We start from the raw sequence: 56,016 nt of genomic DNA on the forward strand, positions 1-56,016 counted from the left end.
TGCGGCACCTTCTCGCGCAGCGTGAGGCCCGAGGGGAACACCGTGCCGGCCGCGAGCCCGCCGTCGTTGGCCACGATCGCGACGTTGTCGTTCGCGTGCATGCGGATGGTCAGCGGCGCCTTGGCGGCTTCGGACATGGCGGGACTCCTTTACTTGACGACCATGAACATGCTGGGGAGCCAGGTCGAGAAGGCCGGCACGAAGGTGACGACGCCGAGCGCGAAGATCAGCGCGCCGTAGAACGGCCAGATGGTCTTCATCACCGTGCCGACCGAAACGCCTCCGATCGCGCAGCCGACGAACTGCGTCGTACCCACCGGCGGCGTGTTGAGGCCCAATGCGCAGTTGATCAGCATCACGATGCCGAACTGCACCGAGGTCATGCCGTACTGCTGGGCGATCGGCAGGAAGATCGGCGTGCAGAGAAGGATGGTCGCCGCCATGTCGAGGAAGGTGCCCAGCACGAACAGGATGATGTTGATCAGCAGGAAGATGACCCAGGGCGTGCTCGTGACCTGCGACAGCATCTGCCCGGTGAGCTCGGCCACGCCGTAAAGGCTGATCAGGTAGCCGAAGGTGCTCGAGATGCCGATCAGCAGCAGGATCACGCCGGTGGTGCGCACCGCCTTCGAGGCCGCCTTGACGAAGTGCTCCCACGTGAGCGTGCGGTAGACGAAGACCGTCAGCGCCAGCGCATACAGCACCGCCACCGCGGCCGATTCGGTCGCCGTGAACACGCCCGACAGGATGCCGCCGAGGATCAGCACCACGATGAACAGGCCGGGCAGGGCGGCCGCGAACGAGCGGCCGACGATCTGCCAGCCCGGGAAGCTGCCGGCCGGATAGCCGCGCTTCACCGCCACCAGGTAGGCCGCCGCGAGGTTGCTGAGGGTCAGCACCGCCGCCGGCAGCAGCGCCGCCAGGATCAGCGCCGCGATCGAGACCTTGCCGCCGGCCGCGAGCGAATAGATGATCAGGTTGTGGCTGGTCGGCATCAGGGCGCCGACCAGGGCCGCGTGGGTCGTCACGTTGACTGCATAGTCGGCGTGATAGCCCTCCTTCTTCATCATCGGGATCATCACGGCGCCCATCGCCGAGACGTCGGCCACGGGCGAGCCCGAGACGCCGCCGAACAGCGTGCAGGCCACCACGTTCGACATGCCGAGGCCGCCGCGCACGTGGCCCACGAGGTCGCGCGCCAGGTTGACGATGCGGTCGGCGATGCCGCCGTACAGCATCAGCTCGCCGGCGAAGATGAAGAACGGGATCGCCAGGAACGAGAAGATGCCCATGCCCGAGGTCATCTGCTGGAAGCCGACTTCCAGCGGCAGGCCTTCATAGAGCAGGGTCGACAGGGCCGACAGGCCGATCGAGAACGCCACCGGAACGCCCAGCAGCAGGAACAGCGTGAAGCTCACGCACAGGATAAGAAGAGGGATGGTCATGCTCAGCCCCAGGCGGGTTCGACTTCGCGGCCTTGGGCCAATGCGATGACGTGTTCGATCGAGAACATCACGATAAGGACGCCGGACAAGGCGGCCGGCACGTACTTCCATCCCTCGGAGATCCACAGCGTGGGCAGCCGGTAGTCCCAGACCGATTCGGCCAGCGAGGCGCAGTTCCAGGCCATGGCGGCGCCGAAGATCAGGATCAGGAAATGGATCAGGAATTCCATCTTGAGGCGCAGCCGGTCGGGCGCCAGCACCAGGAAGGATTCGAGCCCGATGTGGCCCGCATCGCGCACGCCGACGGCGACGCCGAGCATGGTGACGTAGAGCACCAGCAGCAGCGCCAGGCTCTCGGCCCAGGTGGGGGTGTTGTTGAGGACGTAGCGGCCGAACACCTGCCAGCTCACGGCGCAGATGACCGCGACGAGGCCGAAGATGCCCAGCCACATGCAGGCGCGAGCCAGCGTGCGGCAGATTTTCGTGTACATGATGATGTGGGTTGGCGACGCCCTCCCGCGTGCGGGGGAGGGCGGCCGGATGCAGTCGATTACTTCGTGTCCTGCACGCGCTTGACCAGGTCCTTGAGCTTGGCGTCGACGATGAACTTCTCGTACACCGGCTTCATCGCGGCCTGGAACGGGGCCTTGTCGATCTCGATGATCTCGGCGCCGCCGGCCTTCACGGTCGCCAGCGACTTCACTTCGCGCTCTTCCCACTGCTTGCGCATGTAGGGCACGGATTCCTTGGCGGCCTGGCGGATCCAGCCCTGCTCCTGGGGCGTCAGCTTGTCCCAGGCGCGCTTGGAGAACAGCAGCACTTCGGGGGCCATCGAGTGCTCGGTCTTGGTGTAGTACTTGGCGACCTCGAAGGCGCGCGAGCTCTCGTAGGTCGGGTAGTTGTTCTCGGCGGCGTCGATCAGGCCGGTCTTGAGGCCGGTGTAGACCTCGCCCATCGGCATCGGCGTGGCGTTGGCGCCCATGGCCTCGAGCATCGAGACCCACAGGTCGGACTGCTGCACGCGGACCTTCTGGCCCTTCATGTCGGCGAAGCTGCGGACCGGCTTCTTGGCGGTGAACATCGAGCGGGCGCCGCTGTCGTAGTAGGCCAGGCCGATGAAGCCCTGCTTCTCGCAGGACTTGAGGATCTCTTCGCCGACCGGGCCGTCCAGCACCTTGTGCAGGTGGTCGACCGAGCGGAACAGGAAGGGCATGGTCGGCACCTGCGTCTCGGGGCAGATGTTGTTCATCGGCGCGATGTTCACGCGCACCATCTGCAGCGCGCCGATCTTGGTCTGCTCGATCGTGTCCTTCTCGCTGCCGAGGGCGCTGTTGTTGAAGACCTTGATGGTGTCCTTGCCGCCCGAGAGTTCCTTGAGCCGCTCGCCCATGAACTTGACCGCGGTCACGGTCGGGTAGTCGTCGGGATGGATGTCGGCCGACCGGAACTCGGTGGCCTGCGCGGCCATCGCGGTCATGCAGGCCGCGATGGCGACGATGAGTGCGTGCTTGTTGAACTTCATTTGTCTTCCTCTTGCTGGTGGTTGTCGTGAAATCTTGGAATCAGGTGCCGAAGGCCGGCTCCGGGATGCCCTGGGTGCCGGGCCGCAGCGCGAACACGCCGCCGGCCAGCGGCTGGTCCGACAGATCGCCGCCCGGGCGGATCGAGGTGACGAACAGGGTGTCCAGCTTCGGTCCGCCGAAGGCGCACATCGCCGGCTTCTTGACCGGCACCTCGAGCGAGCGGTCGAGCCGGCCCTCGGGCGTGAAGCGGTGCACCAGGCCGGCGTCGTTGCCGCAGATCCAGTAGCAGCCGTCGGCGTCGATCGCGGCGCCGTCGGGGCGGCCGGGCAGGGGGTTCATGTCGACGAAGAGGCGGCGCCGCGAGGGCGTGCCGGTGGCGGTGTCGTAGTCGAAGGCCCAGATGGCCTGGACGCTCGGATGGGAGTCCGACAGGTACATCGTGCGGCCGTCGGGGCTGAAGCCCAGGCCGTTGGGAACGATCAGGTCTTCGAGCTGCAGCGATGGCGCCTCGCTGCCCTTGTCATGCCGATAGACCCGGCCGACGCGGGCGCCGGCGGCCATGTCCATCAACATCGTCCCGGCCCAGAAGCGGCCCTGGCGGTCGCAGCGGCCATCGTTGAAGCGCATGCCGGTCATGGCGTGGCCCACCTCGGCGAGCCGGGTGGCTGCCAGCTTGCCGCCATCCTGCGGCGCGATCGAGAACAGGCCGCTTTCCATGCCGGCGATCCAGGCGCCCGGCAGGTCGGCGCGCGGCGCGATGCAGGCCGGCATTTCGTCGCTGGCCCACTGCGTGTGGCCGGCGGCCGACCAGCGGTGCAGCGCACGGCCCGGAATGTCGACCCAGTACAAGGCGGATTCCGCCACGGACCACACCGGGCTCTCGCCCGTGCCGCAGCGCGCGTCGACCACGAGTTCGGCCCGGCTCGACACGGCGCTCAGTCTCCGAACGGGCCCTGGGCGGTGAAGGCGCCGCCCTGGTAGATCGCGTTCGGATCGCTGGGCGCCACCGGCGGCTGCGCCTCGACCTTGGCCCGGAAGACTTCCGAGCTGTCCTGCGGCACGAAGCCCAGGTGCGCGGCCGCGTCGTTGTCCCACCAGAGATCGCGGTTGGCCGACATGCCATAGACCACCGTGTGCTTGACGTCCGGCGTGAAGAGCGACTTCTCGATCAGCGTGCTCAGGTCGCGGTAGCTGAGCCAGGTGCTCATCATGCGGCGGTTGAGCGGCTCGGGGAACGACGAGCCGATGCGGATGCTCACGGTCTCGATGCCCCAGCGGTCGAAGTAGAACTGGGCCACGTCCTCGCCGAAGGATTTCGACAGGCCGTAATAGCCGTCGGGCCGGCGTGCGACGTGGGCGTCCAGGTGCTCGGTCTGCTTGTAGAAGCCGATCACGTGGTTGGAACTGGCGAACACCACGCGCTTGACGCCGTGCCGGCGGGCGGCCTCATAGATATGGAACACGCCCTTGATGTTGGCTTCGAGGATTTCCTCGAAGGGTCGCTCGACCGAGACACCGCCCAGGTGCACGATGGCGTCGCAGCCGGCCACCAGCGCGTCGACCGCCTGCTTGTCGGACAGGTCGCAAGCCACGACCTCTTCGTGCGGGCCCTCGGCCGGCGTGATCGCCGCGATGTCGGAAACCCGCAGCACCGCCGCGCAGGGTCGCAGGCGTTCGCGGAGGACCTTGCCCAGGCCGCCGGCGGCCCCGGTCAGGAGGAGGCGGGCGACTTGCCGCGCGGGGGAGGATGTGACGGAAGCGGCGCTCATTCTTGTCTCTGTCGGATGTCGTAAGTTATCGGTTGTCGTACAACGTGCGGGGGATTATCATCACGCCATGTCGAACCTGTCAACGGGGTCAACCGCAAGCACCGAGCCCGTGCCTGGCGCTCCGCCGCGCCGCAAGGTGCGGGGCCTGGCGCATGGCCTGGTCGACGACCTGGGCGAGAAGATCCGCAGCCAGCAGTTGCGTCCGGGCGACAAGCTGCCGACCGAGTCGGCCATCATGCAGACCTACGGCGTCAGCCGTACCGTGGTGCGGGAGGCGCTCTCCAAGCTGCAGGCCGGTGGGCTGGTCGAAACCCACCACGGCATCGGCACCTTCGTGCTGCAGCCGCGGGCCGCCGGCATGTTCCGGCTCGAGGCCTCGGACATCGCCACCTCGGTCGACGTGCTGGCGGTGCTCGAGCTGCGCATCAGCCTGGAGACCGAGTCCGCGGGGCTGGCCGCGACCCGCCGTACCGAGGAGCAGCTCGCCGCCATGCGGCAGGCGCTCGACGATTTCGAGCACAACGTGACCGTCGCCGGCGATACCGTGGCGCCCGATTTCCGCTTCCACCTGCAGATCGCGCAAGCCACCGGCAATCCCTACTTCGCGGACATCATGAGCCACCTCGGCACGACGATCATTCCGCGTACGCGCATCACGGCGATCCGCAACCACGACCGGCGCGGCGAATACCTCAGCCGGGTGAACCGCGAGCATGAGGAAATCTACGCGGCGATCGCGCGGCGCGACCCCGAGTCGGCGCGCGCGGCCATGCGCATCCACCTGACCAACAGCCGCGAACGGCTGCGCATCGCCCAGGAGGCGGCCCGGCTCGACGCCGACAAGGCTGCGGCCGCAGGCCAGACGCCGGCTGCCTGACGGGCAGGTCGGTCTTTGCTGGACATCTTTTCGAACTAGTTGTACGATGACTGATGACATCGCTACCATGCGATGCTCGCTTTCAACGATCAGGAGACAACCCATGAGTTTGAATCGACGCCATCTCGTACTCGGCGCGCTCGGCGGTGGCCTGCTGGCTGCCGGTGCCGCCCAGGCCGCCGACGCCTGGCCCTCGAAGCCGATCCGCATCGTCGTTCCGTACCCGCCGGGCGGGTCGTCCGACATCATCGCGCGCTCGATCAGCCAGCCCTTGTCGGAAGCGCTGAAGCAATCGGTGATCGTCGAGAACCGCGCCGGCGCCAATGGCAACCTGGGCGCCGACCTGGTGGCCAAGGCCCAGCCCGACGGCTACACGCTGCTGCTGTGCGATGTCGGCGCGCTGGCGATCAGCCCCTCGGTCTACACCAAGCTGTCCTTCGACCCGGCCAAGGACCTGCGTGGCGTCACGATGCTGGCCTATTCGCCGCACCTGCTGGTGGTGCATCCGTCGGTGCCGGCCAACAACCTGAAGGAACTGGTCGCGCTGTCGAAGAAGTCCGACCTCAATTTCGCGGTCACCGCCACCGGCAGCGCGCCGCACCTGGCCGGTGTCGCGGTCGAGCGGGCGAGCGGCGCCCGCTGGGTGTACGTGCCCTACAAGGGCGGCGTGCAGGCGGTGCAGGACACGGTGGCCGGCCAGACCCAGGTGCTGATGAACGGCATGCTGGCGACGCTGCCGCACGTGCAGAGCGGCAAGCTCAAGGTGCTGGGCGTGTCCAAGGGCACGCGCATGCCGCTGATCGGCGACGTGCCGACCCTCGCGGAGCAGGGCGTGCCCGGTTTCGAATCCGGCACCTGGCAAGGCGTCCTGGTCCCGCGCGGCACGCCCGAAGCACTGGTGCAGCGCCTCAACAAGGAACTGATCGCGATTATCCGCACGCCCGACATCCGCTCGCGGCTGGCCGGACAGGGTGCCGAGGTCGTGACCATGACGCCGACCGAGCAGGACCAGTTCTTCGAGAAGGAACGCGCCCGCTGGGCCAAGGTCGTGACGGCCGCCCAGATCAAGCTGGACTAGGGCGGCACTTCAATTTCCCATTTCCACCCACCCCTCCGTTCTTCACATGACTCCCCAAGAACTCAAATCCATCATGGGCTCCGGCCTGCTGTCCTTCCCGCTGACCGACTTCGACCGCAACGGCGACTTCGACCGGCAGCGCTACGAAAAGCGCCTCGAATGGCTGGCGCCCTATGGGGCCAGCGCGTTGTTTGCGGCCGGCGGCACCGGTGAATTCTTCTCGCTGACCGGCGACGAGTACCCCGGCATCATCCAGGCCGCGGTCGATACCTGCCGCGGCAAGGTGCCGATCATCGCCGGCGCGGGTGGCCCGACGCGCTTCGCGATCCAGTGCGCGCAGGCGGCCGAGAAGGCCGGCGCGCACGGCGTGCTGCTGCTGCCGCACTACCTCACCGAAGCCGGCCAGGAAGGCCTGGCGGCGCATGTCGAGGCGGTCTGCAAGAGCGTCAAGTTCGGCGTCATCGTCTACAACCGCGGCCAGAGCAAGCTCTATCCCGCGACGCTCGAGAAGCTGGCCGAACGCTGCCCGAACCTGGTCGGTTTCAAGGACGGCATCGGCGACATCGAACTGATGAGCGCGATCCACCTGCGCATGGGCGAGCGCTTCGCCTACCTCGGCGGCCTGCCGACGGCGGAGGTCTATGCGGCCGCCTACAAGGCGCTCGGCACGCCGGTGTATTCGTCGGCGGTGTTCAACTTCATCCCGAAGACCGCGATGGATTTCTACCAAGCCGTGGCCAAGGACGACATCGCGACGCAGCACCGCCTGCTGAAGGACTTCTTCATGCCCTACCTCGAGATCCGCAACAAGGGCCAGGGCTACGCGGTGAGCATCGTCAAGGCCGGCGCGAAGATCGTCGGCCACGATGCCGGCCCGGTGCGCACGCCGCTGACCGAGCTCAGGGCCGACGAGTACGAGGCGCTGGCGGCGCTGATCGCCAAGCTCGGCCCGCAGTAGGGCGCCAGGCGGTGCGTCCGCCGCAGTAAGCTGTTGCCCCTCCACCCCGATTCCCAAGGATTCCCTGCCATGCAGAACTTCGACAACCTCATCAACGGCGAATGGCGCGCYGCTGCCAGCTACAGCGCCAAYCTCAACCCGAGCAACCTCGGCGACGTGCTGGGCCAGTACGCGCAGGGCGACGCSGCCCAGGTCGACGCCGCGGTCGCGGCCGCCACGGCCGCCTTTCCCGCCTGGTCCACCGGCGGCATCCAGGCGCGCTCCGAGGCGCTGGACAAGATCGGCGCCGAGATCCTGGCGCGCAAGGAAGAGCTCGGCACGCTGCTGGCGCGCGAGGAGGGCAAGACCCGCGTCGAAGGCATCGGCGARGCGACGCGTGCCGGCCAGATCTTCAAGTTCTTCGCCGGCGAATGCCTGCGGCTGGCGGGCGAGGTGCTGCCGTCGGTGCGCCCGGGCATCGGCATCGAGATCACGCGCGAGCCCGTGGGCGTGGTCGGCCTGATCACGCCGTGGAACTTCCCGATTGCGATCCCGGCCTGGAAGATCGCACCGGCGCTGGCCTTCGGTAACTGCGTGGTCATGAAGCCGGCCGACCTGGTGCCGGGCTGCGCCTGGGCGCTGGCCGAGATCATCAGCCGCTCGGGCATCCCGCCCGGCGTCTTCAACCTCGTGATGGGCCGCGGCAGCGTGATCGGCGACGCGCTGGTGAACCACCCGGGCATCCATGCGATCAGCTTCACCGGCTCGGTCGGCGTCGGCCGCAACATCGCCATCCAGTGCGCCACGAAGCACAAGAAGGTGCAGCTCGAGATGGGCGGCAAGAACCCGCAGGTGGTGCTCGACGATGCCGACCTGAACCAGGCGGTCGAGCTCAGCGTGCAGAGCGCCTTCTATTCGACCGGCCAGCGCTGCACGGCGTCGAGCCGGCTGATCGTGACCGARGGGATCTATSCGAAGTTCATCGAGGCGATGAAGGCGCGGATGGCGAAGATCAAGGTSGGYGAYGCGCTGGCGCAGGGCACCGACATCGGGCCGGTGTCGAGCGAGAGCCAGCTGCGGCAGGACCTGGACTACGTCGAGATCGGCAAGGCCGAGGGCGCCACGCTGGCCGCGGGCGGCGAGCGGCTSRMGCTCGACACCGACGGCTTCTACATGTCGCCGGCGCTGTTCAGCGAGTCGGCACCCGCGATGCGCATCAACAAGGAAGAGATCTTYGGYCCGGTGGCGAGCGTGATCCGGGTGAAGAACTACGAGGAAGCGCTGGCCACGGCCAACGACACCGAGTTCGGCCTGTCGGCCGGCATCGCCACCACCTCGCTGAAGTACGCGACGCACTTCAAGCGCCACAGCCAGGCCGGCATGGTGATGGTCAACCTGCCGACGGCGGGGGTGGACTACCACGTGCCCTTCGGCGGGCGCAAGGGCTCGAGCTACGGCCCGCGCGAGCAGGGCAGGTACGCGCAGGAGTTCTTCACCGTGGTGAAGACGGCCTATACCCAGACGTGAGGGCTGCAAGAACTTTGCTGACCCGAGACCCACGCACACGGAGAAAAATTCTTCATGCCTATCGCTCGAAGCGGCTCGAAGTCGTTCCTCGGTATGAGGATGGCGCAGCGCTGGCCAAGCTCCTTCAGCGGGACCAGGACCACTGGACCCAACTGGTCGCGCGCACGGGCATCCAGCTTGACTGACACCACTCATCTTTTACGACCAAGGACCCTTATGACCACCACCCAAACCGCCCCTGACACCGAATCGCAGTTGCTGGACCTTGAAGCGCAGCGCTGCAGTGCCATGAAGCGCGCCGACTTCGCGCGCCTGCGCGAGATCCTCCACCCCGGTCTCACGCACGTGCATGCAAAGGGTCAGACCGACGACTACGAAAGTTACTTTCGAACCGGCGGCACGCACGTCGACTACCGCCAGATCGACCGTTCGGACCTGAAGGTCGAGGTGCTGGGCGATGCGGCACTGATGACAGGCCGACAACTGCTTGTCGCCGTGCGGAAGGACGGCAGCGGCACTGTGCGGATCGACTCTCGGGTCATGCAGGTCTGGGCGCGGCACGATGGCAATTGGCGGCAGCTGGCGTTCCAGACCACGCCGCTGGAAATGAGCATCACGTGAGCGCCGGCTCCCACGCGCGGTACGGAAGCCCGTTGCCGCCATCGATCCGCCGAGAGGTCCATCGTGCCAACTGATCGCAAGCGCCTGTTCGACAGCGTGCAGTTTGGCAGGCAGGTACTGCCCAGCCGAATCGTGATGTCCTCGATGTCCAGGGATCGCTGCCCTCGGGGCGTTCCTACGGAACTCAATGCGGCGTATTACGCACAGCGCGCGAGCGCCGGCTTGATCATCACGGAGTCGACCGCGGTTTCAGCACGCGGCGTAGGCTGGCCCAACACCCCAGGCATCTTCACCGAAGAGCAGGTGGCGGGTTGGCGCAAGGTGACCGACGCGGTGCATCAGCGCGGTGGGCGGGTCTTTTCCCAGCTTTGGCATTGCGGCCGAAACTCGCACCCGTTGAATCAGCCAGACGGCGCTCTGCCCATCGGGCCATCCGCGATCATCTCCGAAGCGACCGTGCGCACTTCTCAGGGGCGAATGCCGCTTCTGGTTCCACACGAACTCACGACTGGCGAGATCCCCGGTGTGGTGGACGAATATCGGTCCGCGGCGCAGGCGGCCCTGGAGGCGGGATTCGACGGCGTGCAGGTGCACGCGGGCAATGGATTCCTGCTTGATCAATTCTTGCGGGATTCGTCGAACCAACGTCGCGACGGCTACGGTGGGACTGTTCAGAATCGTTGCCGATTGCTGCTGGAGGTCGTGGAGGCGGTGTGCGAGATTTGGGGCGAGGACCGCGTCGGGGTCCGCATGTCGCCGACAAATCCGACGAACTATCGGCTCTCGGACGCCAACCCTGAGCTGCTGCTGCGGACCGCGCTGGCATCCCTGAGCGAGCTGAAGATCTGCTACGTCGACATCGTCGAAGGCTCGACCACGAGCGGGCCCGCGACGCACGCAGTGGACTATGCATCGAGCCGCCRCTGCTTTTCCGGCCTGTACGTCGCGAACAATGGATTGCGCACCCGGGAGCAGGCGGAGGCCGCCTTGGATTCGCACGCCGATCTGGTGTCCTTCGGCCGGCCTTTCATCGCCAACCCCGATCTGCCGCGGAGATTGCAGACCGGTGCCGCCCAGACCCCCTTGAACGAGGCGTCCATCTATTCKCCCGATCATCGTGGATACACCGACTACCCATTCCTCGACGACGACGCGTGACGCCGCGGTTCCGCCACATGAAGAACGCCACATGAAGAACGCCACATTCCTGAGTTCAGAGAACAAGCCTTCCGGACATACCGTCTCTCGTCGGTCTGCCTTGCGGGGACTGGCTGCTGCGGGGCTGACCACCTTCGGCAGTTCATGCCTTTGGTCGCAGACGCCGTATCCTTCGAGGCCGATTCGCCTGGTGGTGACGCTGCCCGCAGGCACGTCTGCCGACGCGATGGCACGGTTCATCGCAGAACGTGCCGGGCGTGAGCTTGGACAGCCGGTCATCGTGGACAATCGGCCCGGGGCAAGCTCCATCATTGGCGCTCAGGCCGTGGCCGCCGCTCCGGCCGACGGGTATACCTTGCTTTATGGCCTGGCCCCGTCGATCTCGTTGAACCCGCACCTTTTCAAGAAGCTGCCGTACAAGGCCTCGGATTTCATCCCGATCATCCACCTGCTGGATGTGCCGTTCGTGTTGATCGTTCGAGCCGACTCGCCGTATCGCAATTTGCGCGATCTGCTGCAGGCTGCCAAGGCACAGCCTGGAACGCTGAGCTACTCCTCCTATGGCGAGGGCTCCCCCAACCACGTCGCGGTGTTGCAGATTCTCCAATCCAACGGCGCGACGATGACGCACGTGCCCTACAAGGATGGTGGACTGATGGACATCGTTGCCGGTCGGGTGGACAGCTCTCTTGAAGTGACCGCGATGGCGATGCCGCACATCCAAACAGGCAAGCTTCGGCCACTGGCGGTGTCGGCGCGCGAGCGGCTGCCCCAACTGCCCGATGTGCCCACGCTCGCGGAGCTGAATTTCGGGCCGCCGCTTTACTCGTGGAACGGGATCTTCGCACCGACCGGGACACCGCCAGAAGTCGTTCAGCGTCTGGCCGGCGTGATGCAGGGGATCGCATCGAGTCCGGAGTATCGCCAGAAGGTGATGGACTTCACGCAGGTCCCGGTGGGAGGCACGCCGAAAGAGTTCGCTGCCTTCCTGGCCAAAGACTCGGAGGCGTGGGGCAAGGTGATCCTGCAAAGCAACATTCGCATTGAATGACTGATCCTTCCCACTGAATCGAGCTTTTCGATTCGATGCGGGCTGGGTGAGCTGGGGCGGGCTCACACCATCGGCGCGACCCAGCACCTCAACGCAGGCGCCACCGGCGCCGCAGGCAGCGCCGCCTCGATTCCCAGCGCGACGCCGAGCAGCGCGGTGTCCGATGCAGCCGGTCCGGTGAGCTCCAGGCCGGCAGGCAGGCCGTCCTGGGTCTGGCCCATCGGCAGGCTCAGGGCGGGCAGCCCCGCCATGCCCGCGGGGCCCGTATTGCGGATGTAGGCCGAGAAGGCCGAGGCCGGGCGTCCGCACAGGGTGACCTCCACGTCCTCGCCCAGTCGCGCGGCCGTGAGCGGGCTGGTCGGAAACAGCAGCGCGGCAATGCCATGCCGCGCGAAGCAATGGCGATAGGCCGCCTGCATGCGCGGCCGCAATTCGTGGAGCGCGTGTGCGTAGGCCTCGGCGGTGATGGCGCCCGCGCCGAACAGGCGCTCGAAGAGCGGCCGCACGTCGGGACTCACGATCGCGCGGGTGAGCTCGCGGGCGTCGAACGGCCGCCCGTGGCGCGCGAAATAGGCGCCGAGCGCGGGCAGGATCTCGTGCAGTGAGATCGACATCGAGCCCTCCTGAAAGAGTGCGCCGGCTTCGGCCAGATCGCAGGGCACGAGCACCGCGCCGGCGTCGCGCAGACGGGCCAGGGATTGCTGCGCGAGCGTCGCCACGGGAGGGTCGATCTGTTCCCAGAAATAGCCGCCGGGCACCCCGAGGCGCAGGCCCGCCAGCGGGGTCGATGCCATCCGAAGCGGCCCGTCGGCGACTGCATGGTCGATCAGCACGCAGTCGTCCACGCTGCGCGCCATGACGCCTGCGGCATCGAAAGTCGGAGAGATCGGTACCAGGCCGTCGCCGGGCCAGCGACCGGTGGTCGGCCGGAAGCCGACCAGTCCGCACAGTGCAGCCGGCACGCGCACCGAGCCGCCGGTGTCGGTGCCGATCGCCACCGGCGCGGCACGCATGCCGAGCAGCGTGGCATTGCCGCCGCTGGAGCCGCCGCTGATGCGCGAGCTGTCGAAGGGATTGCGCGAGGGTCCGAAGGCGTGGTTGTAGCCGGTGACGCCCTGCGACCACTCGTGCAGGTTCGTCTTGCCCAGCACCAGCGCACCCGCGTCCAGCAGGCGTTGCGTCACGCCGGCGGGGCGGCGTGGCCGGTGGTCGGCCATCCACGGACTGCCGGCGGTGGTGGGGAAGCCGACCACGTCGATGTTGTCCTTGAAGGCGAGCGGGAGGCCATGAAGCGGGCGATGGCCGGGCGCCGGCGGCGGCCCGGCGTCGAGCGCGGCAGCCTCGCGGCGCAGGCGTGCCGGATCGCTGTGGAGCAGGGCGCCCAGCTCGGCGATGGCCTCGGCGCGCTCGAGCAGCGCCTCGGCATAGGCGCTGGCGGCGAGCTCGCCTCGGTGCATCCGTTCGGCGGCTTCGCGGGCGGAAAGATCGGTCAGCGCATGCATTCGGTTCATCACGGTTCAATTTGGGGCGGCGTGGGCGACGAAGTGCATGTTTCGGGCCAATTCGACGAATTCTTGGCCGGAAGAGGCCGAAAAACATATGGCATGGATACTGCTTAAGCTAGTTTTTGTATCCATGAGGCCTCCCCATGTCATTCAAGTCCTTGCGTATCCTGACCGCCGTCGCTGTGTCGGCGGCTCTCTTGGCGGCCCTGCCCGCGTCCGCTGCGGAGAAGGTGTCGGTGCGCCTCAAGTGGCTGGCGCAGGCGCAGTTCGCCGGGTTCTTCGTGGCGAAGGCCAAGGGCTTCTATGAAGAGGGTGGGCTCGATCTGACCATCAACCCGGGCGGCCCGAACCTCAACGTCGAGACCCTCGTCGCTTCCGGCAACGACACCTTCGGTCTGGCCGGCGGCACGGAGACGGTGCTCTTCGCCCGCGAGAAGGGCCTGCCTCTCGTGTGCATCGGCGTGACGGTGCAGACCACGCCCTTCACCTACGTCACCTACAAGGATTCGGGCATCACCAAGGTGAAGGACTTCGCGGGCAAGAAGGTCGCGACCTGGTTTACCGGCACCCAGTACACGCTCTATTCGATGCTGGCCTCCGCCGGCGTGAAGCAGTCCGAGCTGACCATCGTGCCGCAGTCCGGCTCGCTGGCGCCTTTCGTCGAGAAGCAGTTCGACGTCGCCGCCGCCACCTACTACAACGAGCTCAACACGCTCAAGGAACAGGGCCTCGGCGACAAGCTCACGCTGATCAAGCCCGACGACTACGGCGTCATCGTGCAGCAGGACACGGTGCTCGTGTCGGAGAAGTACCGCAACGAGAATCCGAAGCAGGTGCAGGCTTTCATGAATGCCACCATCAAGGGCTGGAAGTACGCGCTGCAGAACAAGAAGGAAGCCATCGACATCGTCATGGCCGCCTCGCCCAGCCTGAACCGCGCCCACCAGGAGGCGATGCTCGACGAGTTCGAGAAGCTGGTGAAGGCCGGCCGCGGCGGAAGCGACGGCATTCTCGCCATCGACCTGCCGACCGTGGAGAAGATGCAGGCGCAGATGGTCGAGTACAAGGCGCTGAAGGCCCCGACCGATCTCGCCAAGGCCTACGACGCCAGCTTCTGGGCCAAGGTGCCGGCCGGCGACAAGAAGTTCTGAGCCGCCAGGCCATGAAGTTCGTGCCCCACGAGGTGATGTTGCCGGCCGCGGCGGATGCCGCGCCGCCGATGCTCGAGCTGGTCAACGTGTGGAAGCGCTTCGGCGAAGGCCAGGCGCAGACCGTGGCGGTGTCCGGCGTCAACCTGCGGATCGCGAAGAGCGAGTTCGTGACGCTCGTGGGGCCTTCAGGCTGCGGCAAGTCGACGCTCTTCAACATGATCTCCGGCCTGCTGCCACCCGACGACGACGGCTCGCTGCTGTTCGGCGGTGCGCCGCAGCGCGACGGCCAGCTGCTCGGCAAGGTGTCCTTCATGCCGCAGCGCGACCTGCTGTTCCCGTGGCGTACGGTGCTCGACAACGCGATCCTGGCGCTCGAGGTGGAGGGCGTCCCGCGCAAGAAGGCGCGCGACCGTGCGCGCGCCATGCTGCCCGAGTTCGGCCTGAGCGGCTTCGCCGACCACTACCCGCACCAGCTCTCGGGCGGCATGCGCCAGCGCGTGGCGCTGATGCGCACCTTCCTGTTCGAGCGCGACCTGCTGCTGCTCGACGAGCCTTTCGGTGCGCTGGACGCGCTCACGCGCAGCCGCATGCAGCACTGGCTGCTCGACATCTGGGCGCGGCATCGGCGCACGGTGCTGTTCATCACGCACGACATCGACGAGGCCATCGTGCTCGGCGACAAGGTGCTGGTCATGACGGCGCGCCCCGGCACGGTGAAGAGCGAGACGGCCATCGACCTGCCGCGTCCGCGTGATCCGTCGATCGTGCTGTCGCCCGAGTTCATCGGGCTCAAGCAACGGCTGCTGGCCGAGATCGAGGAGGAGAGCCGCAAGACTTTCGCCCAGGAGGAGCGCGCCTCGTGACGTCCATGATGCAACGCGCGCTGCGTTCCCCCGTGCTGGCCTTCGTCGGGCTGGCGATCGTCTGGGAGATCGCGGTGCATGCCTTCGCGCCGTCGCCGCGCTACCTGCCGGCGCTGAGCGCCATCGCGCAGGACGCCTGGTCGGTGGGGCCGCAGCTGATGCGCGGCTTCGGCCGCACGCTGCTCGAAACCGTGCTCGGCTTCGCGATGGGAGCGCTGTTCGGCTGCGCCTGCGGCACGGCCTTCTCGTATTCGCGCTGGATGGAGCGCTCGGTGTTCCCGCTGTTCGTGGTGTCGCAGACGGTGCCGGTGGTGGCCTTCGGCGCGCTCATCGTCATCTGGTTCGGCAACTCGCTGCTGGCCAAGGTCATGACCGCGTTCTTCCTGACCTTCTTCCCCGTCACCGTGAACACGCTGCGCGGCCTCAAGTCCTGCGATCCGCAGCGCATCGCGCTGATGAAGAGCTTCGGCGCCGGCGGGCTCCTCATGTTCTTCAAGCTCGCCGTGCCCTCGGCCCTGCCGCAGATCATGGTGGGCCTGCGCGTGGCCATCGGCCTGAGCCTGATCGGTTCGGTGGTCGGCGAATGGTTCGGCGAGACGACGGGCCTCGGCGTGATGCTGATGGAGGCGATGAACGCCGATCTCGTCGTGCGGCTGTGGGTCGTGATGTTCGCCTGCGGGCTGATGGGTGCGCTGCTCTACGGGCTGCTCACCTTCGTGGAAAGGAGGCTCGTATGGTGGCGCAGCGAAAGCTGACGGCATCGCCCGTGCTGCCGGTGATCCTGAGCGTCATCGTGCTGCTGGCGGTGTGGGAGGGCGCGATCGCGCTCTTCGAGATCCCGCCCTTCGTGCTGCCGAGCCTGGGCTCGATCGTGCGTCATGCCTTCACCGACACCGGCCGCCTCGCCGCGGCGCTGGCGGCGACACTCGGCGAGGCGCTGGGCGGCTATGCGCTGGGCAGCGTGCTCGGCCTCGCGGTGGCGGTGCTGCTGCTGCTCGCGCCGCCGCTGGAGCGCATCGTGATGCCGCTGGCCGTGGCGGTGAACGCCGTGCCGACGGTGGCCTATGCACCGCTGTTCCTGATCTGGTTCGGGCTCGGCGCGGCCTCGAAGATCGCGCTGGTCGCGCTGGCGGTCGGCTTCACGATGCTGGTGAATGCGCTGCATGGCCTGAAGCAGGCCGACCTGGCGGCCGTGAACCTGATGCGCAGCTTCGGTGCCGGGCCCCTGAAGATCGTCTGGCGCCTCCGGTTGCCGGTCGCCATGCCCTCGGTGGTGACCGCGCTGCGCATCGGCGTGCCGCGCAGCATGATCGTCGCGATCGTGGGCGAGATGCTCGGCGCCTATGCCGGACTCGGCCGGATGATCTATGAATCGACGCAGCAGGTCGACCTGCTGAGCGTGTGGTCGGCGGTGCTGGCCGCCTCGGTGGCCAGCATGGTCTTCTATGGCCTGCTGGTCTGGATCGACCAGAAACTGGTGTGGTGGAAATGAGGCTCGCCCCCAGGTTGCCCGCACTTCGTGTCGGGCGCCTCGAGTCGCTGCCAGAGGCAGCGGCCCTTCGAAGCCGTCCAAGCCTGCGCAGGCAGGCTTGGAGCCGCGGCTCCTCAGCCCCCAGCCGGGGGCAACACCAGCGGCCCGGCAAAGCCGGTTCCGCGGTGTTCCACGAAAGGGCCTCGCTGCGCTGGCCGAATTGTCTCGTGCGTTGCGTGTCGCGCAGCGCGGTGAAAAGCTGACATGACCATGAACGAATTTCATTCTCCCGTGTATCCGGCCACCGAAGCCGAGCTGCGCGTGCAGCTCGCCGCCTGCTACCGGCTGGTGGCGCACTTCGGCATGGACGACCTGATCTACAACCACATCTCGGCGCGCGTGCCGGGGCCCGAGCACCACTTCCTCATCAACCCCTACGGGCTGCTGTTCTCGGAAGTGACCGCATCGTCGCTGGTGAAGATCGACCTCGACGGCAACAAGGTGGACGAGACCGACAGCGAGGTCAACCAGGCCGGCTTCGTGATCCACAGCGCGATCCATGCGGGACGGCCCGACGCGCTGTGCGTGCTGCACACGCACTCCGACGCCGGCACCGCGATCGCGGCCATGCCGAACGGCCTGTCGCCGCTGAGCCAGTTCGCGATGCGCTACCAGGGCCACACCGCCTTCCACGACTACGAGGGCGTGGCGCTGGAGACCGGCGAGCGCGAGCGCCTGGTGCGCGACCTGGGCCCCCACCACACGCTGGTGCTGCGCAACCACGGCATCCTGACCGTGGGCCGCACGATTCCCGAGGCCTTCATTCTCATGTACTACTTCGAGAAGGCGGCCAAGGTGCAGCTGCTGGCGCAGGGCGGTCTTGCGCCCGGCGAATCGCTGGTGTACCCGCAGCCCGAAGCGAGCGCGCTGGCGGCGCGCCAGTTCACCGAATTCGCCGGCGACATCCTGCCGCCCGGAACCCGGGAGTGGCCGGCGTTCCTGCGCATGCTGGAGCGCACCCAACCCGACTACGGGCGCTGACGCCTGCTTCTTTCCTCAGACCTCAGACAGACACGAATCCCGACCATGCAACTCGAGAACCTCACCTCCTTCATCGGTACCGAAGTCAAGGGCATCGACCTGCGAGAGCCCGTGAGCGATGCCGACTTCGCGGTGCTGCGCGACACGCTCAACCAACGCTCGGTGCTGCTGTTCCGCGGCCAGAAGCTCGACGAATCCCAGCATGTCGCGTTCTCGCGCCGCTTCGGTCCGCTGCTGGGCCATGTGCTGACCCAGTTCCTGAAGAAGGAGCACCCCGAGGTCTATGTGCTGTCGAACGTGTCGGAGAACGGCAAGCCGATCGGCAACCACAAGGAGGGCTGGAACTGGCACTCCGATCTCTCGTACAAGGCCGAGCCCTCGATGGGCGCGCTGCTCTATGCGCTCGAGGTGCCGCCGGTGGAGGGCGACACCTTCTTCGCCTCGATGCATGCGGCCTACGAGGCGCTCGACGAGGACATGAAGGCGCGCATCCGGCCCATGACCGCCACCCACAGCTACGCGAACTACTACGGGCGGGCCTTTGCCGACCGCAACCCGCTGACGCCCGAGCAGCTGGCCGCCACGCCCGACGTGGTGCACCCGCTGGTGCGCACGCACCCCGAGACGGGCCGGCTCTCGCTCTATGTCGGCGAGGACGTGGTCAAGCAGATCGACGGCCTGCCAGCCGAGGAAAGCGCCACGCTCCTCGCCGAGCTCAACGCGCACGCGATCGCGCCCGAATTCAGCTACCGCCACCAGTGGCTGGCAGGCGACCTGCTGGTCTGGGACAACCGCTGCACCATGCACCGCGCCACGCCCTACGACGACAGGGTCTATCGGCGCGTGATGCACCGCACCACCGTGGCCGGAGACCGTCCGTTCTGAATCCTCGAGACCGCAACCGGCCGGCGTTTGCCCACAACCAGAAAGAAGACATGAGCATCGAACCCAAGGAACCCGATACCGCGCAAACCTCGGAGCCGCGTGGGCGCGACCGGCAGCGTGTGAGGGGCGGCGCCACGCTGTCCGACGAGCTGAAGGACACGCTCGAGGACCTGATCGTGAGCGGCGTGCTCAAGCCCGGCGCCCGGCTCGACGAGGCCGAGCTGTCCGAGCGCTTCAAGGTGTCGCGCACGCCGGTGCGCGAGGCGCTCAAGGCGCTGGCCGCCACCGGCCTGGTGGACCTGCGCAGCCGCCAGGGCGTGTGCGTGGCGCGCATTTCGCTGCCGATGCTCATCGAGATGTTCCAGATGATGGCCGTGATGGAAGGCCTGTGCGCCAAGTTCGCCGCGCGCCGGTCCACCGAGGCGCAGAAGCTGCGCATGGGCCAGCTGCACGACGAACTCACGCGCATCCTCGCTTCGGGCGACCACTCGCGCTTCTACGACGTGAACCAGGACTTTCACGACGCGCTCTACGAGGCTTCCAACACGCACTACCTGGCCGAGCAGACCCGTGCGCTGCGCAAGCGCGTGCGCGTCTACCGCCGCTACGTCACCTTCCAGCCCGGCCGCATGGCCGCCACCATCGGCGAGCACGGCGCGATCCTCGACGCGATACGGCGCAACGACCCGGCCGCTGCATTCGCCGCCGCCGTCGACCACGTGAGCCTGCTCGAGGACGACATCGTCGACCTGATCGCGGCGCTCTCCGAGCAGGACACGGGCGTGGCCTGAGCTTCATCCCGCATTGACATCCCATTTTTCGATCCGCATCCCAGGACAACACGCCATGAAACTCCAACTCGAAGGCAAGACCGTACTCATCACCGGAGCCTCCAAAGGCATCGGCCTCGCAGCCGCCCACGCGTTCGCGGCCGAAGGCTGCCACCTGCACCTGGCCGCCCGCGACGGCGTGGCCCTGACGGCGGCGCGCGAGGAAATCTCGAAGGCCCACCCGGTCACGGTGGCGATCCATCCGATGGACCTCGCCGCACCCGGCGCGATGGGCCAGCTTGCCGACGCCGCCGGCCCGGTCGACATCCTCGTGAACAACGCAGGCGACATTCCCTCGGGCCCGATCGAGTCGCTCGACTTCGCCGCGGTGCGCCGCGGCTTCCAGCTCAAGGTGCTTGGCTACATGGAACTCAGCCAGATCTACTACGCCCGGATGAAGGCCGCGGGCGGCGGCGTGATCGTCAACGACATCGGCAACTCCGGCGAGAACTGGGACGCCAACTACATCGCCGGCTCCACCGGCAATGCGGCCGTCATGGCCTTCACGCGCGCGCTCGGCGGCGTCAGCCTGGACGACGGCATCCGCGTGGTCGGCGTCAACCCCGGCCCGGTGGCCACCGACCGCATGGTCAAGCTGATGAAGCGCCGCGCGCTCGACACGCACGGCGACGAGGGCCGCTGGGAGGAGCTGTTCGACAACTATCCCGGCGGCCGCCCGGCGACGCCCGAAGAAGTGGCCGAACTGATGGTCTTCCTGGCCTCGCCGCGTGCGGGCTACATCACCGGCACCGTGGTGACCATCGACGGCGGCATTGCCGCGCGCGGTTCGATCATCAAGACCAGCAAGAGGGTCATCGCGGCCGAGCAGGCGCGGAGGCTCGCGGCATGAGCGCGGTATTGAAGTCCTTCCCCGCGGCACCCGCCGCCCCGGCGACGAACGATGCGGAGACCCGCAACCAGTACTTCGACCGGCTCTTCACCAACCCCGACCTGATGTGGCTGGGCCAGAACACCAACCACTTCCCGCTGCATCCGGCCGTGCGAAAGGCGCTGCACGACGCGATCGACGACGAGAGCTTCCATGCCTATGCGCCGCCGCTGGGCATGGAGGCCTTGCGCACGGCCATCGTGGCCGACCTGGGCGTGCCGGAGCAGTCGGCGGTGGTCACCGACGGCGCGGTCTCCGCGCTGGCGCTGGCCTGCCGCGCCTTCTGTGCCGAAGGCAAGGGTTTCGTCACCACCGACCCGGGCTGGAAGTGGCCGCTCCAGTTCGCGGCCAAGGCCGGCTCGGTGATCACCGAGATCCCGATCTACGGCCCCGAGTACGGCTTCAAGCTTTCGGCCGAAGCGCTCGCCGCGGCGACCGACAAGGACACCGCCGTCATCTACCTGGTCGATCCGAACAACCCGCTCGGCACCGCCTACACCGAGGACGAGATCCGGGCCTTCGCGGACCGCGCGCGCGAGATCGGCGCGATCCTGATCCACGACTGCACCTACCGCGACTTCGCCGACAGCCACACGCTGGCCGCGCGCTTCTATCCGGAAGGCACGGTCACCATCGTGAGCTTCTCGAAGTGGCTCGGCCTGGCCGGGCTGCGGCTGGGCGCGCTGGTCGCGTCGCCCGTGCTGCTGGCGCGCATCCTTCCGCATTCGCAGGCGCCGCTCGGGGCCAGCGTGCTGGCCCAGCGCGCGGCCATCGCGGGCCTGGCCGTGAAGGACGAATGGATGCGCAGCGTGATCGCGCAGCAGCGCGAGAACCAGCGCCTGATCGTCGATGCCTTTGCCCGGCTGCCAGGGTTCGAGGTGCCGGTGTTTCCTTCGCAGGCGAACTTCATCGTGGTCGAGTGCACCGGCGCCGGCGTGACGCCCGAGGCGCTGGTCACCGCGCTCGGCGAGCACGACATCATGGTGCGCCAGGGCACCTACCACACGCCGCGCTTCGGCCACCGCTTCGTGAAGATCTCCACCACCGTGCCGAAGGCCTGGGCCCAGGCCCTGTGCGACGTGCTGCCGCGGGCTGTCGAGCGCGCCCGCAGCCTGCCCGCGACCGCGGCACTTTTCTGAGGAGCGGCGCATGAGTTTCGCCACCACCGCGGACGGCGTCCGCCTGTACTACGAGACCGCCGGCAGCGGCGCGCCCATCGTGTTCGTGCACGAGTTCGGCGGCGACCACCGCAGCTGGGAACCGCAGATGCGCTACTTCGCGCGGCGCCACCAGTGCGTCACTTTCGGCGCGCGCGGCTATCCGCCGTCGGACGTGCCGGCCGGCATGGAGCGCTATTCGCAGGCCATCGCCGCCGACGACATCGCCGCGGTGATGGATGCGCTGGGGCTGGCGCGGGCGCACATCGTGGGCCTCTCGATGGGCGGCTTCGCGACCTTGCATTTCGGCCTGCGCCATGCGGCGCGCGCGGCCTCGCTGGTGATTGCCGGCGCGGGCTATGGCGCCGAGAAGGCGCACGAGGACTACTTCCGCGGCGTGTCGCTCGAAGTGGCGCGCCAGTTCGAGGCACAGGGCTCGGAGCGCTTCGCGCGCACCTACTCGCTGGGGGCGAGCCGGGTGCAGTTCCAGAACAAGGACCCGCGCGGCTGGCAGGAGTTCGCCACCTGGCTCGGCGAGCACGATGCCGTGGGGGCGGCCAACACCATGCGCGGCGTGCAGGCGCGCCGGCCTTCCATCTATGACCTGGAGCGCGAGCTGCGCGCCATGGCGGTGCCCTCGCTGGTGGTGGTCGGCGACGAGGACGACCACTGCCTGCAGCCCGGCATCTTCCTCAAGAAGACCGTTCCGGCCTGCGGCCTCGCCGTCATGCCCAAGACCGGCCACACGCTCAACCTCGAGGAGCCCGCCGCCTTCAACGCCTTGCTGGCCGAGTTCTTCGCCCAGGTCGAGGCCGGCCAGTGGAAGCCGCGCGACCCGCGCGCGCTGCCCAGCCAGATCATGAAGACCGACTGATGAGCGAGGCAGCCCCGGCCCGGGCGCCGGCCCTCCTGCGCGTCGATGCCGACCGGTTGTGGGGCCGGCTGATGGCGCTGGCGCGCTGCGGCGCCACGCCCGGCGGCGGCGTCAACCGCCAGGCGCTCAGTGCGGAAGAAATCGCGTCCTGGCAGGTGATGATCGATTGGGCCCGGTCGGCCGGGCTGGAGCCTTCGACCGATGCGGCCGGCAACCTGTTCGTCGCGCTGCCGGGCATGGACCGCGCCGCACCGCCCGTGCTCGCCGGCAGCCACCTCGACAGCCAGCCCGGCGGCGGACGCTTCGACGGCGTGTACGGGGTGGCCGCTGCGCTCGAGGTGCTGGTCACGCTGGCGGAGCAGGGCGTGCGGCCGGCCGTGGACATCGTCTGCGTGGCCTGGATGAACGAGGAGGGATCGCGCTTCGCGCCCGGCATGATGGGCTCGGAAGCCTTCGCCGGCGTGCGCAGCCTCGAGGCCGTGCGCGCGACGCGCGACGCCGAGGGCGTGTCGGTCGCCGAGGCGCTCGATGCCTTGCATGCGGCCTTTCCCGCTCTGCGGCGCCGGCCGCTCGGCTTTGCGCTGAAGGCGTACATCGAGGCGCACATCGAGCAGGGTCCGGTGCTGGAGGCGCAGGGGCGGGTGATCGGCGTCGTCACGGGCATCCAGGGAAAGAAGACCTTCGACATCGTGATCGAAGGCGAGCGAGGACATGCCGGCACGCTCGCGATGGCGGACCGGCGCGACGCGCTGGCGGCCTTCGCGCGCACGGCCGCGGCGCTCTACAGCGAAGTCGGCGGGCACGACCCGGCCGTCAAGTTCACCATCGGCCGGCTGCAGGTCGAACCGAACGCGCCGTCGGTCGTGCCCGAGCGTGTCACGCTGCGGGTCGACCTGCGCCATCCCGACAACGCGGTGCTGGACCGGCTGGGCGCCCGGCTCGTCGCGCTCTGCGAGACCCACGCCGCGCCGTGCCGGGCCACGGTGACGCGCCTGGTCGACGCCCCTTCCAACCGCTTCGACCCGCAGTTGCAGCGGGCCATTGCCGACGCCGCCGCGCTCGACGCACAGCCATTCATGCCCATTCTTTCCGCCGCCGGCCACGACGCGCGCCACATGGCGCCGCTGTGCCCGAGCGCGATGATCTTCATCCCCTGCCGCGGCGGCGTGAGCCATGCCGAGCACGAGTGGGCCGAGCCCGCGCACGTGGCGGCAGGCGCGAACGTGCTGCTGCGCGTGCTGCTGCCCTGCGCGGGCGTCGAGGAGGGCCTGGCCCGATGAGCGTCGCGACCGATGCGCCGATGGCCGACATGGCCGACCTGCCGGTGCAGCAGCCGAACGCACCGGCCAGCGCTGCGCAGGCGCGGGCGCGCTTCTTCAATTCGGGCAACGCCTTCAATGTGAAGCTGCCCGAGGTGCCGGCGCGCCTGTTCGCGGCGCCGACGGGCGCCGAGTCCGGCGTGTTCGACTGCGACCAGCGCGACGCGCTCGGCTGCGCCTTTCCTGCCACCACGCCGCTCATGCTCGCGCGCTATGTGCGCATCGCTGCCGGCGATGTGCGAGCCGTCGGCGTCGGTGCGACCGCTTCGGTCTGGTACGTGATCTTGGGCGCCGGCCGGGTCGGTGGGATGGCGGAGCCCCTGGCCTTCGGCGCCGGCGATGTCTTCCTGCTGCCCGGCGCCCCGGGCTGCCGCCTCGAAGCGGGGGCGGGCGGCGCCCTGCTGTGGACGGTGGGCAACGAGCCGCAACTGGCCTTCGACGCCTCGCAGCCGCCGGGCCCGGCCGATGCGCCGGTCGAAGCGGTGCACTACCCCGCCGCGGAGATCGAATGCCAGTTGGCGCTGCTGTCTTCGATGGGCAGCCGCGACAGCACCTCGGGCCGGGCGCTGATCTTCTCCTCCGATCGGCAGGAGGCCGCGCGCAATCTCACGCCCACCCTGACGCTGAGCTTCAACACCCTCGCTGCGCAGACCCATCAGCGCACGCATCGCCACAATTCGGCGGCGGTGACGCTGGTGGTTCAGGGGGAGGCCTGCCACTCCATGGTCGGCGGGTCGCATTGCCCTTGGGCTCCCTGGGCCACGCTCGTGACCCCGCCGGGTGCGCCGCATTCGCACCACAACGCCGGCGACGCCGGCGCGCGCTTCCTGATCGTGCAGGACGGTGGGCTGCACTACCATATGCGGACGATGGGCTTCGAGTTCCTCGAGGCCTAGTCTGCGCTGGCGCCGCCGGCGCTCAGTTCCGCCCAGTCGAATTCCTGCAGCAGGACCCGATAGGCGTCGTCGCCGATCACCTCGTCCCGGCGAAGTTCGAAGGCGCGCTGCCGTGCGACCGTGATCGCCCGTCGTCGGAGCGCGCCTGCGGACAATTCGTCGATCGAGGGCCCGGGTCCCGGGCTGGAATGGAGTTCCACCGCCGCGCCGTACTCCTTGCGCAACAGCTTCGCTGTCAGGCTCTCGTCGTCCTTGATCGCGTCGAGGAGTGCGCCATAGGCCTGGATCCGGCCAAGCCGGACTTCTCGGCCGACCGGGTCGTCGTCGGCCAGGCCCATCCGGCGGATCAGCGGCGCCATCGTCAACCCCTGCAAGACCAGGGTGCCGAACACCACGGCGAATGCGCAGAGCAGGATCAGGTCCCGGAACGGGAAAGGCGCGCCGCTCGGGAGCGTCTCGGGGATCGCGAAGGCGGCTGCCAGCGTCACGATGCCCCGCATGCCGGCCCAGGACAGCACCACGCTGCTGCCGAATGTGGGCGCCGCATTCGCTGCCAATCCGGGCCTGGGACGGCGTGCGCGCCAGCGCTTGATCGAGTGATAGCCGAAGACCCAGGCGAAGCGTGCCGCGATCGTCACGCAGAGGACTGCGACCGCCGTGACGATGGCATCGTTGCGCGCGCTTCCGGTCTCGAGTCGGTCCCAGATGGGCCGCAGCTGCATCCCGATGAGCACGAACGCGAATGCGTTCAGGATGAACACCGCGGACTCCCAGACCGTGAACGCGGGCACGCGCATGCGGGCCGGCATCCGCGCGCCGCTGCGCCGCGCCAGGGTCATCGCGAAGGCGACCAAGGTCAGGATGCCTGAAAGTCCGATGGCTTCGGCGGCGATCCAGACGCCGAAGGTCAGGGCGAACTGGACGATCAGCGCGATCGGCACGTCGCGCAGCCGGGTCGTCAGCGAGCCCACCGCATACGCACAACCCACACCGACCACGAGGCTGCCGAAGATGGTCAGCAGGAAGACCGGTGCAAGGCTCGCGAAGCCGAGATGGCTGGCCATCGCGGCCATGATGGCCAGCCGGTAGACCAGCAGCGAGCTGGCGTCGTTGAGCAGGCTCTCGCCCTCGAGGATCTTCAGCAGCTTGTGCGGCAGTCCGACCTGGCGCATCACCGCGGTGGCCGCCGCCGCATCGGGCGGCGCGACGATCGCGCCAAGCGCGATCGCGACCGCCCAGGGCATGCCGGGCACGAGCCAGCGCGCCACGCAGGCGACGGCCAGCACGGTGGCACCGACGGCGGCGATCACGAGGCCGGCCACCGGTCGCCAGTTGCGTCGCAGGTCGCGCAGCGACGTGTCGTAGGCCGCGTCGACCAGCACGGGTGCGACGAACAGCGTCAGGGCCAGGTGGGGATCGAGGGTCCAGTTGGGGCTGTGCGGCACGAACGCGAGCAGGGCGCCGCCGATCGCGAGGAAGGTGGGGTAAGGCGCGCCGATCCGGTTCGCCAGTGCCGCGCGCAGCGCCGCGCCGAGCAGCAGCAGGATGATCCATTCGAAGGTTGCCATGACAATGCGTGGAGTTTGTGGCCAGGCCGCGATCCAGGATACCTTCTCCTGCCGGTCGTCCGCAGCCCGGAACGCCGGGCCGCTGTCGCGCCCGGAAGCCGTGGAGGCCGCAGGGCTGGCGCAGAAGGCGGAGCTGCTGCGCGACAAAGGCTGAGCACGGCGCCGCCTACCTGCGCGAGGCGAACCACTTGTCGTGGATCTCCTCATACGTCCCGTCCTGGTAGACCTCCAGCAGTGCCTCGTTGATCTGCTTGCGCAGCGGGCTGCCCAGCGCCACGACGATGCCGTACTTCTCGGGCCTGAACACGGGGCCCACGACCTGCAGCGTGCCCTTGCCCGACGTGGCGGCCCAGTATTGCAGCGTGGGCGCGTCGAAGACGATGGCCTGCACCTTGCCGCGCATCAGCAGGTCCACGCCCGCAGCGGGATTGGCGATTTCAACGACCGGCAGGTGCAGCCGCGCCAGGTAGTCGGCCGCGATGCTGCCGGGCACCGTCGCGATCGTCTTTCCGGGCAGGTCGCCCGGTCCCGCAATGCTCGAGCGCAGCCGAAGCACCGTCTGCGATGAGGTGACGGTCGCAGTCAGTTGCGCGATCAGCACGATCCCCATCAGCCACACGCACGCGATCACGAGCCGCCTGAGCGCGCCCGGGGTACTTCGCTCGCCATGCTCGCCGGTGGCGATGATGAGCATCGTGTTCCAGACCTCGTTGCCGACTCCGGCCGCGTAGCCTTTGCCGAGTTCCGGATTGCGCCTGTGTTCAATGAACCAGAGCACGTTGGCCCACAAGAACACCAGCACGAGTGCCGCGGCGAACAGCTTTCCGATGGTGCTCCAGGGGATGGCCAACAAGGTCGCGAGGACCGGGCCTTCCTCTTCGGCGCGGACCATGATCTGCAGGCCGGAGTCGAAATAGGATTGCGAAAAGTCGGCAACCTTCTCGCGCTCCGGCGTCATCACGATGGCCGAGACGGCGACGTCCGCATCGCCGCGACGTACGCTCTCCAGCTGCTCGGCGCGCGGCCCCGCGTCCACCCATTCGAACTTCACGTCCATCCGGCGCGCGAGTTCGTTCCACAGGTCGACGCTGAAGCCGGTCAGCCGACCGTCCTGCCAGAACACGAAGGGTGCCAAGGGTCCGGTGGCCACGCGCAGTGGAGCGACGGGTGCTGCGACCGCCTCGGTCGCGAACGCGCCGGCAGCGAACACCAGCGTCACACACATCGTCGCGAGGCGTGCCGAACATCGGGTCATCGTGCAGAGAATATGCACCCTCGCCGCCAGGCGGATTGACGCAGCTCAAGCGCTTGTCTTCAGCGTCGCCTTCAGGAGCTGTTCGAAGCCGGATGACACCTGTTCGGCATCCATGCCCAGCTGCACGTGAACGATCGCGCCGTCGACAGCCAGCGCCAGCGATTGCGCGAGGGCACGCCGGCGTCGTCCCGGCGGCAGCGTCGATGAGATCGCCTCGATCATCTCTTCCTTGTGGATGCGGCTCACCTCGAGCACCTCGTCGCTGGACGTACCGAGTTCCACCGATGCGTTGATGAATGCACAGCCGCGAAAACGCGCGTCGGACCACCATTCCTTCAGCGTCGGAAGGAGTGCCATCGCTCCAATTCTTGCGCTCCCATGCCGGGCCAGCGCGTCCCGGAACCAGTCGATCCACAGTCGGTGCCGATAGTCGAGGTAGGAACGAATCAGGTCGTTCTTGCTCGGGAAGTGCCGGTAGAAGGTGACCTTCGTGACACCGGACGCGGCGATCAGCTTGTCGATGCCGGTCGCTCGAATTCCGTCTCCATAGAAGAGGTCGTGAGCGGTCGCGAGGATGCGCTCTCGCGCGGGCAGCTCGGCAATTTCCTGACTTCTCGATGTGGGCATGGCGCCAGTGTAGACAGCTTCGTCTACATTTGCTACATTGAGGCCATGTAGACGAACCTGTCTACATGCCAAACCCCATCAACCTTGGAGGTCCACGCCATGGAAACTCGCCCGCCGCTGCCGCCGTTCACCAGAGAATCAGCCATCCAGAAGGTCCGACTCGCCGAAGACGGGTGGAACACCCGCGATGCGGCGAAGGTCGCACTCGCCTATACGCTCGACACGAAGTGGCGCAATCGGGTCGAATTTGCCAACAGCCGTGAGGAAGCCCAGGGCTTCCTCGAGCGCAAGTGGCGCAAGGAACTGGACTACCGCCTGATCAAGGAGCTCTGGGCCTTCGATGGCAACCGCATCGCCGTCCRCTACGCCTACGAGTGGCGCGACGACTCCGGCAACTGGTTTCGCTCGTATGGAAACGAGAACTGGGAGTTCCGCGAGGACGGACTGATGCAGCGCCGCTTCGCGTGCATCAACGACATGCCCATCCAGGCTTCGGAGCGAAAGTTCCACTGGCCGCTCGGCCGCCGTCCCGACGACCACCCCGGCCTCAGCGACCTGGGCCTCTGATGGTCCGCCGCCGGCGATCGTCCGGGCGGTGGCGCAGGCCATTGCGCTGAAGGGGGTTGTCGCCCTAAAGTCGCGCCAAACCAGGAGGAGCCAGGATGGCGACCGAACAAGCCGCGTTCGTGTACCGGGGATACCGGGTGCATGCTTTCACCAGTCAATCGCCCTACCGGAAGCTGTGGGCCTGGGTGACCTTCGATCTCGTGACCGGGGTTCAGGGCGGCCATCCGCGCCACCTCGTCCCGGGGGAGTTCTACGACGAGGAATCTGCATTGACTGCGGCCTATGGCTATGCGAGGAGCAGGATCGACAAGCGCGAGGTCTGGGGCTGAATTTGATCTGCCTCAAGACGCGGAACGCAGAACGGAGGATGCTGAGCGATGCGAACTCCCCGGACCGTGCAGCATGACACCCGCGAGCCTGACCATCATCCGCCACGAACACCGCGCGCTGTCGGCGATGTTGCGGTCGATCTCGCTGCTGCTCGACACGCACCGGCGCCGCGGCACCTTGCCCGACTTCGATGCGCTGCAGGCCATGCTGTTCTACGTCGACGAGTTTCCCGAGAAGCTCCACCATCCGAAGGAAAGCGGCTTTCTGTTTCCGAAGCTGCGGGGTCGCACGCCGCACATGGACGCGGTGCTCGATCGGCTCGATCGCGACCACGCGCGAGGCGAGCAGGCGGTACGTGAACTCGAACACGCGCTGCTTGCCTTCCGGCTGATGGGTGGCACTGCCCAGAGGGAGGCCCGCCGGGAGGCTTTCGATTCGGCGGTGAAGCACTACGTGGATTTCTACCTCGAGCACATGGGCGTCGAGGAACGAGAGGTCCTGCCGTTCGCGGAGGCGGTTCTCAAGCCTGAAGACTGGGCCGAGATCGATGCAGAATTCCTGAAGAACCGCGATCCGCTGATCGGCTACGAGGCCGACGAGGCGTACCGGCCGCTGTTCACCACCATCCTCGCCGCCCTCGAACATTCCGGCAACTTCGCCTCGGTGCTCGAAGCGCTCGCCGGCACTGCGAAGCCGCGATTCCCGTCGCAGCATTAGCCAGGTCCGGCTGGAAAGGCTCGATGGCCGGGCTCATGAAAAGCCCAGCGGCTCCCCATGCAGGTCGTAGGCCGCGTAGCGGCCGAAGGCGCCCTGGCGGACGTCGTCGACCATCGCCTCGACGGCGCGCTCGGTCTCGGCGTCGCTCGGCGCACTCCGGCCCTTGCCGGAGAGGCCGGCGACGAACACCACGTGCCAGGCCGCGCCGAGCTCGCGTGCTTCGGCCGCCAGGCCCGCGAAGCTGCCGAGCGCGTCCGGTGCCTTGTCCACGCACATCACCGGAGCGAGCTCGCCGCCCTCGCCGGCCTCGAAGCGGGCCCGTTGCTCGGCACTCGCATCGGCGGGCAGGCTCGCGGCCGCGAAGACGAACAGAAGACGCTGGGGCTCGGGCTGCGATCGGGCGGCCTGCAGCAGGAGCTCGAAGTGGGACGGGTTCATGGCGTTGCCGCTATTGGACCAGCGGTGAATCGGCGGCCTCGAGGTCCACGCCTTCGATCCGGGCGTCGGCCGCGAGCAGCTGCAGGAACTGGCGCGTCGCGGCCACGAAGGCCTGCTGCCGCAGGGCCAGCTCGACCGCGGCGCGCACCGCCTCGAAGGGCCGCTGGATGCCGGGCTCGCGCGCGATGACCTCGACCACGTGCAGGCCGAAACGACTGTGGACGAGGCGCGGCAGGACGCCGACTTCGGCCCGGCCGAAGAGTTCGCGGCCGAATTCCGGCGCGCAGTCGCCGAGCTCCAGCCAGCCCAGCTCGCCGCCCTCGGCGCCGCTCGGGCAGTTCGACAGCGCCGCCGCCTGGGTGGCGAAGCTCGGCGACGCGCTGCCGTCGAAGCAGCGCACCTCCAGCATGGCCATCTCCGCGCGCCTTCGCAGCGCCACCACGTCCACCCCGGGCGTCACCGCGAAGAGGATGTGTCGCACGCGCACCCCCTCGCCGCCGCGATACTGGCCCTCGTGGGCGGCGTGATAGCGCCTGCATGTCTCCTCCGAGGGGTCGGGCAGCGAGATCGAGCGGTCGAGGAGCGCCTCGATCGCGTCGGTGGCGGCCTCGCTGGTCGAACCGTCGACCGAGGCCGCGTCCGCCCGGTCGAGCAATCCGGCAGCCTGCGCGGCCTGGCGCAGCAGTTCGGTGCAGGCGCGCTGGCGCAGTTCCTCGGCCGACAGCAGCAGTCCCGGCGCATGAAGCGCGACACCGTTGACGCGGGCGATGGGCGGCACCCCGAGGGCCGGATCCGTTGCGATGGGTTCGACTTGCATGGGGCTGCCCTCAATCGTTCGCGCCGGACGAACGCGGCTGATTCTGTCCGGGCGGCACATTGAGCCGCCGGCTGCGGACCACCTGGTAGGGCCGCAGAAGGTAGCCGACCGAAGCGAATCCGCTCCACACATGGACCAGGCGGCTGAAGGGAAAGAGAAGAAAGATCGTCATCCCCAGCACCAGGTGGAACAGGTACGGCCACGGCAGGCCCGCGAGCAGCTCGGCGTCGACGGCCCGCAAGGTGAGGATGCGCTGCGCCCAGTCCGCAAGAATCAGCATCACGCTGCCGTCCGAGTGCGCCCAGGAGAAGGGCAGGGTGATCAGCCCCACCACCAGCTGCACCCAGAGGATCAGCAGGATCGCGATGTCGGTCCGGTGGCTGGTGTAGCGGATCCGAGGATCGAACAGCCGGCGGTAGATCAGCATCGACAGCCCGATGAAGCAGAGCACGCCGAAGATGCCGCCCGAATAGATGGCGATCTTCTGCTTGACCGGTGCTTCGAGGAAGTGGCTGTAGAAGGCGTGCGGCGCGAGCAGGCCCACGAAATGCCCGAAGAACAGGAACAGGATGCCGATGTGGAAGAGGTTGCTGCCCCAGCGCAGCAGGCCGCTGCGAAGGAGCTGCGACGAATCGCTCTTCCAGGTGTACTGGTCGCGATCGAAGCGGATCAGGCTGCCGAGCAGGAACACCGTGAGGCAGATGTACGGATAGACACCAAAGACAAAGCCGTGCAGCGTGGTCATGCGCGTTCTCCTTCGACAGGGCGGTCCCTGCGGACGATGTGAATGGGTTGCGGCTGGTCGGGTCGGCCCTGGCCCTTGACCGAACAGCCGTCGAAGACCACCGGCTCCTCCCAGCTGGCGTCCATCGGCTCCTCGGGCGCGATCACCACCGGCTGCGCACTCTCGCCTGCCAGTTCGAGCAGCGCGCCGAGCACGCTGGCGTAGGCACTCTCGCGCTGCTGAAGCGCCGCGAAGATCGCGTTGAACAGGTGCGCCATCTCGGCCAGAAACTGGCGCGCCTCGCGCGGCGGCTGGGTCGATGCGAACTCCAGCACGACCGGCAGGAAATCGGGCAGCTCGTCCTCGCGGACGAAGAGGCCGGCGGCCTCGTAGGTGCGCGCCAGGTCGATCATGGCCGGCCCCCGGTCGCGCGAGTCGCCGTGGACATGCTCGAACAGGTGCAGCGAAGTGGCCCGGCCGCGGTCGAACAGGTCGACGTAGCGGGCCTCGCTTTCCAGCGGGCCGGCGCGGCCGAGCAAGTCGAGCAGCGCGTCGAGTTCGGCCAGCCGCGAAGGCGACAGGGCGCGCTCGTCGTGAAGCGCGCTGCGCAGCGCCTCGAGGTTCCGGCGCAGCTCGTCATCGGGATAGCCGAGCAGGCGGCCCAGCGCGCGCAGGCTCCTGGAAGCCGCGGGTGCATGCTTGAAGATCGACATGCTCAGACCTCCGCCTTGATCGGGATCGTGCGCTTGCGGTGGCCGCCGAAGAGGCTCACATCGCTCGAACCGTCCGAACAGCCATTGCCGAAGGAGAAGCCGCAGCCGCCGCGCACGTCGAAGGTGTTCTCGGCATATTCGCGATGGCTGGTCGGAATCACGAAGCGGTCCTCGTAGTTGGCGATCGCCATGACGTGGTACATGTCCTCGACCTCGGCCTGGCTGATGCCGACCTGCTCCAGCGCGTCCAGGTTGATGCGTCCGTCGACATGCTTCTCGCGCTGGTAGGCGCGCATGGCCAGCATGCGCTCGAGCGCCCGCACCACCGGCACCGTGTCGCCGGCGGTCAGCAGGTTCGCGAGGTACTTGACCGGGATGCGCAACTGGTTCACGTCGGGTATCTGGCCATTGATGCCCACGTGGCCGGCGTTCGCGGCGGCGGTGATGGGCGACAGCGGCGGCACGTACCAGACCATCGGCAGCGTGCGGTACTCGGGATGCAGCGGCAGCGCGACCTTCCAGTCGACCGCCATCTTGTAGACCGGGCTCTTGCGCGCGGCCTCCATCCAGGCGTCCGGAATGTTGTCGATGCGCGCCTGCGCGATGACCGCCGGATCGTTCGGATCGAGAAAGATGTCGAGCTGCGCCTGGTACAGGTCGCGGTCGTGTTCCACGCTCGCCGCTTCCTGGATGCGGTCCGCGTCATACAGCAGCACGCCCAGGTAGCGGATGCGCCCGACGCAGGTCTCGCTGCACACCGTCGGCTGGCCGGCCTCGATGCGCGGGTAGCAGAAGGTGCACTTCTCCGCCTTGCCGCTCTTCCAGTTGTAGTAGATCTTCTTGTACGGGCAGCCCGAGACGCACATCCGCCAGCCCCGGCACTTGTCCTGGTCGATCAGCACGATGCCGTCTTCCTCGCGCTTGTAGATCGAGCCCGAGGGGCAGCTCGCCACGCAGGCCGGATTGAGGCAGTGCTCGCACAGGCGCGGCAGGTACATCATGAAGGTGTTCTCGAACTCGCCGTAGATGTCCTTCTGGATGTCGTCGAAGTTCTTGTCCTTGCTGCGCTTGCTGAACTCGCCGCCGAGGATCTCCTCCCAGTTCGGGCCCCATTCGATCTTCTCCATGCGCTGGCCCGTGATCAGGCTGCGCGGGCGCGCGGTGGGCGTGGCCTTCATTTCGGGTGCCGACTGCAGATGGCCATAGTCGAAGGTGAAGGGCTCGTAGTAGTCGTCGATCTGCGGCATGCTCGGGTTCGCGAAGATGCGCATCAGCAGCTTCCAGCGCGCGCCCTGCCGCGGCTCGATGCGGCCGTTGGGCTTGCGCACCCAGCCGCCGTTCCACTTGTCCTGGTTCTCCCACTCCTTCGGGTAGCCGATGCCGGGCTTGGTCTCGACGTTGTTGAACCATGCGTACTCCATGCCGGGACGGCTGGTCCAGACGTTCTTGCAGGTCACCGAGCAGGTGTGGCAGCCGATGCACTTGTCGAGATTGAGCACCATGCCGATCTGGGCGCGTATCTTCATGCGGCCTCCCCGAGTTGTTGCACCACCTCGGCCCGCTCGTCGCCGCGCGGCGTGTCGAGCCAGTCGACCTTGTCCATCTTGCGCACGACCACGAACTCGTCGCGGTTGGTGCCGATGGTCCCGTAGTAGTTGAAGCCGTACGACAGCTGGGCGTAGCCGCCGATCATGTGGGTCGGCTTGAGCACGATGCGCGTGACGGAGTTGTGGATGCCGCCGCGCTGGCCGGTGATCTCAGATCCCGGCGTGTTCACGATCTTTTCCTGTGCGTGGTACATCATGACCATGCCCGGCTTGATGCGCTGGCTGACGACGGCGCGGGCCGCGATGGCGCCATTCACGTTGTAGAGCTCCACCCAGTCGTTGTCCTCGACGCCGATGGCCTTCGCATCGTCTTCGCTGAGCCAGATGATCGGGCCGCCGCGGCTCAGGGTAAGCATCAGCAGGTTGTCGGTGTAGGTCGAGTGGATGCCCCACTTCTGGTGCGGCGTGATGAAGTTCAGCAGGATCTCGGCGTTGCCGTTCGAGCGGATGCCGTGCATGCCGGCGGTGGCCTTCAGGTTCACCGGCGGCCGGTAGCTGGCAAAGCCCTCGCCGAAGGCCAGCATCCACGGATGGTCCTGGTAGAACTGCTGCCGCCCTGTCAGCGTGCGCCAGGGGATCAGCTCGTGCACGTTGGTGTAGCCGGCGTTGTACGACACCGTCTCCGACTCGATGCCGCTCCAGGTCGGCGAGCTGATGATCTTCCGCGGCTGCGCCTGGATGTCCCTGAAGCGGATCTTCTCGTCCTCGCGGTGCAGCGCCAGGTGCGCGTGGTCGCGCCCGGTCTGCTTCGACAGCGCCTCCCAGGCCTTCACCGCCACGTGCCCGTTGGTCTCGGGCGCGAACTGCAGGATCATCTCGCAGGCATCGATGTCGCTGTCGATCCGGGGCATGCCGCAGGTGGCGCCTTCCTCGGTGACGACCCCGTTCAGCTGGCCGAGCTGGCGCACCTCGGTCTGGGTGTTCCACGCAATGCCCTTGCCGCCGTTGCCGATCTTGTTCATCAAGGGCCCGACCGCGGTGAAGCGCTTGTAGACATTCGGATAGTCGCGCTCGACGACGCTCAGTCCCGGCGCGGTCTTGCCCGGCACCAGCTCGCATTCGCCGCGCTTCCAGTCTTTCACCTCGAAGGGCTGGGCCAGCTCGCCGGGCGAGTCGTGCATCAGGGGCGTCAGCACCACCTCGCTCTCCACGCCGAGATGACCCACGCAGATCTCGCTGAACTTCTTCGCGAAGCCCTTGTAGATCTCCCAGTCGCTCTTCGATTGCCAGACCGGCTCCACCGCCGTGGACAGCGGATGGATGAAGGGATGCATGTCGCTGGTGTTCAGGTCGTTCTTCTCGTACCAGGTCGCCGTCGGCAGCACGATGTCGGAATACAGGCAGGTCGTGCTCATGCGGAAGTCGAGGGTGACCAGCAGGTCGAGCTTGCCCTCTGGCGCCTTGTCGTGCCAGACGACCTCGGTGGGCTTGGCTTCCTCGCTGCCGAGATCCTTGCCCTGCACCCCGTTGCTGGTGCCCAGCAGGTGCTTGAGGAAGTACTCGTGGCCCTTGCCCGAGGAGCCGATGATGTTGGACCGCCAGACGAACATGTTGCGCGGCCAGTTGTCCGGATGGTCGGGGTCCTCGCAGCTCATGCGCAGCGTGCCGTCCCGCAGCGACTGGACGACATAGTCCTTCGCGTCCATGCCCGCGGCCTGCGCGTCGCGCACCACCTGCATCGGGTTCGTCTGCAGCTGCGGTGCCGAGGGCAGCCAGCCCATGCGCTCGGCGCGCACGTTGTAGTCGATCATGCTGCCGCCGTAGCGCGCCTTGTCCGCGAGCGGCGACAGGACCTCGTCGACGCCGAGCTTCTCGTAGCGCCATTGGTCGGTGTGGGCATAGAAGAAGCTCGTGGAGTTCATCTGCCGCGGCGGACGGATCCAGTCGAGCGCGAAGGCCAGCGGCGTCCAGCCGGTCTGCGGGCGCAGCTTCTCCTGGCCGACATAGTGGGACCAGCCGCCGCCGCTCTTGCCGATGCAGCCGCACATCATCAGCATGTTGATGACGCCGCGGTAGTTCATGTCGCTGTGGTACCAGTGGTTCATGCCGGCGCCGATGATCACCATCGAGCGGCCCTGGGTCTTGTCGGCGTTCTCGGCGAACTGGCGCGCGACGCTGATGACCTGGTCGCGCGGCACGCCGGTGATCTGCTCCTGCCAGGCCGGCGTGTAGGGCGTGTTGTCGTCGAAGTCGGCGGCGGCCAGTTCTCCGGGCAGGCCGCGCGCAACGCCGTACTGGGCGGCCTGGAGGTCGAACACCGTGGCCACCAGGGCCTCGCGCTTCTCGCCTTCCTTGCCCAGGGGGATTCGCTGGACCGGCACCGTGCGGACCAGCACGTCGTCCTGCGCGTTGGAAGCGAAGTGCGCGTGAGGGATGCCGCCGAAGTACGGAAACCCGACCCTGGCGACCTGGTCGCCGGGATGCTCGCCTTCGAGCAGCGAGAGCTTGAGATTCACTTCGTGGCCGTTGCGTGCCTCGCGGGCCTCCAGATTCCATTGGCCGGTGTCGGCACGGCCGTCCGGCCCCCAGCGGAAGCCGATCGTGCCGTGCGGCAGCACCACCTTGCCCTGGGCGTCGAAGGCGACCGTCTTCCACTCGGGATTGTTGGCCTGGCCCAGCTGGCCGTTGAAGTCGGACGCGCGCACGTAGCGGTCCGGTACCATCACGGTCTCGCCGTTGGCGAGCCGGTGCTCCTTCAGCATCACCAGCATCGGCAAGTCGGTGTAGCGGCGGGCATAGTCGTCGAAGTAGGCCGAGCGCGGCTGGCCGTTGCCGCCGAAGTAGAAGTCCTTCAGGATGACGTGGCCCATCGCCATGGCCAGCGCTGCGTCGGTGCCCTGCTTCGGATGCAGCCACAGGTCGGACAGCTTCGCGACCTCGGAGTAGTCCGGCGTGATCGCGACGGTCTTGGTGCCCTTGTAGCGGACCTCGGTGAAGAAGTGGGCGTCCGGCGTGCGCGTCTGTGGCACGTTCGAGCCCCAGGCGATGATGAAGCTCGAGTTGTACCAGTCGGCGGATTCGGGCACGTCCGTCTGCTCGCCCCAGATCTGCGGGCTCGCGGGCGGCAGGTCGCAGTACCAGTCGTAGAAGCTCATGCAGACGCCGCCCAGCAGGCTCAGGTAGCGGCTCCCCGCCGCGTAGCTGACCATCGACATGGCCGGGATCGGCGAGAAGCCGATGATGCGGTCCGCGCCGTGCTTCTTGATGGTGTGGACGTTCGCTGCCGCGATGATCTCGTTGACCTCGTCCCAGGTCGAGCGCACGAAGCCGCCCAGGCCGCGCACGCCCTGGTAGTCGCGCCGCTTGGCGTCGTCATGCACGATTGCCGCCCAGGCTTCGACCGGATCGAGCGCCATGCGCGCCTCGCGCCAATGCTGCAGCAGCCGCCCGCGCACCATCGGGTACTTGACGCGGTTGGCGCTGTAGAGGTACCAGCTGTAGCTGGCGCCGCGCGCGCAGCCGCGCGGTTCGTGGTTGGGCATGTCCCAGCGGGTGCGCGGATAGTCCGTCTGCTGGGTCTCCCAGGTCACGATGCCGCCCTTGACGTAGATCTTCCACGAGCAGGAGCCGGTGCAGTTGACGCCGTGGGTGGAGCGCACGATCTTGTCGTGCGCCCAGCGGTTGCGGTAGGCGTCCTCCCATGTGCGGTCCTCGCCCGTGGTGACGCCGAGGTCGCCCGAGAAGCCTTCGCGCGGGTTCGAGAAGTGTTTGAGGCGATCGAGAAAATGGCTCATGAAATGTCTCCGGAAAGAGGGCGCTCAGGGGTTCTTCACGTACGCCGCCGGGCGCAGGTAGAACCACCAGTTGAGAACGAGGCAAAGGGCGTAGAACGCCGCGAAGCCGTACATGGCGATCTCGGGCGTGCCGGCCTTGATCTGCGCGCCGATCACGACCGGCGCGACGAAGGCGCCATAGGCGGCCACGGCCGAGGTCCAGCCCAGCACCGGACCGGCCTGCTGGCGGTCGAAGATCACGCCGATGGTCCGGAAGGTCGAGCCGTTGCCGATGCCGCTGGCCGTGAACAGGACCACGAACAGCACCATGAACAGCAGGAAGTACTGCTCCGGCGCCGGCGACCGGTAGGCCAGCAGCATCACGTAGCCGACCGCGACCGAGGCGGCCACCATCACCGCCGAGATGATCTGGGTGACGATCGAGCCGCCGATGCGGTCGGAGATCCAGCCACCGACCGGCCGCACCAGGGCGCCGACGAAAGGGCCGATCCACGCGTAGGTCAAGGCCGAGGGCGCATTCGGGTTCTTCAGCGTGTGCTGCATCACGCCCGCCGCATCCGGCACATGGCTGATGCCGAAGATCACCGTGATCGACAGCGGCAGCGCCATCGAGAAGCCGATGAAGGAGCCGAAGGTCACGATGTAGAGCAGCGTCAGCGCCCAGGTGTGGCGGTTGCGGAAGATCTCGAACTGCTTGGCGACGCCTTCGGCCATCGTGCCGAAGGCCGTGACCTTCATCATCAGCAGCGTGCCGACGATGATCAGCGGCATGGCCGCCCACATGTTGAGCAGGCCCAGACCGGTCGGCGCCGGCAGGTAGAGATACAGGCCGACGCCCGCGGGCACGAAGGACAGCGTGTAGAGCCAGATGATCTTGAGGAAGGCGACGAGGGTGCCGCCGGTGTCGGGCGACACCGTCTTCAGGTTGTTCATGCCGAACCAGCACACGGCCGCCAGCGGAACCAGGGACAGCAGCCAGGCGAAGCCGGCGTTCTGGATCCAGGTCGGCGTGCCGGCCAGGATCTTGCCGAAGATCCAGCCGCTGTCCTTCACCAGCGTCATCGGCTCTCCGCCGAAGGCGCCGAACAGGCCCACCGTCATGACCAGCGGGATCACGATCTGCATGCTGGTGACGCCGAAATTGCCGAGGCCGGCATTGAGGCCCAGGGCCGTGCCCTGCAGCCGCTTCGGAAAGAAGGTGCTGATGTTCGACATCGAACTCGCGAAGTTGCCGCCGCCCACGCCCGACCACAGCGCCATGAGCTGGAAGGCCCAGAGCGGCCAGTCCTTGTGCTGCAGCACGATTCCGGTGCCGATGGCGGGGGCCAGCAGCATCGCGGTCGTGAGGAAGATGGTGTTGCGCCCGCCGGCGAGGCGGATCAGGAACGAGGCCGGGATCCGCATCGTCGCGCCGGCCAGGCCCGCGATGGCGGTCAGCGAGAACAGCTCGGCCTGGCTGAACGGGAAGCCCAGGTTCAGCATCTGCACCGTGATGATTCCCCACATGCCCCAGATCGCGAAGCCGCACAGCAGGCAGGGGACCGAGATCCAGAGGTTGCGGTAGGCGATGCGCTTGCCGGTGGATTCCCAGAAGGCCTCGTCCTCCGGACGCCAGTCGGGGATGTCGGTGCCGGTGGAAGGGCGCGGGGCCGCGCCTGCATGGGGAGTGGTGTTCATGAAGGGTGCCTGCGGAGGTTGGTGGGATCAGCCCTTGAGGCTGAAGTCCCGTGCGTGCCGGCCCATGACCTCGGTGCCGCGCACCTCGGTCCAGTACATCCAGATCAGCGAGACCCAGACCACGCCGTACATCAGCATGAAGGCGCTGGAACGGATGCCGGTGATGTCCATTAGCGCGCCGAACATGATCGGAAGGACGAAGCCGCCCAGGCCGCCGGCCAGGCCGACGATGCCGCTGACGGTGCCGATGTTCGACGGGAAGTCGTCGGCGATGTACTTGAACACCGACGCCTTGCCGAAGGCGAAGGCGATGCCGAGCACGAACATCAGGCCGGTGAAGGCATAGACGTTCAGGCCGAGGTGGAAGGTCTTCGGCCCGTCCACGGTCGCCACCGTGAAGTCGGTCTGCGGATAGCTCAGCAGGAACAGGCAGATCCAGCTCACCCACATCACCCACCAGGTGACCGAGTGCGCGCCATGGCGGTCGCTGAGCCATCCGCCCACTGCGCGCAAGACGCCGCCCGGCAGCGAGAAGCAGGCGGCCAGCAGCGCGGCCACGCGGATGTCGAGGCCRAACTCGCCGATGTAGTACTGCACCATCCAGAGGCTCAGCGCGACATAGCCGCCGAAGACGATGCTGTAGTACTGGCAGTACTTGATGACCTTCGGGTCCTTCAGCGCGCGCAGCTGGTCGACGAAGCGGGTGTTGCTCGGCACCAGGTGCGCGGGGTCGCTGGCGCTGAACATCCAGAACAGGAGCATCGCGCCGAGCATGACGGCCGCGTAGACCTGCGGCACCATGGCCCATCCGAAGGCCACCACCAGCGCCGGCGCGACGAACTTGTTGACGGCCGCGCCCGAGTTGCCGGCGCCGTAGATGCCCATCGCGAAGCCCTGCTGGTTCTTGGGAAACCAGCGTGCGACATAGGGCGTGCCGACCGAGAAGGAGCCGCCGGCCAGTCCCACGAACAGGCCGATCACCAGGAAATGCCAGTAGGCGGTGGCGTAGCTCATGAGCCAGATCGCCGGCAAGGTGACGGCCATCAGCAGCGTCATGACGATGCGGCCACCGTACTTGTCGGTCCAGATGCCCAGGGGCACGCGGACCAGCGATCCGGCCAGCACCGGCATGGCGGTCAGCAGGCCGAACTCGGTGGCATTGAGGCCCAGCGTCTTCTTGATCGGAATGCCGATCACGCCGAACATCATCCACACCATGAAGCACACGGTGAATGCCAGCGTGCTGACCATCAGGACCGCCAGGGCCTGGCTCTTCTTGCTCATTGTCGCGTCCGCTCGTTGTGCATGAGAGGACTCTAGGGACCGGAGGCCCGCGGCGGCATCCTTCGGAGTGACTGCCGGCCGGAGGCACAGTGACGAGGCGGCGCACGCGCCGCATCGTCATGAAGAACTACCGACGCGGGAGAATGCGAGGCGCTTGCGCTGGATCAACCCAGGCCGTGCGCGACTGCGATAACGGCAGCCTGCACGCGCGAACTCACATCGAGCTTGCGCAGGATGTGCTGCACGTGGATCTTCACGGTGGTTTCGGCAATGCCGAGCGCGCGGGCGATCTCCTTGTTGCCCTGGCCCCGGGCGATCTTGCCGAGGATCTCCTGCTCGCGCGGCGACAGCGAATCGACGGCGGAAGCAGGCGCCTCCGGCTCGGCCACCGCCGCCGGGCGCGGCGCCGCCGCGCTCCGGTAGGCATCCACCAGCTTGCTGGTCATTTCTTCCGCGATCACGCTCTCGCCGCGCATGGCGCGCCGGATGGCCGCGGACAGCACCTCTCCCTCCACCGTCTTCAGCAGGTAGCCGCAAGCGCCGCCACGCAGGGCGCCGGCGAGGTCTTCGGCGTCTTCGCTCACGGTCAGCATCAGCACGCGCGCTGCCGGTGCGGCCTCGCGCAGGGCCGGCAGCGCATCGACGCCGGTGACGCCGGGCAGATGGTTGTCGAGCAGGATCACGTCGGGCTGCAAGGCCTGCGCGCGCCGCTGAGCCTCGCCGGCATCCGCGGCGTCGCCGACGACTTCGAACTCTGCATCCCGCTGCAGGAGCGCGGTGAGCCCGCGACGGAAAAGCGTGTGGTCGTCGACGACCAGGATTCGGATTTTGCAGGTCAAGGTGTTCAAGGCAAGGTCAGAACCACGGAACTGCCGTGGCCCAGTCTCGAAGATACCTCCAGGCTGGCGCCCATGCGCTCCGCGCGCTCCGCCATGATGCGAAGGCCGACGTTTGTTTCGTCGACCGCCCCGGCTTCGGTCGCGAAGCCTCGGCCGTTGTCCCGTACCTCCAGCCGCCATTGCGGCTGCTGCTGGACATCGAGCCACACGTGGGAGGCGCGGGCATGCTTGCGGATATTGGACAAGGCCTCCTGCACGATGTGCAGCACCTGGATCTGCGTCGCGGGCTCCAGCGGCATGCCCTGTCCCAGCATCTGCAGGCTGGCCTGCAGGCCGGTCTGGTGCTCGAACTTGCGCAGCGTCGTCATCAGCGCGGGCTCGATGTCTTCGGTATTGGCCCGGGTGCGGAAGTGGAGGAGCAGTTCGCGGACATCGCCATAGCACTCGCGCACGCCGACATCGATCTCGTCCAGCACGTGCTGCGCCTGCTGTTCATCGCCGCTGGCCATCGAATCCCGCATCAGCTGCACCTGGATCTTCAGGAAGGCGAGCGCCTGGGCGATGGAGTCGTGCAGCTCCCGCGCCAGGAAGCCGCGCTCCTCCGAGATGGCCGCCTCCAGGCCGAGTGCGTTGAGCCTGAGGTTCTCCATGGCGCCCGCAAGATGGACCGTCAGGGATTCGAAGAGCGAGCGCTCGGCCTCGGAGACGGCCACCCGCGCGTGGAAGAAGAGGTCCACCTCTCCCATCAGCCGGTCGTGGAGCCGGATCGGCACGGCCACCACGGTCTCGAAGCCTGCCTGCGCGCAATGGCGCATGCGAGCCGGCGCCATGGCCCGGATCGGGATCACGCGGGCGCCTTGGGGCGCGGCTGGCGTACCGCACTGGCACGCGTCCGCCTTCACGCAGCGCTCGGCTTCGACCATGGCCGTCGGCAACCCTTGCGAGGCGAGCATGAGGTAGCGGCTGTTGCTCTCGTCTGACCAGCGCAAGGCCACGCCGTCGGCCCGGGCGATGCGCGCGAACTCCCGCGTGAATCCCTGCGCCACCTCGTCGAGCGTGGTGGCCTTGTTGACCAGCGTGGTGATCTCGTAGAGGCTTTCCAGGCGTTCGCGCTCTTTCTCCAGCTGTGCCGTCTTCTCCTGCACGCGGCTCTCGAGGTTTCGGTACATCGATTGCAGCTGCCCGGCCATGCCGTTGAAGCCCGCGCCCAGCGTGCCGAACTCGTCCGTGGTGGCGCAATCCACGCGGGCGCCGAAGTCGCCGGCCTGGATGCGATGGATCGCTTGCTTGAGCAGGCCCACCGGCTCGAGGATGAAGCGGTATCCCGTGTGGACCAATGTTGCCGCGCCGATCAGCGCCATGCCCAGCATGGCGACCTGAAGCAGGTGCATGATCGACGTCCAGCGTGACAGATGAGACTCGATCGCGGCAACGAACATGTCGACGTGGGACGCGAAATCCGCGGCGTTCTGGCCCAGCGCCCTCGCGGCCTCGGGTCCGGGCGCGTCTGCGAGAAGGGAGCGGAACCTGGCCCACTCGCGCTCGACCTCCGAGAATCGCAGGCGGACCTGGTCGTCCCATGGCACGAACAAGGGCCGCTCCGGATCACCGAGCCGCAGCAACTGAATGGCGCGATCGAATTCGGCGAGCTGCCCCGGCAAGGCCTGCGTGTCGGCGGTGCCGGCCGATAGCGCCATGCGGTAGGCCTGCATGCGCATGCGTCCGGCCTCGTTGACGGATGCTGCGCCCCCCTCGATCTGCCACGACATCCATAGCAGGGCGCCGATCGAGCACATCGCGACGAAGAGAAAGGGCGCGGCGGCCAGGCCGAGCTTGGCGCCGAGGGACCACTGCGGCGTCGATTTCATGCGAACCAGAATAGCCTCGCACCCGCGCACTTTGCTTGAGGCAGATCAATGAGTGACGCAGGACTTCGATGCGCCTGCGGCGAGCTCACAGGGTATCGAGATCGTAGAGATTCGTTGTCCGCGGCCCGCCGTCGATTCCCTTTGCCGTGCGCATGGCGTCAGACATCCCCGACACCACGGTCGCCCACTCCTCGCGAGTGAGCAAGAGATCCATCTGAAGGTGCAACAGCGTGTCCTCCCGCTCCAGATGGCCACGCATCAATCGGGCATGCTCGGACAGCAGGGTTTCAACCGCATCGATGGCCTCCGCATCCCCCGATTCGACGAGGCGCAGTGCGGCCTTTGCCTGGGCGAGCAAGGCGTCGCAGCGCTTGCGATCGAGTTCCAGCCCGTCCAGCAGTTCGTCGGCCTCCGGGGACCTGCCGCGCAGGATGTCGAGCAGAACCACGCCTTTTGGCCGATGCGTGGCCTCGTCGAAGGTCTGGAGGCGGTCGACGAGCTCGAGGGGCCGGGCCGTGATTCGATGACGCTTCCAGTCATCGGCGTTCAATGCCGCGCGGATCCGATCCAGCAACTCGCGGATGCGGGCGTGCTCGGCCCGCAAGACGATCCATGTGCATTCTGACGCCAGCATGCGAGGCCCTCTTCGATCGTTTGGAGCTCGTCCAGTGGGTGTGGTTGGCTGTTGCGCCGAGCCTCATAAGACAGCATAGGAAGTCTGGCAGGCAGCACAAGGCTGCCCGGCGGTCTGTTAACGATCGCTCACACTATTTCCATTCAATCGGTGGCACGGCGTCCGGCCGTCGCTCCTTGCGCCAGCGCAAATCGGGATCCCGCGCCAGGACGCAAACTGCATTCAGGAGAATCCCCATGCCGAACCCGTCTCGCCTCCTGATCGGGCCGAACAGGCTCGAAGGCGATCTGTGCCTGATGGACCCGCCGCGCGGCCTCGTCGTCTTCGCCAACGGCAGTGGTTCCTCGCGCACCTTCGCGCCGCCGATCGAGGGTCGGGGAGCGCGCCGCGCATGGCTTGATCCAGCGCCGGGAGTCACGTGCCGGCGAGCCGAGGAATCGACCCGCTCGCCGGGTCCGGCTTCAGTGGCCGCAGCCGCCCAGGTGGCCGCAGGCCGTGCAGAAGTCGCAGCCGTCCTTGAGGATCATCGTGGCGTTGCCGCACTCCGGGCAGCGGGCGCCCGGCATCGGCGCGGGCTGGTCGGAGGCCTGCGCGGGCGCCTGCAGAATGCCCATCGCCTGCACCGGGTAGCCCTTGGCGTCCAGCACGCCCAGCATCGCGTAGCGGTGGATGATGAGCCGTGCCATGTAGGCGACCGTCGACGGCCAGACCTGCTGGCGTTGACGGCCGCTCGGCAGGCCCGGCACGGGGGCCATGAAATGGCCCAGCGGCTCGGCGTAGTTGAGGAGCTTGCGCAGCTTCATGCCGATCCACGCCGGATCGAGCACGCGCATGTCGAGCGACAGCACGCGGGCCAGTCCATCGAGCGCCTTCGGGTAGTTGCCGGAGAGCCCCATGGCGCAGGGCCGGGTGACGCGGCCGCCCTGGGCGTCCGGCAGCCAGACTTCCTTGAGCGTCAGCGTGAAGGTCTCGTCGCTCGCCGGATTGTGGATGTCGACCGCCCAGGCGAGGGTTCCGTTCGGGCCGGTCTGCGGCTCGCCGCGGCTGAACAGGGCATCGATCACCGGGCTCGGCGGGTCCTCCTCGTCCTGCCACAGGCCCAGCTGCTCGCAGCGCCAGCGGATCACCGCCGCGGTGGCCGCCACGACGCCGGGAAACTGGCGCAGCTCCCCGTGCGGCGGGAAGGGCATCTCGAATGAGCGCTCCTCCTGCACCGTGGCCAGCAGCTCCAGCTTGAGCCGCACCCAGGTCGGATCCTTCGCGCGCAGGTCCATCGACAGGGTCTTGGCCAGCGCGCCGAGGCCGCGCGGCTGCTCGACGCCGTTGACCCAGGCCTCGAAAGGCGCCGGCTTGCCGCCCTCCGACAACTCGCCGACGAAGAGCGCGAATTCGCCGTACGGGTGCCGGACCATGTAGGACCAGGCGGCGTTGCCCGCCGGCAGCTCCGGACGCCCGGGCCAGCGCAGCGACGCCAGCACCGGCCGCGGCATGCGCTCGAGGATCAGGCGCGCGTTCAGCGGGCCGGCATCGACCGCCATGGGCTCCTGCGCGAGCGGGCCGCCCTGGGGGCTCAGGACGGCGCCGAGCACGGCGTTGGGCCGGTAGGTGGCCAGGCCCTTGAGCCCCGACCGCCAGGCCCGCAGGTACAGGTCCTTGAAGTCCGCGTAGGGATAGTCGGCCGGCACGTTGACCGTCTTCGAAATGGCGGTGTCGACCAGGGGCGCCACCGCGGCGACCATCTCCACATGGGCCTGGGCGCTCATCTGCAGCGCGGTCACGAAGGCCGGGGGAAGCGGTGCGTCCGCGCCCTTCAGTTGCCGGAACAGGCGCCATGCATGGTCCTCGACCACGTGCTCCTCCCAGGTGCCTTCGGGCGTGCGCTTGCGCCGGGTGTAGGTCCAGGAGAAGGCCGGCTCGATCCCGTTGCTCGCGTTGTCGGCGAAGGCCAGGCTGATGGTGCCGGTGGGCGCGATCGACAGCAGGTGCGAGTTGCGGATCCCGCCGGCCCGGATGCGTGCGACGAGCGGGCCCGGCAGCCGCGACGCGAAGGTGCCGCGGCTCAGGTAGAGGTCGGCGTTGAAGAGTGGAAAGGCGCCGCGCTCGGCCGCCAGGTCGATCGACGCCTCGTACGCGGCGTCGCGCAGGACTTCGGCGATGCGGCGCGCGGCTTCGCGGCCGGCGGCGCTGTCGTAGCGCAGGTTCAGCATCGCCAGCGCATCCCCCAGCCCGGTGAAGCCGAGGCCGATGCGCCGCTTGCTGCGGGCCTCCGCGTGCTGGCGCTCGAGCGGCCAGAAGCTGATCTCCAGCACGTTGTCGAGCATCCGGACCGCCACGGCCGCCAGCCGCGCGAAGGCCTCCTCGTCGAAGCGCGCCTCGGGCGCGAAGGGCGCGCGCACCAGGCGCGTCAGGTCGATCGAGCCGAGGCAGCAGCAGCCGTAGGCCGGCAGCGGCTGTTCGCCGCAAGGATTGGTGGCCGCAAGGGTCTCGCAATAGGACAGGTTGTTGTCTTCGTTGATGCGATCGAGGAACAGCACGCCGGGCTCGGCATGGTCGTAGGTCGAGCGCATGATCTGATCCCACAGATCGCGGGCGCGCAGCGCCCGATAGACCCACAGGCCGTCTTCGCGCTGGCGGGCGCCGCCGGCCCGAAGCCGCGGTCCGGGTGCCGCCCGGTGCACCAGCTCGAAGGGCTGGTCGTCCTGCACGGCCTGCATGAAGGCATGGGTCACGGCGACCGAAATGTTGAAGTTGGCCAGGTCGCCCTGGTCCTTGGCATGGACGAACTCCTCGATGTCGGGATGGTCGCAGCGCAGGACGCCCATCTGCGCCCCGCGCCGTGCACCCGCGGATTCGACGGTCTCGCAGGAACGGTCGAACACGCGCATGTACGACACCGGCCCCGATGCGCTCGACCGGGTGCTGGCGACCCAGGCGCCGCGCGGCCGGATGCGCGAGAAGTCATAGCCCACGCCGCCGCCGCGGCGCATGGTCTCGGCGGCTTCGGTCAGCGCCACGTAGATGCCCGGATGGCCGTCCTCCTCGGCGGAGATGGCGTCGCCCACCGGCTGCACGAAGCAATTGATCAGGGTCGCGGAAAGATCCGTTCCGGCCGCCGACTGGATGCGTCCCGCGGGCAGGAATCCGTCCTGCAGCGCCTGCAGGAAGCGCGGCTCCCAAAGGGCGCGAAGCTCGGCCTTCTCGGCCTGCGCCAGCGCCCGTGCCACCCGGCGGCGCACGTCGTCGATGCTGCGCTCGCCGTCCTTGGCGTACTTCTCGAGCAGCACCTCCTGGCTGATCCGCTGCGCGGGGAGCGCCGGCGTCGCCATCGGATTCTTCAGGGCATCGGTTGTCGTCATGGGCCTTCGGTCCGCAAGCACGGCGTCACATCATGCGTCGACTCCCGGGCCTTCGTCCAGATGGCCGCGCCTACGGGCGGCTTGCCGGGGCCCCGTTCTCCCAGCCGGCGTCGCTGATGTGCCTCGCGTAGACCGCCAGCACGATGCGCTCGGAGTGCACGAGGTAGTCGTTGAGCGCCGCGGCGGCGCCCGCGTAGTCGCCGGCTTCCGCCAGCTCCAGGATCTTCACGTTCATGTCGACGTAAGGGGCGTGCAGGAACTCGGGATCGCGCAGCAGCCCGAAGGCCAGCCGCAGCTCGGCCAGCACCGGTGCGAACAGCTGGTTCAGCCGCTCGCTGTCGGCCAGTTCGACGATGGCCATGTGGAAGGCCATGTTCGCGGTGCCCACGCCCAGCCAGTCGCCCTCGGCGCGGCAGCGCAGCGAAGTCTCGACCGCCTCGCGCATCTTCTTCTTGGCCGGATGGCGCGGGTAGGCCTGCGCGAGCGCCTGGCACTCGATCAGCCGGCGCACCCGGTAGATGTCGATGATCGACGCGATGCTGGGGATGGCCACGAACACCCCGCGATTGGGCGCGTGCTTGACCAGGCCGTCCTTGGTCAGCATGCGGAACACCTCGCGCAGCGTGTTGCGCGAGATCCCCAGGCTGTCGCTCAGGACCTGCTCCGACAGCCGCTGGCCCGGCGAGAACTCACCCTGGGTGATCTTCAGGCGCAGCTGCTCGGCCACACGCTCGCTGAGCGTCTGGATGGCGGGAGAAGGGGGCGTGGCAAGGCTCATTGGCCCCAGGTTGTAACCGATGTTTCCCCCAGATCCCCCTTCACTGCTCAACAAGATTCGGGTTATTACTTAGAAATTGGCACGCAAGTTGCAAGCAAATTTCATCGGATTGTTCAACAATCCAATGCCTTTGACTCAATCCATTATTCCTTCTGTTGAGTCATCCACCCTTCATCCAGGAGTAACTGCCTTGCCTACCGACATCAACCTGTGGCCCCTGCTCGGGGTCGCCGTCATCATCGCGGGGTTCATCCTGCGCTTCAATCCGATGCTGGTCGTGATCGTGACCGCCATCGTGACCGCCTTGGCCGCTCACTTCCCGGTCGACAAGATCCTGGCGACCATCGGCACCGGTTTCATCAAGACGCGCAACCTGCCGCTGATCATCCTGCTGCCGCTGGCGGTGATCGGGCTGCTGGAGCGGCACGGGCTGCGCCAGCACGCGCAGAACTGGATCAGCACGATCAAGTCGGCGACGGTTGGCCGCCTGCTGATCGTCTACCTGGGCGCCCGGCAGCTGACGGCCGCGATCGGCCTCACCAGCCTGGGCGGACACCCGCAGATGGTGCGGCCGCTGCTGGCCCCGATGGCCGAGGGCGCGGCCGAGGCGCGCTACGGCAAGCTGCCGGACCGCATCCGCCACAAGCTGCGCGCCTACGCCGCGGCGACCGACAACGTCGGCCTGTTCTTCGGCGAAGACATCTTCGTGGCCTTTGGCGCCATCGTGCTGATGACCACCTTCCTGCGCGAGGCCGGCGTCGACGTCGAGCCGATCCATGTCGCGCTGTGGGGCATCCCGACCGCCACCTGTGCCTTTCTGATCCATGCCTGGCGGCTGCGCCGGCTCGACCGGATGCTGGCGCGCGAACTCGGCGGCGATGCGCCCGCCGCTGACGGCCTCGTCGCCGTGAAGGGCGCCTGATCATGACGCTCTCGATCGTTCACCTCTACTATCTGGTCGGCGCCATCCTCGCCATCACGGCGCTGATGACGCTCAGGGACCGCCAGCATCCCAAGCGCTATTCGAGCGCCTTCTTCTGGGGCCTCTATTCGCTGGTGTTCCTGGTCGGCGACCAGGTGCCGCCGGTCTGGGTCGGCGTCGGCGTCGTGGTGATGGCGCTGATCGCCGCCTTCGGCGGTGTCGGCGTCGGCCGCCAGAGCGATCGCAGCGCGGCCGACTACGCGGCCAGCGCCAGGCGCCTGGGCAACAAGCTGTTCATTCCGGCGCTGGCGATCCCGCTGGTCACGATGGTCGGCACCCTGTCGGCCAAGTACCTCGTGTTCGGCGGCACGCCCCTGCTCGACCCGAAGAACACCACCCTGGTGAGCCTGGGCATCGGCTGCCTCTTCGCGCTCGGCCTGGCCTGCCTGCTCACCAGGGAAACGCCGGTTCAGGGCATCCGCGAGTCGCGCCGCCTCACCGATGCGCTCGGCTGGGCGCTGGTGCTGCCGCAGATGCTCGGCATGCTGGGGCTGGTGTTCTCCGATGCCGGCGTGGGCAAGGCCGTGGCCCACATCACGACCAGCTACATCAACATGGACGTGCGCTTCTTCGCCGTCGCCGTGTACGTGGTCGGCATGGCGCTGTTCACCGTCATCATGGGCAACGGCTTCGCGGCCTTCCCGGTGATGACCGGCGGCGTGGGCGTGCCGATCCTGGTCGGCATGTACCACGGCAACCCGGCGGTGATGGCCGCCATCGGCATGCTCTCGGGCTACTGCGGCACGCTGCTGACGCCGATGGCGGCGAATTTCAACATCGTGCCCGCGGCCTTGCTGGAACTGCCCGACAAGAACGCCGTGATCCGCGCCCAGGTGCCGACCGCGCTCACGCTGCTGACCTGCAACGTGTTCCTGCTGTACTTCCTGATGTTCCGCTGAGGTTGCCGTGATGAAGATGGACCTCAACAGCGACCTCGGCGAGAGCCTGGGCGCCTGGCGCATGGGCGACGACGAGGCGATGCTCGGCATCGTGAGCAGCGCCAACGTGGCCTGCGGCTTCCATGCCGGCGACGCCGCCGGCATCCTGCAGACGCTGCGCCGCGCGCAGGCGCTCGGCGTGGTGGTCGGTGCCCACGTCGCCTACCCCGACCTGGCCGGCTTCGGCCGCCGCAACATGGACCTGGCCAGCGCCGACCTGGTGGCGGACGTGATCTACCAGATCGGTGCGCTCCAGGGCCTGGCGACGGCCGCCGGCACCGCGGTGCGCTACGTCAAGCCGCATGGCGCGCTCTACAACACCATCGCGCACGACCCGCGGCAGGCGCGCGACGTCATCGCCGCCATCCGCGCGATCGATCCCGGGCTGGCGCTGGTCGGCCTGGCCGGCTCGCCGCTGCTCGGCTGGGCCCGGGCGAGCGGGCTGCGCACGGTGGCCGAAGCCTTCGCCGACCGCGCCTACATGCCGGACGGATCGCTGGTGTCGCGCCGCGAGAAGGACGCCGTGCTGCACGATCCGCAGGAAGTGGCGGCGCGCATGCTGCGCCTCGCGACCGAGGGCGTGGTCGAGGCCATCGACGGCAGCAGGGTGCGCATCGAGGCCGATTCGATCTGCGTCCATGGCGACAGCCCTGGCGCGGTCGAGATGGCGCGGCAGGTGCGCAGCCTGCTCGAGCGCTCGGGCGTGGCCATTCGCCCCTTTGTTGATGCCGAAGCCGAAGCCGGAGGCACAACGCGATGATGCGATTCCTGCCCGTCAACCTGGATGCGCTCCTGGTCGAGCTTGACGACCTGGCGCAGACGCTGGCCCTGCTCGCATCGCTGCAGGCCGAGCCGATCGCCGGCATCGAGGAACTGGTGCCCGCGGCGCGCACCCTCCTGGTTCGCTATCGCCCCACGATGGTGTCGCACGAGGCGCTCGTGGCGCGCATCGGCGGCCGCAGCTTGCACACGCCGGTGGCGCGCGCGGCCACGCGGATCGAGATTCCCGTCGACTACCAGGGCGAGGACCTCGAGGCGGTGGCGCAGATGCTGGGGATCTCGCGCGAAGAAGTGATCCGCCGCCACACCGGCAGCGACTACAGCGTGGCCTTCACCGGCTTCGCGCCGGGCTTCGCCTACCTGAGCGGCGGACACCCGAGCCTGAACGTGCCGCGCCGCACGACGCCGCGCACGCGCATCCCGGCCGGTGCCGTCGGGCTGGCGGGCCCGTTCAGTGGCGTCTATCCGCAGGCCAGCCCGGGCGGCTGGCAGATCATCGGCGTGACCGCGACGCCGATGTGGGACCTGGGCCGCGAGGTGCCGGCGCTGCTGCAGCCCGGCTTCAAGGTCCGCTTCGTGGACGCGTCCGGCCGGCAGCCGGCGGCCCCGCCGACGGCGCGGATCGCGCCGGTCGAGCAGCCGGTCGCTTCCTTGCCCGGCGGCGCCGCGCTGCAGGTGCTGGCCACCGGCCTGCAGGCCCTGTTCCAGGACCTGGGCCGGCATGGCCAGGCCGGGCAGGGCGTGTCGGCCTCGGGCGCCATGGACCCGGGCGCCTTGCGCGCAGCCAACCGGCTGGTCGGCAATCCCGCCGACACGGCCTGCCTGGAACTCGTCTATGGCGGCTTCCAGTTCGTCTGCCGCGGCGAGGCCGTGGCGGCCTTCACCGGCGCCGACGCGCCGGTTCGCCTGGTGACCGCTGCCGGCGCCGCACTGAACCTGCGCCGCTACGAAGCCGTGGCGCTGTCAGACGGCGACACCGTGACGCTCGGCGAGCCCGTCGCCGGCATCCGCACGTACCTCGCGCTGCGCGGCGGTTTCGCCGTGGCGCCGGTGCTGCGCAGTTGCTCGACCGACACGCTGGCCCACGTCGGGCCGCCGCCGGTCCAGGCCGGCGACCTGCTGGGCGTGCGACCGGTCGCACGCGGCGCCGTGGTCGGCCTGCCCGAACCGGCGCCCGCCGACCTGCCCACCGCAGGGGGCGTCGTCGTGCTCGACGTCGTGATGGGCCCGCGCACCGACTGGTTCACGCCCGAGGCGATCGCGCTGCTCGCGAGCCAGTCGTGGACCGTGACGCCGCAGTCCAATCGCGTCGGGCTGCGCCTGGCGGGCGAACAGCCGCTGGCGCGCGCCAATCCCGGCGAACTGCCGAGCGAAGGCACGGCGCTGGGCGCCATCCAGGTGCCGCCGAGCGGGCAGCCGGTGCTGTTCCTGGCCGACCATCCGTTGACCGGCGGCTACCCGGTGATCGGCGCCGTGGCCCCGTACCACCTCGACCGCGCCGGGCAGATCCCGATCGGCGCCAGCGTGCGCTTCAACCCGATCCGCGCCTTCCACCCGTCCACCCTTTCCGTCTCGAGAGACACCCCATGAAAAAAGTCCTGATCGCCAACCGCGGCGAGATTGCCGTGCGCATCGTGCGCGCCTGTGCCGACTACGGCGTGCAGTCGGTCGCCGTGTATGCCGATGCCGACCTCGATGCGATGCATGCGCGCATGGCCGACGAGGCCTGGGGTCTCGATGGCCAGCGGCCGGCCGACACCTACCTCGACATCGACAAGCTGCTGACCGTGGCGGCGCGCTGCGGCGCCGACGCGGTGCACCCGGGCTATGGCTTCCTCTCGGAGAGCGCGCGCTTCGCGCAGGCCGTGATCGACGCCGGGCTGACCTGGATCGGCCCGCCGCCCGCGGCCATCGAAGCGCTGGGAGACAAGGTGCAGGCCCGCAAGATCGCGCTTCAGGTCGGCGCGCCGCTGGTCGCCGGCACCTCGGAGCCCGTGCGCGACGCGCAGGAGGTCGTGGCCTTCGCCGAGAAGAACGGCCTGCCGATCGCCATCAAGGCGGCCTTCGGCGGCGGCGGGCGCGGGCTCAAGGTCGCGTGGCGCCTCGACGAGGTCGCCGACCTCTACGAATCGGCGGTGCGCGAGGCGGTCACCGCGTTCGGCCGCGGCGAGTGCTTCGTCGAACAGTTCCTCGACCGTCCGCGCCATGTCGAGGCGCAGGTCATCGCCGACACGCACGGGCACGTGGTGGTGCTCGGCACGCGGGACTGCTCGCTGCAGCGGCGCAACCAGAAGCTGGTGGAAGAGGCACCGGCGCCGTTTCTCAGCGACGCCCAGCGCGAGCGCATCCACCAGGCCGCGCGCGATGTCTGCGCGCGCGCCGGCTATGTCGGCGCCGGAACGGTCGAGTTCCTGCTGAGCCCCTCGGGAACGATCTCGTTCCTGGAGGTCAACACGCGCCTGCAGGTGGAGCATCCCGTGACAGAGGAAACCACGGGCATCGACCTGGTGGTCGAACAGCTGCGCATTGCCGACGGCCTGCCGCTATCGGTCACCGGGACGCCGGCGCCGCGCGGCCATGCCTTCGAGTTCCGCATCAACGCCGAGGACGTCGGCCGCGGCTTCCTGCCGGCGCCCGGCCCGGTGCGCCTGTTCGAGGCGCCCTCGGGCCCCGGCGTGCGCGTCGACACCGGCGTGCTGTCGGGCTCGACGGTGCCGGGCACTTTCGATTCGCTGATGGCCAAGCTCATCGTCACCGGTTCCACGCGCGCGCAAGCCATCGCCCGTGCCCGCCGTGCGCTCAAGGAGTTCCGCATCGAAGGCGTGCCCTCGGTGCTTCCTTTCCATCGCGCGGTGATGGAACACGCCGACTTCGTCTCTGCCGATGCCTTCAAGGTCCACACCCGCTGGATCGAGACCGACTTTGCGAACACGCTGGCCGCGGCGGTGCGGCCCGAGCCGCTGGCGGAGGTCGCGCTGGTGCGCACGGCGCTGGAGATCGATGGCCGCCGGATGGCGCTGGGCCTGCCGGCCGGACTGCTGCGCGGGATGCAGTCCGCGGGCGGCGGCGAATCGCCAGCGGCTGTCGATGCCACGGTCGCGGCGGACCCCGCCGCTGTTCCCGCACCGATCGCCGGCACCCTTCAGTCGTGGAAGGTGGCCGACGGCGACACCGTCGCGAAGGGCGACGCGATCGCATCGATGGAAGCCATGAAGATGGAGATGCAGGTGACGGCGCATCGCGCCGGGCGCATCGCCCTCAAGTCGGCGCAGGGCGACTATGTCGCCGCGGGTGTGGCGGTCGCGCTGATCCATTGAGGCCGGTCAAGATGCCCTCGGCACGGGCAACGCCGTGTGGTGGTCGTCGATCAACGACCGCTGTGACGGATCACGTCGATGGTGTGCTCTGCGCAGGTGCTGCGAGGGCACAGGTATCCGTGCTGTGACGATCACAAGCGAATTGATCACGATCCAGAAGGCAGCGAAGTCCATGGCCCACACCCGCCGCGGCATCTGGACCGACGGCGAGGGGGCTGGCGCCGCGCAGGCTTCAGCCCCTTGGCGATATAGAAGGCCGGCAGCTTGTGCGAACAGCATTTGCACCAACGCGCAGACCCCAGGTTGATGGTGTTGCACGCATCGCAAATCTCTGCCGTGGTGCCGAGTCGCAGCATCGCGAGATCGATGAGGCTTCCGAAGGCAATCGGCGAGGGGTCGGCCAGGGGCTCCGCGACCGCGTTCATTTGGAAGCTCCTTGGCCTGGCGTCGACCGGGGATCGTTCGAATTCGTCATTTGGTGCTCCTGAGGGTCCAAATGTGAAAATCGCACATTTAGAGTGCTTTTGTCTTAGAGGAGCAGCCACGCGTTTGTAAGACGTGAGCCCGTCTTTCTGTGAGTTCGTTCAAGGTTTGCGCTACGCGCCTTGGGGCACGGCGGTTGTCCCTCACCCTGCGTTCCGTTACACCCCGTGCCTGAACTGGACGCCTTCCATTCCGCGTCCTATTGCGGCGAGCTTCTGGTCGAGCAACGAATTGAGCTTGTCCTCAAGTCGCTGCTCCAAGTCAGAGGCGAACAGTTCGACCAGGCGAGGGTCCGGCTCCGGGATTGGCACGATGCGGCCGTCCCTGATTGTCACAAGCGTGTGACCGGGTCCCAGAATGAGCCGTTCTGCCTCGAAATACAGCGGCGGCCGCACAGCGACGTGCTGGACGCGCACATGCGCCTTCCTGCCTCTGGGGTCGATGCTGACGACCTCGACGAAGGTCCCGCCTTTGCGACCCAGGATTTCGACGGGCGCTTCGAAGCGCTGGCCCGGCTGCCATTCATGGTTGTGGGACTTGGCATTGGAATCAAGGATGACCGCATTCGGGTCGGCCGGCTGGTGGATGAGGACCGTTGGGCGCGCGAGGCCCGCGTCGAACCCGTCGTCCATCCGGAACTCGACGATGAGGCCTCCGACCTCCGCAGCCACGAAGCCGGCGTTGGTCCCGGGGCCCAAAGCGTTGAGCTCGACGTCATAGACTCCGCTGCTGGCAATGTTCGGTGGCCGGAAGATACGGGCCTGAGGAATCCAGTTCGCGCGCATCATGTTAGCGGCGCAAAGGAGCGGCCCGCGAGGTGAAAAGCGGTGCCCGCTGTCGCTGTTGACGTTCATCGCGCTCATGACGTCGTAGTCGTCGTAGTACTCGCCCAACTGTGACCAGGACATCAGCCTCCGGTCCGAGGTATCGAAGGAGTGCTCGAACCCCAGCACGTGGCCCGTCTCGTGGGCGAAGAACGTGAGGTTCTGGTCTTCGGGCCCGCAGAGCACGCCACTGCCGGGACCGCAGCTGCCCGCATCGCCGAGCGGGGCGTTGAAGATGGCTACGACGCCGGCAACCTCTGACCGATTGACGCCGAAGGCATCGATTGCGCCT

51 protein-coding genes (1 of these 51 only partly in view) are annotated in these 56,016 nt (G+C 67.9%); 28 read left to right on the forward strand and 23 right to left on the reverse strand.

Annotated features, from left to right (window positions below; translation table 11 throughout):
- Positions 1 to 149 precede the first annotated feature (149 nt).
- From AC1D2E_RS13565 to AC1D2E_RS13585, 5 genes are read right to left on the reverse strand one after another with little or no spacing between them, the layout of a single operon-like run.
- Positions 150 to 1,445 (reverse strand): TRAP transporter large permease, encoded by a 1,296-nt coding sequence (locus AC1D2E_RS13565; RefSeq protein WP_478197872.1) that lies wholly within the window; start codon positions 1,443 to 1,445, stop codon positions 150 to 152.
- Between the two features lie 2 nt (positions 1,446 to 1,447).
- Positions 1,448 to 1,936 (reverse strand): TRAP transporter small permease, encoded by a 489-nt coding sequence (locus AC1D2E_RS13570; protein ID WP_478197873.1) that lies wholly within the window; start codon positions 1,934 to 1,936, stop codon positions 1,448 to 1,450.
- 59 nt (positions 1,937 to 1,995) lie between these two features.
- Positions 1,996 to 2,967 (reverse strand): TRAP transporter substrate-binding protein, encoded by a 972-nt coding sequence (locus AC1D2E_RS13575; RefSeq protein ID WP_478197874.1) that lies wholly within the window; start codon positions 2,965 to 2,967, stop codon positions 1,996 to 1,998.
- A gap of 40 nt (positions 2,968 to 3,007) precedes the next feature.
- Positions 3,008 to 3,898 carry an SMP-30/gluconolactonase/LRE family protein gene (locus AC1D2E_RS13580; RefSeq protein ID WP_478197875.1) on the reverse strand — a complete coding sequence of 297 codons (891 nt, stop codon included), beginning with the start codon at positions 3,896 to 3,898 and terminating at the stop codon, positions 3,008 to 3,010.
- Positions 3,899 to 3,903: 5 nt separating this feature from the next.
- Entirely contained in the window at positions 3,904 to 4,737 is an 834-nt protein-coding gene (locus tag AC1D2E_RS13585) for an NAD-dependent epimerase/dehydratase family protein (protein WP_478197876.1), read from the reverse strand.
- Between the two features lie 67 nt (positions 4,738 to 4,804).
- Between AC1D2E_RS13585 and AC1D2E_RS13590 the strand changes: the two genes are divergently transcribed.
- From AC1D2E_RS13590 to AC1D2E_RS13620, 7 genes are all read left to right on the forward strand, one after another.
- On the forward strand, positions 4,805 to 5,614 hold the full coding sequence (locus AC1D2E_RS13590; protein WP_478197877.1) for a FadR/GntR family transcriptional regulator: 810 nt from the start codon (positions 4,805 to 4,807) through the stop codon (positions 5,612 to 5,614).
- Between the two features lie 103 nt (positions 5,615 to 5,717).
- Positions 5,718 to 6,692 carry a Bug family tripartite tricarboxylate transporter substrate binding protein gene (locus AC1D2E_RS13595; protein WP_478197878.1) on the forward strand — a complete coding sequence of 325 codons (975 nt, stop codon included), beginning with the start codon at positions 5,718 to 5,720 and terminating at the stop codon, positions 6,690 to 6,692.
- Between the two features lie 46 nt (positions 6,693 to 6,738).
- Positions 6,739 to 7,650 (forward strand): 5-dehydro-4-deoxyglucarate dehydratase, encoded by a 912-nt coding sequence (gene kdgD / locus AC1D2E_RS13600; RefSeq protein WP_478197879.1) that lies wholly within the window; start codon positions 6,739 to 6,741, stop codon positions 7,648 to 7,650.
- 69 nt (positions 7,651 to 7,719) lie between these two features.
- Positions 7,720 to 9,156, forward strand: coding sequence for an aldehyde dehydrogenase family protein (locus AC1D2E_RS13605; RefSeq protein WP_478197880.1), 1,437 nt, complete (start codon positions 7,720 to 7,722; stop codon positions 9,154 to 9,156).
- Positions 9,157 to 9,372: 216 nt separating this feature from the next.
- Positions 9,373 to 9,777 carry a nuclear transport factor 2 family protein gene (locus AC1D2E_RS13610; RefSeq protein WP_478197881.1) on the forward strand — a complete coding sequence of 135 codons (405 nt, stop codon included), beginning with the start codon at positions 9,373 to 9,375 and terminating at the stop codon, positions 9,775 to 9,777.
- A gap of 63 nt (positions 9,778 to 9,840) precedes the next feature.
- Entirely contained in the window at positions 9,841 to 10,935 is a 1,095-nt protein-coding gene (locus AC1D2E_RS13615) for an alkene reductase (protein ID WP_478197882.1), read from the forward strand.
- A 31-nt stretch (positions 10,936 to 10,966) separates the two neighbouring features.
- On the forward strand, positions 10,967 to 11,986 hold the full coding sequence (locus AC1D2E_RS13620; protein WP_478197883.1) for a Bug family tripartite tricarboxylate transporter substrate binding protein: 1,020 nt from the start codon (positions 10,967 to 10,969) through the stop codon (positions 11,984 to 11,986).
- Between the two features lie 62 nt (positions 11,987 to 12,048).
- On the opposite strand, the gene AC1D2E_RS13625 is transcribed toward AC1D2E_RS13620, so the two are convergent.
- Complete coding sequence (locus AC1D2E_RS13625; RefSeq protein WP_478197884.1) at positions 12,049 to 13,497, reverse strand: amidase family protein; 1,449 nt, start codon at positions 13,495 to 13,497, stop codon at positions 12,049 to 12,051.
- A gap of 137 nt (positions 13,498 to 13,634) precedes the next feature.
- On the opposite strand from AC1D2E_RS13625, the gene AC1D2E_RS13630 reads away from it, so the two are divergent.
- The 12 genes from AC1D2E_RS13630 to AC1D2E_RS13685 all read left to right on the forward strand — a co-directional run bounded on the left by AC1D2E_RS13630 (position 13,635) and on the right by AC1D2E_RS13685 (position 24,867).
- On the forward strand, positions 13,635 to 14,642 hold the full coding sequence (locus tag AC1D2E_RS13630; protein WP_478197885.1) for an ABC transporter substrate-binding protein: 1,008 nt from the start codon (positions 13,635 to 13,637) through the stop codon (positions 14,640 to 14,642).
- A gap of 11 nt (positions 14,643 to 14,653) precedes the next feature.
- Positions 14,654 to 15,505 carry an ABC transporter ATP-binding protein gene (locus AC1D2E_RS13635; RefSeq protein WP_478197886.1) on the forward strand — a complete coding sequence of 284 codons (852 nt, stop codon included), beginning with the start codon at positions 14,654 to 14,656 and terminating at the stop codon, positions 15,503 to 15,505.
- A gap of 5 nt (positions 15,506 to 15,510) precedes the next feature.
- Positions 15,511 to 16,260, forward strand: coding sequence for an ABC transporter permease (locus AC1D2E_RS13640; RefSeq protein ID WP_478197922.1), 750 nt, complete (start codon positions 15,511 to 15,513; stop codon positions 16,258 to 16,260).
- Positions 16,239 to 16,997 carry an ABC transporter permease gene (locus tag AC1D2E_RS13645; RefSeq protein ID WP_478197887.1) on the forward strand — a complete coding sequence of 253 codons (759 nt, stop codon included), beginning with the start codon at positions 16,239 to 16,241 and terminating at the stop codon, positions 16,995 to 16,997. Before AC1D2E_RS13640 ends, AC1D2E_RS13645 begins: the two co-directional genes overlap by 22 nt.
- Before the next feature lie 249 nt (positions 16,998 to 17,246).
- Positions 17,247 to 18,017 (forward strand): class II aldolase/adducin family protein, encoded by a 771-nt coding sequence (locus tag AC1D2E_RS13650; protein WP_478197888.1) that lies wholly within the window; start codon positions 17,247 to 17,249, stop codon positions 18,015 to 18,017.
- A gap of 45 nt (positions 18,018 to 18,062) precedes the next feature.
- Positions 18,063 to 18,902 (forward strand): TauD/TfdA dioxygenase family protein, encoded by an 840-nt coding sequence (locus tag AC1D2E_RS13655; RefSeq protein WP_478197889.1) that lies wholly within the window; start codon positions 18,063 to 18,065, stop codon positions 18,900 to 18,902.
- Between the two features lie 50 nt (positions 18,903 to 18,952).
- Positions 18,953 to 19,693 carry a GntR family transcriptional regulator gene (locus AC1D2E_RS13660; protein ID WP_478197890.1) on the forward strand — a complete coding sequence of 247 codons (741 nt, stop codon included), beginning with the start codon at positions 18,953 to 18,955 and terminating at the stop codon, positions 19,691 to 19,693.
- A 55-nt stretch (positions 19,694 to 19,748) separates the two neighbouring features.
- Positions 19,749 to 20,582, forward strand: a complete 834-nt coding sequence (locus AC1D2E_RS13665; protein WP_478197891.1) for an SDR family oxidoreductase — start codon at positions 19,749 to 19,751, stop codon at positions 20,580 to 20,582.
- Positions 20,579 to 21,760 (forward strand): pyridoxal phosphate-dependent aminotransferase, encoded by a 1,182-nt coding sequence (locus AC1D2E_RS13670; RefSeq protein ID WP_478197892.1) that lies wholly within the window; start codon positions 20,579 to 20,581, stop codon positions 21,758 to 21,760. Before AC1D2E_RS13665 ends, AC1D2E_RS13670 begins: the two co-directional genes overlap by 4 nt.
- A gap of 10 nt (positions 21,761 to 21,770) precedes the next feature.
- Positions 21,771 to 22,652 carry an alpha/beta fold hydrolase gene (locus AC1D2E_RS13675; protein WP_478197893.1) on the forward strand — a complete coding sequence of 294 codons (882 nt, stop codon included), beginning with the start codon at positions 21,771 to 21,773 and terminating at the stop codon, positions 22,650 to 22,652.
- The gene (locus AC1D2E_RS13680; RefSeq protein WP_478197894.1) at positions 22,652 to 23,932 is read left to right on the forward strand and encodes a Zn-dependent hydrolase; all 1,281 of its coding nucleotides are present in this window, start codon (positions 22,652 to 22,654) and stop codon (positions 23,930 to 23,932) included. The genes AC1D2E_RS13675 and AC1D2E_RS13680 overlap by 1 nt, the downstream gene beginning before the upstream one ends.
- Positions 23,929 to 24,867, forward strand: coding sequence for a cupin domain-containing protein (locus AC1D2E_RS13685; RefSeq protein ID WP_478197895.1), 939 nt, complete (start codon positions 23,929 to 23,931; stop codon positions 24,865 to 24,867). The genes AC1D2E_RS13680 and AC1D2E_RS13685 overlap by 4 nt, the downstream gene beginning before the upstream one ends.
- Here the strand turns inward: AC1D2E_RS13685 and AC1D2E_RS13690 are convergent.
- Positions 24,864 to 26,435: a cation:proton antiporter gene (locus tag AC1D2E_RS13690; protein WP_478197896.1), complete on the reverse strand. Its 1,572-nt coding sequence runs from the start codon at positions 26,433 to 26,435 to the stop codon at positions 24,864 to 24,866. The two genes, AC1D2E_RS13685 and AC1D2E_RS13690, sit on opposite strands and share 4 nt — an antisense overlap.
- Between AC1D2E_RS13690 and AC1D2E_RS13695 the strand changes: the two genes are divergently transcribed.
- A complete protein-coding gene (locus AC1D2E_RS13695; protein ID WP_478197897.1) occupies positions 26,413 to 26,589 on the forward strand; it encodes a hypothetical protein in 177 nt (58 codons plus the stop codon). The genes AC1D2E_RS13690 and AC1D2E_RS13695 overlap by 23 nt on opposite strands.
- 12 nt (positions 26,590 to 26,601) lie before the next feature.
- Here the strand turns inward: AC1D2E_RS13695 and AC1D2E_RS13700 are convergent, their stop codons facing one another.
- Positions 26,602 to 27,654, reverse strand: a complete 1,053-nt coding sequence (locus AC1D2E_RS13700; RefSeq protein WP_478197898.1) for a transporter substrate-binding domain-containing protein — start codon at positions 27,652 to 27,654, stop codon at positions 26,602 to 26,604.
- Between the two features lie 81 nt (positions 27,655 to 27,735).
- The gene (locus AC1D2E_RS13705; RefSeq protein WP_478197899.1) at positions 27,736 to 28,317 is read right to left on the reverse strand and encodes a TetR/AcrR family transcriptional regulator; all 582 of its coding nucleotides are present in this window, start codon (positions 28,315 to 28,317) and stop codon (positions 27,736 to 27,738) included.
- Positions 28,318 to 28,416: 99 nt separating this feature from the next.
- On the opposite strand from AC1D2E_RS13705, the gene AC1D2E_RS13710 reads away from it, so the two are divergent.
- From AC1D2E_RS13710 to AC1D2E_RS13720, 3 genes are all read left to right on the forward strand, one after another.
- Positions 28,417 to 28,884 (forward strand): nuclear transport factor 2 family protein, encoded by a 468-nt coding sequence (locus tag AC1D2E_RS13710; protein ID WP_478197900.1) that lies wholly within the window; start codon positions 28,417 to 28,419, stop codon positions 28,882 to 28,884.
- Positions 28,885 to 28,979: 95 nt separating this feature from the next.
- Positions 28,980 to 29,213, forward strand: a complete 234-nt coding sequence (locus AC1D2E_RS13715) for a hypothetical protein (RefSeq protein WP_478197901.1) — start codon at positions 28,980 to 28,982, stop codon at positions 29,211 to 29,213.
- Positions 29,214 to 29,286: 73 nt separating this feature from the next.
- Positions 29,287 to 29,931 (forward strand): hemerythrin domain-containing protein, encoded by a 645-nt coding sequence (locus AC1D2E_RS13720; RefSeq protein WP_478176226.1) that lies wholly within the window; start codon positions 29,287 to 29,289, stop codon positions 29,929 to 29,931.
- Between the two features lie 33 nt (positions 29,932 to 29,964).
- Here AC1D2E_RS13720 and AC1D2E_RS13725 read toward each other — a convergent pair whose 3' ends face one another.
- The 13 genes from AC1D2E_RS13725 to AC1D2E_RS13785 form a co-directional block, all read right to left on the reverse strand.
- The gene (locus tag AC1D2E_RS13725; protein ID WP_478197902.1) at positions 29,965 to 30,369 is read right to left on the reverse strand and encodes a ribonucleotide reductase subunit alpha; all 405 of its coding nucleotides are present in this window, start codon (positions 30,367 to 30,369) and stop codon (positions 29,965 to 29,967) included.
- 10 nt (positions 30,370 to 30,379) lie between these two features.
- Positions 30,380 to 31,186, reverse strand: a complete 807-nt coding sequence (locus tag AC1D2E_RS13730; protein ID WP_478197903.1) for a peptidylprolyl isomerase — start codon at positions 31,184 to 31,186, stop codon at positions 30,380 to 30,382.
- 10 nt (positions 31,187 to 31,196) lie between these two features.
- Positions 31,197 to 31,931 carry a respiratory nitrate reductase subunit gamma gene (gene narI / locus AC1D2E_RS13735; RefSeq protein ID WP_478197904.1) on the reverse strand — a complete coding sequence of 245 codons (735 nt, stop codon included), beginning with the start codon at positions 31,929 to 31,931 and terminating at the stop codon, positions 31,197 to 31,199.
- A complete protein-coding gene (narJ, locus tag AC1D2E_RS13740) occupies positions 31,928 to 32,617 on the reverse strand; it encodes a nitrate reductase molybdenum cofactor assembly chaperone (protein WP_478197923.1) in 690 nt (229 codons plus the stop codon). Before narJ ends, narI begins: the two co-directional genes overlap by 4 nt.
- An 8-nt stretch (positions 32,618 to 32,625) precedes the next feature.
- Positions 32,626 to 34,149, reverse strand: coding sequence for a nitrate reductase subunit beta (narH, locus tag AC1D2E_RS13745; RefSeq protein ID WP_478197905.1), 1,524 nt, complete (start codon positions 34,147 to 34,149; stop codon positions 32,626 to 32,628).
- Positions 34,146 to 37,964, reverse strand: coding sequence for a nitrate reductase subunit alpha (locus AC1D2E_RS13750; RefSeq protein ID WP_478197906.1), 3,819 nt, complete (start codon positions 37,962 to 37,964; stop codon positions 34,146 to 34,148). Before AC1D2E_RS13750 ends, narH begins: the two co-directional genes overlap by 4 nt.
- A gap of 24 nt (positions 37,965 to 37,988) precedes the next feature.
- Positions 37,989 to 39,641: an MFS transporter gene (locus AC1D2E_RS13755; RefSeq protein WP_478197907.1), complete on the reverse strand. Its 1,653-nt coding sequence runs from the start codon at positions 39,639 to 39,641 to the stop codon at positions 37,989 to 37,991.
- Between the two features lie 27 nt (positions 39,642 to 39,668).
- Positions 39,669 to 40,925 (reverse strand): MFS transporter, encoded by a 1,257-nt coding sequence (locus AC1D2E_RS13760; RefSeq protein WP_478197908.1) that lies wholly within the window; start codon positions 40,923 to 40,925, stop codon positions 39,669 to 39,671.
- Positions 40,926 to 41,089: 164 nt separating this feature from the next.
- A complete protein-coding gene (locus AC1D2E_RS13765; protein WP_478197909.1) occupies positions 41,090 to 41,764 on the reverse strand; it encodes a response regulator in 675 nt (224 codons plus the stop codon).
- A 5-nt stretch (positions 41,765 to 41,769) separates the two neighbouring features.
- The gene (locus AC1D2E_RS13770; RefSeq protein ID WP_478197910.1) at positions 41,770 to 43,632 is read right to left on the reverse strand and encodes a type IV pili methyl-accepting chemotaxis transducer N-terminal domain-containing protein; all 1,863 of its coding nucleotides are present in this window, start codon (positions 43,630 to 43,632) and stop codon (positions 41,770 to 41,772) included.
- Between the two features lie 85 nt (positions 43,633 to 43,717).
- Positions 43,718 to 44,266 carry a hemerythrin domain-containing protein gene (locus tag AC1D2E_RS13775; RefSeq protein ID WP_478197911.1) on the reverse strand — a complete coding sequence of 183 codons (549 nt, stop codon included), beginning with the start codon at positions 44,264 to 44,266 and terminating at the stop codon, positions 43,718 to 43,720.
- 461 nt (positions 44,267 to 44,727) lie between these two features.
- A complete protein-coding gene (locus tag AC1D2E_RS13780) occupies positions 44,728 to 47,622 on the reverse strand; it encodes an adenosylcobalamin-dependent ribonucleoside-diphosphate reductase (RefSeq protein ID WP_478197912.1) in 2,895 nt (964 codons plus the stop codon).
- Between the two features lie 70 nt (positions 47,623 to 47,692).
- Positions 47,693 to 48,400 (reverse strand): GntR family transcriptional regulator, encoded by a 708-nt coding sequence (locus AC1D2E_RS13785; RefSeq protein ID WP_478176213.1) that lies wholly within the window; start codon positions 48,398 to 48,400, stop codon positions 47,693 to 47,695.
- Between the two features lie 190 nt (positions 48,401 to 48,590).
- Here AC1D2E_RS13785 and AC1D2E_RS13790 point away from each other — a divergent pair, with 190 nt between their 5' ends.
- Genes AC1D2E_RS13790 through AC1D2E_RS13810 form a run of 5 tightly spaced genes read left to right on the forward strand, consistent with a single transcriptional unit; the run spans position 48,591 to position 54,417 of the window.
- A complete protein-coding gene (locus AC1D2E_RS13790; protein ID WP_478197913.1) occupies positions 48,591 to 49,322 on the forward strand; it encodes a DUF969 domain-containing protein in 732 nt (243 codons plus the stop codon).
- 2 nt (positions 49,323 to 49,324) lie between these two features.
- On the forward strand, positions 49,325 to 50,281 hold the full coding sequence (locus tag AC1D2E_RS13795) for a DUF979 domain-containing protein (RefSeq protein WP_478176211.1): 957 nt from the start codon (positions 49,325 to 49,327) through the stop codon (positions 50,279 to 50,281).
- Positions 50,282 to 50,291: 10 nt separating this feature from the next.
- Positions 50,292 to 51,080 carry a LamB/YcsF family protein gene (locus tag AC1D2E_RS13800; protein ID WP_478197924.1) on the forward strand — a complete coding sequence of 263 codons (789 nt, stop codon included), beginning with the start codon at positions 50,292 to 50,294 and terminating at the stop codon, positions 51,078 to 51,080.
- Complete coding sequence (locus tag AC1D2E_RS13805) at positions 51,080 to 52,690, forward strand: 5-oxoprolinase subunit B/C family protein (RefSeq protein ID WP_478197925.1); 1,611 nt, start codon at positions 51,080 to 51,082, stop codon at positions 52,688 to 52,690. Before AC1D2E_RS13800 ends, AC1D2E_RS13805 begins: the two co-directional genes overlap by 1 nt.
- Positions 52,687 to 54,417, forward strand: coding sequence for an acetyl/propionyl/methylcrotonyl-CoA carboxylase subunit alpha (locus AC1D2E_RS13810; protein WP_478197914.1), 1,731 nt, complete (start codon positions 52,687 to 52,689; stop codon positions 54,415 to 54,417). The genes AC1D2E_RS13805 and AC1D2E_RS13810 overlap by 4 nt, the downstream gene beginning before the upstream one ends.
- A gap of 641 nt (positions 54,418 to 55,058) precedes the next feature.
- Here the strand turns inward: AC1D2E_RS13810 and AC1D2E_RS13815 are convergent.
- Positions 55,059 to 56,016, reverse strand: partial view of a metallopeptidase domain-containing protein gene (locus AC1D2E_RS13815; RefSeq protein ID WP_478197915.1) — the 3' portion only. 257 nt of this gene lie beyond the right edge of the window; only the last 958 of its 1,215 coding nucleotides appear in the window; the start codon falls outside the window, past its right edge; its stop codon occupies positions 55,059 to 55,061.

This window comes from Variovorax sp. P1_H2 (genome assembly GCF_056405295.1).

Excerpts from the sequence above, each read along its gene's own strand:
- kdgD (WP_478197879.1), top strand. The coding sequence starts at position 6,739 with ATGACTCCCCAAGAACTCAAATCCATCATGGGCTCCGGCCTGCTGTCC.
- AC1D2E_RS13795 (WP_478176211.1), top strand. The coding sequence starts at position 49,325 with ATGACGCTCTCGATCGTTCACCTCTACTATCTGGTCGGCGCCATCCTC.
- AC1D2E_RS13770 (WP_478197910.1), bottom strand. The coding sequence starts at position 43,632 with ATGAAATCGACGCCGCAGTGGTCCCTCGGCGCCAAGCTCGGCCTGGCC.
- AC1D2E_RS13645 (WP_478197887.1), top strand. The coding sequence starts at position 16,239 with ATGGTGGCGCAGCGAAAGCTGACGGCATCGCCCGTGCTGCCGGTGATC.
- AC1D2E_RS13585 (WP_478197876.1), bottom strand. The coding sequence starts at position 4,737 with ATGAGCGCCGCTTCCGTCACATCCTCCCCCGCGCGGCAAGTCGCCCGC.
- AC1D2E_RS13720 (WP_478176226.1), top strand. The coding sequence starts at position 29,287 with ATGACACCCGCGAGCCTGACCATCATCCGCCACGAACACCGCGCGCTG.
- AC1D2E_RS13620 (WP_478197883.1), top strand. The coding sequence starts at position 10,967 with ATGAAGAACGCCACATTCCTGAGTTCAGAGAACAAGCCTTCCGGACAT.
- AC1D2E_RS13730 (WP_478197903.1), bottom strand. The coding sequence starts at position 31,186 with ATGCAAGTCGAACCCATCGCAACGGATCCGGCCCTCGGGGTGCCGCCC.
- AC1D2E_RS13715 (WP_478197901.1), top strand. The coding sequence starts at position 28,980 with ATGGCGACCGAACAAGCCGCGTTCGTGTACCGGGGATACCGGGTGCAT.
- AC1D2E_RS13695 (WP_478197897.1), top strand. The coding sequence starts at position 26,413 with ATGATCCATTCGAAGGTTGCCATGACAATGCGTGGAGTTTGTGGCCAG.
- AC1D2E_RS13750 (WP_478197906.1), bottom strand. The coding sequence starts at position 37,964 with ATGAGCCATTTTCTCGATCGCCTCAAACACTTCTCGAACCCGCGCGAA.
- AC1D2E_RS13640 (WP_478197922.1), top strand. The coding sequence starts at position 15,511 with ATGATGCAACGCGCGCTGCGTTCCCCCGTGCTGGCCTTCGTCGGGCTG.
- AC1D2E_RS13685 (WP_478197895.1), top strand. The coding sequence starts at position 23,929 with ATGAGCGTCGCGACCGATGCGCCGATGGCCGACATGGCCGACCTGCCG.
- AC1D2E_RS13705 (WP_478197899.1), bottom strand. The coding sequence starts at position 28,317 with ATGCCCACATCGAGAAGTCAGGAAATTGCCGAGCTGCCCGCGCGAGAG.
- AC1D2E_RS13810 (WP_478197914.1), top strand. The coding sequence starts at position 52,687 with ATGAAAAAAGTCCTGATCGCCAACCGCGGCGAGATTGCCGTGCGCATC.
- AC1D2E_RS13670 (WP_478197892.1), top strand. The coding sequence starts at position 20,579 with ATGAGCGCGGTATTGAAGTCCTTCCCCGCGGCACCCGCCGCCCCGGCG.
- narI (WP_478197904.1), bottom strand. The coding sequence starts at position 31,931 with ATGACCACGCTGCACGGCTTTGTCTTTGGTGTCTATCCGTACATCTGC.
- AC1D2E_RS13675 (WP_478197893.1), top strand. The coding sequence starts at position 21,771 with ATGAGTTTCGCCACCACCGCGGACGGCGTCCGCCTGTACTACGAGACC.
- AC1D2E_RS13610 (WP_478197881.1), top strand. The coding sequence starts at position 9,373 with ATGACCACCACCCAAACCGCCCCTGACACCGAATCGCAGTTGCTGGAC.
- AC1D2E_RS13595 (WP_478197878.1), top strand. The coding sequence starts at position 5,718 with ATGAGTTTGAATCGACGCCATCTCGTACTCGGCGCGCTCGGCGGTGGC.
- AC1D2E_RS13785 (WP_478176213.1), bottom strand. The coding sequence starts at position 48,400 with ATGAGCCTTGCCACGCCCCCTTCTCCCGCCATCCAGACGCTCAGCGAG.
- AC1D2E_RS13800 (WP_478197924.1), top strand. The coding sequence starts at position 50,292 with ATGAAGATGGACCTCAACAGCGACCTCGGCGAGAGCCTGGGCGCCTGG.
- AC1D2E_RS13725 (WP_478197902.1), bottom strand. The coding sequence starts at position 30,369 with ATGAACCCGTCCCACTTCGAGCTCCTGCTGCAGGCCGCCCGATCGCAG.
- AC1D2E_RS13630 (WP_478197885.1), top strand. The coding sequence starts at position 13,635 with ATGTCATTCAAGTCCTTGCGTATCCTGACCGCCGTCGCTGTGTCGGCG.
- AC1D2E_RS13590 (WP_478197877.1), top strand. The coding sequence starts at position 4,805 with ATGTCGAACCTGTCAACGGGGTCAACCGCAAGCACCGAGCCCGTGCCT.
- AC1D2E_RS13565 (WP_478197872.1), bottom strand. The coding sequence starts at position 1,445 with ATGACCATCCCTCTTCTTATCCTGTGCGTGAGCTTCACGCTGTTCCTG.
- AC1D2E_RS13575 (WP_478197874.1), bottom strand. The coding sequence starts at position 2,967 with ATGAAGTTCAACAAGCACGCACTCATCGTCGCCATCGCGGCCTGCATG.
- AC1D2E_RS13625 (WP_478197884.1), bottom strand. The coding sequence starts at position 13,497 with ATGAACCGAATGCATGCGCTGACCGATCTTTCCGCCCGCGAAGCCGCC.
- AC1D2E_RS13650 (WP_478197888.1), top strand. The coding sequence starts at position 17,247 with ATGAACGAATTTCATTCTCCCGTGTATCCGGCCACCGAAGCCGAGCTG.
- AC1D2E_RS13680 (WP_478197894.1), top strand. The coding sequence starts at position 22,652 with ATGAGCGAGGCAGCCCCGGCCCGGGCGCCGGCCCTCCTGCGCGTCGAT.
- AC1D2E_RS13780 (WP_478197912.1), bottom strand. The coding sequence starts at position 47,622 with ATGACGACAACCGATGCCCTGAAGAATCCGATGGCGACGCCGGCGCTC.
- AC1D2E_RS13570 (WP_478197873.1), bottom strand. The coding sequence starts at position 1,936 with ATGTACACGAAAATCTGCCGCACGCTGGCTCGCGCCTGCATGTGGCTG.
- AC1D2E_RS13660 (WP_478197890.1), top strand. The coding sequence starts at position 18,953 with ATGAGCATCGAACCCAAGGAACCCGATACCGCGCAAACCTCGGAGCCG.
- AC1D2E_RS13755 (WP_478197907.1), bottom strand. The coding sequence starts at position 39,641 with ATGAACACCACTCCCCATGCAGGCGCGGCCCCGCGCCCTTCCACCGGC.
- AC1D2E_RS13635 (WP_478197886.1), top strand. The coding sequence starts at position 14,654 with ATGAAGTTCGTGCCCCACGAGGTGATGTTGCCGGCCGCGGCGGATGCC.
- AC1D2E_RS13805 (WP_478197925.1), top strand. The coding sequence starts at position 51,080 with ATGCGATTCCTGCCCGTCAACCTGGATGCGCTCCTGGTCGAGCTTGAC.
- AC1D2E_RS13690 (WP_478197896.1), bottom strand. The coding sequence starts at position 26,435 with ATGGCAACCTTCGAATGGATCATCCTGCTGCTGCTCGGCGCGGCGCTG.
- AC1D2E_RS13775 (WP_478197911.1), bottom strand. The coding sequence starts at position 44,266 with ATGCTGGCGTCAGAATGCACATGGATCGTCTTGCGGGCCGAGCACGCC.
- narH (WP_478197905.1), bottom strand. The coding sequence starts at position 34,149 with ATGAAGATACGCGCCCAGATCGGCATGGTGCTCAATCTCGACAAGTGC.
- AC1D2E_RS13665 (WP_478197891.1), top strand. The coding sequence starts at position 19,749 with ATGAAACTCCAACTCGAAGGCAAGACCGTACTCATCACCGGAGCCTCC.
- AC1D2E_RS13655 (WP_478197889.1), top strand. The coding sequence starts at position 18,063 with ATGCAACTCGAGAACCTCACCTCCTTCATCGGTACCGAAGTCAAGGGC.